This is a genomic window from Streptomyces sp. AC550_RSS872, assembly GCF_019049285.1.
Taxonomy (GTDB): domain Bacteria; phylum Actinomycetota; class Actinomycetes; order Streptomycetales; family Streptomycetaceae; genus Streptomyces.
Window position 1 is genome coordinate 1 of record NZ_JAGMUL010000046.1, and the last position, 56,170, is coordinate 56,170.

Consider the following 56,170-nt stretch of genomic DNA (forward strand, 5'->3'; position numbering starts at 1 on the left):
CTCCTCCGCCTTGCAGCTGCACGCACCAGGCCCCGCTCGGGTCGGCTGAAAGGAGCCGCGCCTCACAGCCGGGCTGATCCAAACGACAGGGCCTAGGTCTCCGGGGGCGGTCGTGAGTCCCTGCCGCCGGCGACTGGCGCCCGCGAGGTTTTACGTATAACCTCTCCCGTCAATCGCACCTCCCCGGAAGGCCCCGATGAGACGTATCGCCCTGGTCACCCTCGTCGTCGACGACTACGACGAGGCGATCCGTTTCTACACCGAAGCCCTCGGCTTCCGGCTCGTCGAGGACACCCCGCGTCCGGACGGCTCGCGCTGGGTCGTCGTCGCGGCCGACGATCAGGGCACCGCGCTGCTGCTGGCCCGGGCCAAGGGGGACGAGCAGCGGGCCCGGGTCGGCGACCAGACCGGCGGGCGCGTCGGCTTCTTCCTGCACACCGACGACTTCGCCCGCGATCACGCCCGGATGCTCGCCGCGGGCGTGACCTTCCTGGAGGAGCCCCGGCACGAGCCGTACGGTTCGGTCGCCGTCTTCCAGGACCTGTACGGCAATCGCTGGGACCTCCTCCAGCCCGCCGACTGACCTCCCTTCGCCCCCGGAAACCGCCCGGGACCGCCCCGCTCAAGGCTCAAGGAAAGACCCACCCATGACTGCTACGCGCGTAGATGCCGATGTGATCCGCCGCCTCCCCAAGGCCGTCCTGCACGACCACCTCGACGGCGGCCTGCGCCCCGCCACCGTGGTCGAGCTCGCGGCCGAGGTCGGCCACACCCTGCCCACCACCGACCCGGACGAGCTCGCCGCCTGGTACTTCGAGGCCGCGAACTCCGGTGACCTGGTCCGCTACATCGCCACCTTCGAGCACACTCTCGCCGTGATGCAGACCCGTGAGGGCCTGCTGCGCACCGCCGAGGAGTACGTCCTCGACCTGGCCGCCGACGGCGTCGTCTACGGCGAGGTGCGCTACGCCCCCGAGCTGAACACCAACGGCGGGCTGACGCTCGCCGAGGTCGTCGAGACGGTCCAGGAAGGGCTCGCGGCCGGTATGGCCAAGGCCGCGGCCGCCGGCACCCCGGTGCGGGTCGGCACGCTGCTGTGCGGGATGCGGATGTTCGACCGGGTGCGTGAGGCCGCCGACCTCGCCGTGGCCTTCCGGGACGCCGGGGTCGTCGGCTTCGACATAGCCGGCGCCGAGGCCGGCTTCCCCGCCGCCGACCACCTGGACGCCTTCGAGCACCTGCGCCGCGAGAGCGTGCCGTTCACCATCCACGCCGGTGAGGCCGACGGCCTGTCCAGCATCCACCAGGCCCTCCAGATCTGCGGCGCCCAGCGCATCGGCCACGGCGTGCGCATCACCGACGACATCGTGGACGGCAAGCTCGGCCGCCTCGCCGGCTGGGTGCGTGACCGCCGTATCGCGCTGGAGATGTGCCCGACGTCCAACCTCCAGACCGGCGCCGCCACCTCCATCGCCGAGCACCCGATCACCGCGCTGAAGGACCTCGGTTTCCGCGTCACCCTCAACACCGACAACCGGCTGGTGTCGGGGACGACGATGACGCGCGAGATGTCGCTGCTGGTCGAGGAGGCCGGCTGGACGGTCGAGGACCTGCGCACGGTCACGGTGAACGCCCTGAAGAGCGCGTTCATCCCGTTCGACGAGCGCAAGGCCCTCATCGAGGACGTGGTGCTCCCGGGCTACGTGCTCTGAATCAGCCCGCGCACATAGGCGGCCTGTCCGACGTGCTGAAGATCGTCGGACAGGACGCTTACCAGCCGTACGCCCAGGCTGACCGGCGGATCCCAGCGCTCGTCCACAATGCGCTCCAGATCCTTGGCGGCCACCTCGCGCAGGGCTCCCACGGTCTGGGCGTGCACGGCGTCGTAGTAGCCGGTCAGCAGGTCACCGGAGTCGACCCGCACCTTGGCGACCTTCGCCGCGGTGTGGCCGTAGCCGGTGTCGTGGCGCGGCAGGTCGAGGCCGAAGGTCTTCTGGAAGTCCTGGGTCAGCCAGACCTGGTCGAGGTCGAAGGCGTCGGCGATGTGGTCGTCCTGGACACGGGTGAGATGCCAGATCAGCCAGGCGACGGAGTTGGCGTCGGGGGAGGGGCGGGCGACGAGGTCGTCCGGGTCCAGGCCCTCGACGGCGGCGTGGACTTCTTCCTGGATGCGGTTGTACCCGTCGATGAGGATGTCCTTCGCATGCATGGCTCCACCATCGCGCAAAGCCGTCCGGCACGCGCCCTTGGAACCGGCCGTCAGGCCGCGCCGTCCGTCTCCAGCAGTGCCATCAGGGCCCGCGCCGCCGGGCTCGTGGCCTGCGGGGGCGGCAGCAGTGCGACCGTCTCGTAGACGGTCTCGCCGGTGCCCTTCACCGGCAGTGCGGTCAGTGAGCCGCGCTTGTGCCGGAAGTGGCGCGGAACGACGGCGATGCCGAGATCCTCGTCCACCAGGTCCAGGAGGCTGTGCACGTCGTTGACCTCCAGGGCGACCGTCCGTCGTACGCCCGCCGCCGCGAAGACGGCATCGGTGGTGCGGCGCGGCCCCCAGTCCGGGTGGAAGTCGACGAAGACCTCACCGCCCAGCTCCTCGGGGGTGACTGCGGCGCCGGCCTGAGCGAGCCGGTGGCTGGGGTGGCACAGGACGGTCATCGGCTCGCCGGTGAGCGGTACGACCCGCAGCTGGTCGGTGTCCTCCTGCGCCGCGCGGACGGCGAAGGCCAGATCGAGGCGTCCGGCCGCGACCTCCTCCGCGAGCGCGCCCGACCCCGCCTGACGCAGACAGATCTCCACGTCCGGATGCTGCCGCCGGAAGGCCGCGAGCAGCCCGGCCACATGCACCCCGGCGATGCACTGCTCGGACCCGAGCGCCAGCATCCCGCGCAGCACGCCCTGGACCGCGGCCACCGCCTCATGGGCGGCCCGCACCTGCGCCAGGATCCGTTCCGCCTCGCCCAGCAGCGCCCGCCCGGCCGGGGTGAGGGTGACCCTGCGGGTCGTCCGCACGAACAGCGGGGTCTGCAACTCCCGCTCCAAGGCCCGGATCGAGGCCGAAAGACCCGACTGGGAGACCATGAGGCGCTCGGCCGCCCGGGTGAAGTGGTGGTCCTCGGCGACCGCCACGAAGTGCTGGAGATGGCGCAGTTCCATGATTGAGCAGCGTATTCGCTGAATCCCATCTGATTTACCTGTTGGACCACTGCCCGCAGGTCGCGACAGCATGGACGGCGACTGGAAACCGGCTCTTCGGAGCCGTTCTTCGTGTGCCAACCCCTCTGGAGTCGCGTTGTACACCGCACACACCGACCGCTACGCGGACATGCCCTACCGGCGCACCGGACGCAGCGGCCTCAAGCTCCCCGCGCTGTCCCTCGGTCTGTGGCACAACTTCGGGCCGGCGGACCGCTCGGTCGAGCACCAGCGGGCCATCCTGCGCCGCGCCTTCGACCTCGGCGTCACCCACTTCGACCTGGCCAACAACTACGGCCCGCCGCCCGGGGCCGCCGAGTCGGCGTTCGGCGAGGCACTGAAGGCGGACTTCGCGCCGTACCGGGACGAGCTGATCATCTCGACCAAGGCCGGCTATCTGATGTGGCCCGGCCCGTACGGCGAGTGGGGTTCCCGCAAGTACCTGCTGTCCTCGCTCGACCAGAGCCTGAAGCGGATGGGTCTGGAGTACGTCGACATCTTCTACTCGCACCGCCCCGACCCGGACACTCCGCTGGAGGAGACGATGGGGGCTCTGCACTCGGCGGTGCAGCAGGGCAAGGCGCTGTACGTCGGCATCTCCAACTACTCGGCCGAGCAGACCCGTCAGGCCGCCCGCATCCTGGGCGAGCTGGGCACCCCGCTGCTCATCCACCAGCCCGCCTACTCGATGCTGAACCGCAGCCCCGAGGAGGAGGGCCTGCTCGACGCCCTGGACGAGCTTCAGGTCGGCTCGATCGTCTTCTCCCCGTTGGCGCAGGGCCAGCTGACCTCCCGCTATCTCGACGGCATCCCGAAGGACTCGCGGGCCGCGAGCGGCAGCCCGTTCCTGAACGCCGACGCGATCACCGAGGAGCTGCTGGGCAAGCTGCGTGCCCTGAACGAGATCGCGGGGTCCCGCGGGCAGACGCTGGCCCAGCTGGCCCTGGCCTGGGTCCTGCGCGGCGGCCGGGTGACCTCGGCGCTCGTCGGTGCGAGCAGCGCCCAGCAGATCGAGGACAGCGTCGCCGCCACCCGCAACCTCGACTTCGACGCGGAGGAACTGGCCCGGATCGAGGAGATCCTCAAGGGCTGAGCCGCTCCGTCAGGCGCACGGTCACCGAGTCGCCCTCCTGCTTCCCGATGGCCTCGCGCACCTCGGCCTTCACGGGAAGCTTGTGGGTGCCGTCGCCGAGGGCCATGAACGAACTCTGGAACGGATGTCCGTCGACCGTCCCCCGGACCTTGACCAGGCCACGGGTACCGAAGAAGTCGACGGACTCCGGCCAGACGACATAGGTCCAGCCGCCTTCGCTGGGGCTCTTGAGCAGGACGGCGGTGAATTCCGCGTCCACTCGCGTGTTCGTGGTCATGGTGTACTCCGTTCGCGGCGGTCCGTCACGGCCTTCACTGGTCACGGCCTTCACCGGCCGTGGCCTTCACCGCTCAGACCGCCGCGAGAGGCCGAACTCATCGCTCATGTCCCGGCGGGCACCACCCGGTAATGCCCCGGTCACACCCCGGGTTGACGTGTACCCGCCGTGTTTCGGCCAATACTGGCTGTGAATATGCCAGGAGACTGGCCGGAAAGTCGTGGTGACAGTGTTTCAGTAGTGAACATACTCAACTACGAGGGTGCCTCACATGGGGCGACGGCGCCCTTACGCACCGCTCATGGGCCGCAGGGAAAGCGAGGACCGCCGACAGGCGAACACGGCAACACGGGGGAGGCAACGTGCACGACGAGTTCCTGTGCCATGTCACCGCATACGGCGTCTGCGGCGGCCGGCGCATCGGTGTACCCCTGGGAACGTACCGGGCGCCCACCCTGGCCCTCGCGCTGTGGTGGCTGCGGGACCGGGCCTCCTGGATCGCCGAGCGATTAGACCCGCGACCGGACGCCGAGCACTTCCCGCCGAGTGCGCTCGTCCCGGTCGCCGACAATGTGCCCGACGTGCCGGCCGTGCTCCGGGCCTGGTGCGGTGATCTGGGCCAACAGGAGCTGGTGGGCGACGAGTTGGCGGCCGGGCGGCTGGTGCGGATCGCCGTGAGCGACGAGACCACCGAGTACGAACTGCTCGCCGAGTCGGTGGACGCCCTGCGGATGCAGCGGACCATCCCGGCGCTGGTCGTGCCCGTCGGCTAGCCCAGTGGGCGGCGCGGGGGCGGGACTGGCGCAAGCAGGCGCATATCCGAACAGATCGATAGAATCATGGCATGGCGGAGCGACCGGCCGCACCGACTGCGCCTGAACTCGTCCTGGAGACCGAGTCGGGATCCACCGTGATGACCCCGGGCCGTGACTACCACGTCGGACGTGACCCCCTCAGCGACATCGTCATCGACGACGCCCGCGTCTCCTGGCACCACGCGGTGCTGCGCCCCGACGCCGACCACTGGACCCTCGCCGACGAGAACAGCACCAACGGCACCTACACCGAGGGCCACCGCATCCGCGAGTGGGACGTCGGTCCCGGCACCGTCATCCGCTTCGGCAACCCGTCCGACGGCCCCCGCGCGGTACTCCTCGACCGCACTCCTCCGGTCGGCGCCGCGAACCGCCCCTCGGCGGTCTCCATGCCCAGCCTCACGGGTACCTTCCGCCGGCCCACCACCGTCCGGCCGCTGCCCGCCCGCGCCGTGCGCATCGGCCGCGCCGCCGACAACGACCTGGTCATCGACGACCTGATCGTCTCCCGTCACCACGCCGAGCTGCGCGCGCTGCCCGACGGCACGTACGAGATCGTCGACCTGGGCAGCCACAACGGCACCTACCTCAACGGCAGTTCCGTCACCCGTGCGCCCGTCGGTGTCGGTGACATCGTCGGCATCGGCCACTCCGCGTTCTGCCTGGTCGGGGAGGAACTCCAGGAGTACGTCGACACCGGCGAGGTCTCCCTGGAGGTGCAGGACCTCGCGGTCGCCGTCGACCACGGCCGCAAGCTCCTCCTCGACAACGTCTCCTTCCCGGTGGGGGAGAAGTGCCTGCTCGCCGTCGTCGGCCCGAGCGGTGCCGGCAAGTCCACGCTGCTCAACGCCCTCACCGGCCAGCGCCCCGCCGACCACGGCACCGTCCTCTACGACGGCCGCGACCTCTACCACGACTACGCCGAGCTTCGTCAGCGCATCGGCCTGGTCCCGCAGGACGACATCCTGCACGGCCAGCTCACCGTCCGCAGCGCCCTGTCCTACGCCGCCGAACTGCGCTTCCCGCAGGACACCGCCAAGGCCGAGCGCCGGGCCCGGGTCGACGAGGTCATCCACGAGCTGGGCCTGGAGCAGCGTGTCGACCAGCCCGTGCACAGCCTGTCGGGCGGCCAGCGCAAGCGCGTCAGCGTCGCCCTGGAACTGCTGACCAAGCCGTCGCTGCTGTTCCTCGACGAACCGACCTCAGGCCTCGACCCCGGCATGGACCGTTCGGTGATGAACATGCTGCGCGGCCTCGCCGACGACGGCCGTACCGTCATCGTCGTCACCCACAGCGTGCTCAGCCTCGACATCTGCGACCGGCTCCTCGTCCTCGCGCCGGGCGGACGGATCGCCTACTACGGCCCGCCCGAGGAGACCTTGCTCTTCTTCGGCTTCGAGCACTGGCCGGAGGCCTTCGAGGCCTTCGAACGCGACCAGGAACGGGACTGGGCGGGCGACTACCGTGCCTCGATCTACCACCGGCAGTACATCGCCGACGCCACCGCACAGCCCCGGCAGCCCCGCACCGGCCCGGTCCTCATCACCCGGCCGCCCCGGCCGCGCAACCGCCGCGCCCAGCTCGGCACCCTGATCCGGCGCTACGCCTCGGCGCTCGGCGCCGACCGCACCTTCCTCGCCATCATGATCGCCCTGCCGTTCGTGATGGGGGCGATGACCCGCGCGCTCGCGGGCGGCAGCCTGACCCAGGACAAGGCGACGAGCGCCCTGCTGATCCTGTGCGTCGGCGGCGTCCTCACCGGCGCCGCGAACGCCGTACGCGAACTGGTCAAGGAGCGCGTCATCTACCAGCGCGAGCGCGCCGTCGGCCTGCCCAGATCGGCGTATCTGATGTCCAAGGTGGTGGTCCTGGGGACGATCACCGTGCTCCAGGCCGTCGTGCTGACCCTGGTCGCGCTGCTCGGCGTCGACCTCAACGCGCCCGGCGGCGAAGGCGTGTTGATGCCGCCCCTCGTCGAGATCACCGTCGCCGTCGCCCTGCTGGCCTTCACGGCGATGATGCTCGGCCTGGTCGTCTCCGCGCTGGTGCGCAAGGAGGAGGTGACCATGCCGCTGCTGGTGCTGCTCGCCATCGTCCAGGTCGTCTTCTGCGGGGCGCTTCTGAAGCTCGACGGTGTTCCCGGCCTGGAGCAGCTGTCCTGGGTGGTGCCCTCCCGGTGGGCGTTCGGCGCGATGGCCGGCACCGTCGATCTGGCCCGGATCGCGCCCGGAGACCTGACCGGCGATCCGCTGTTCGAGCACTCACCCGGGGTGTGGCTGCTCAACGTGGGCATGCTCGTCGTGCTCTCGCTCCTCTTCGGCTACCTCGTCTCCCGGCTGCTGCGCCGGCGCGAACCCGTCGTGATGCGGAAGTAGGCGCGGACCATGGCATCCCCCGGCTTCCGGCCCACCCACGTCGTCCCCCAGCGCGGCATGCCCGCCTGGGAGGAGCCCGACCCCGCCCGGCCCACCGTGCCCCTCGACCCGTTCCTGCCGGTCCGGCTGGTCGAACGGCGGGGCGACTGGGGGCACGTCCTGTGCGCCAACGGATGGTCGGCCTGGGTCGACGGCCGCTTCCTGGTCGCCGTGCCCCAGGACCCGCCCACCGCCGCCGACGGGCCGGTCACCCGTACGGCCGATCCGCGCCCGCTGCTCACCCGCGTCGAGCGGGTGCTGGCCGACTACCGGTCCGCGGTGGAGGACCTGGCGTCCGGCGGCATGGACGGCGAGTCCTTCCGCGCCCGCACCTCGGGGCTGCGGATCGGGGCGGTCGTCGACGGGGAGTCCATGTGGCTGTACGACGCCGAGCAGGGGCGGTGGGAGTACGTGGACGGCACCCGGCTAACCACCTACGCCACGGACGACGGCCCCCGCGCCGCCGCCGACGACCCCGGCCATGCCCCGACCAGGGTCGTGACGCCCGATGGCCCGTGACACCAGCCTCTTCTCCGGCCGGCCTTCCGAGCTGATCGGCCGCCAGGTCGCGGGCTACCGCATCGAACGCGAGATCGGGAGAGGTGGCATGGCCGTGGTCTACCGCGCCAAGGACCTGCGCCTGGACCGCACGGTCGCGCTGAAGCTCCTCGCGCCCGAACTCGCCCGCAACGACACCTTCCGCCGCCGCTTCACCCACGAGTCCCGGGCCGCCGCCGCGATCGACCATCCGCACATCGTGCCCGTCTTCGAGGCCGGCGAGACGGACGGCGTCCTCTACATCGCCATGCGCTACGTCTCCGGCAGCGACCTGCGCCATCTGCTCGACAGCCAGGGCCCGCTGACGCCCGCGACGGCCCTGCGGATCGCCGCGCAGGTCGCCTCCGCTCTCGACGCGGCGCACGAGAACGGCCTGGTCCACCGGGACGTGAAACCCGGCAACATCCTCGTCGCCCGCGGCACCGACAGCGACCACCCCGAGCACGCCTACCTCACCGACTTCGGCCTGACGAAGAAGTCCCTGTCCCTGACCGGCTTCACCACCGTCGGCCAGTTCGTCGGCACCCTCGACTACGTGGCCCCCGAGCAGATCTCGGGCAAACCGGTCGACGCCCGCTGCGACGTCTACGGCTTCGCCTGCGTGGTCTACGAGTGCCTGACGGGCCACCCGCCCTTCCGCCGCGACGAGGACATGGCCCTGCTCTGGGCCCACCAGTACGACGACCCCCCACCGGTGACCGAGGCCCGCCCGGACCTCGCCCCACCCGTCGACGACGTCTTCGCCGACGCCCTGGCCAAGAGCCCCGAGGACCGCCACGACTCCTGCCTCGCCTTCGTCACCGACCTGCGCGCGGCGGTGACCGGCGGCCCGGCGGGCGGGCGCCCGGAGACCGCGGTGGACCACCGGGTCGTAGGAGCCCCGGCAGAACCCGCGAAGGAGTCGCCGAAGCCACCGCCACGCTGGGCGGAGCCGGTGTTCCGGCAGTGACTGTCGCGCACCCCCACTGTCGCGCAACCCCACTGTCGCCCAACCCCGCTGTCGCGCAATCCCCGCTCTTCGGCGGCCCTCGTGCCGGTCATCCTTCCCCGCGGGCCGCGACCTCGCCCCGATGCCGTGTCGGCCGGGCCAGCAGCGCGCCGAGGAACCCCGTGACCAGGCCCCAGAGCAGGGCCAGGCCGATGGCGGGCCATACGTGTGGCTTCAGGTACAGCTCGCCGGCCAGGTCGCCGCCCAGTTCGCCGATGCCGAGGATCGACAGGCCGTAGTGGGCGGAGGTGCGGGCGAGGAGGCAGATCGTCAGGACCGTGAGGGCCAGTGCTACGGCCATGTGCACGGCGTGCTGCCACAGGCGGATCCGGGCCGGTGAGCGCCGTGCCATGACGAAGGCGGCGGCCAGCAGCAGGACCGCGTCGACGGCGACCAGCCACCACACCCGGCCGTCGTGCTCTGCGAGCGTGCCCAGGTTCAGCTCGGAGACGTCGCCGCCGCGCAGCACCTCGTCGAGCACATGCGGCATGGGCAGCCCGAACGGCCCGTCCACCCGGCCGTCCCAGGTCGCGCCGAGCCCGATCGTGAGGGCGAGCCACACCAGGTTCGGCAGTCCCAGCAGGATCGCCGCGAAGGTCTCGGCCGGGTGCCCGCGGGTCGCCGCGACGATCACGCCGATGACCGCACCGAGGACGACATACGCGAGCAGCAGCGCCACCATGGCGTACGCGGCCGGGCGCACCGACTCCTGGAAGCGCAGCAGCCGGCCCGGCAGCGGAGCCCCGCGCGAGACCAGCAGGGCCAGTACCAGCACGCCCACCAGCCACAGCAGACCGAACAGGACAGTCGCCGCGACGTCCGTGGTGAAGCCGACCTCGGGGGAGATGCCGAACAGGTCGCCGATGTCGGCGAGCACATCCTGACCGAGGTCGTCGAGGGAGAGGGTGAAGGTCTGGCGCGCGGAGAAGCACAGCCCCAGTAGCGCGACCAGCCACAGTACGGCGATCCTGGCGGCCCACCCGGCCAGTTCACCGGCGCCTGCGACCGCCCGGTGCCGCAGCGGCCGCAGAAAACCGGCGGCCAGGACGAGCGCGCCGGTGAGCGTCACGGACAGCGGGATCACCGTCAGCCCGGCGTCGGGCTCGGCCAGCACCCCGGCGTCCCCCGACAGTTCGATCGTGCCACCGACCGCCGTGACGACGGTCGCCGCGACGACCCGCGGGAAGGCGTTGTCGGGCAGGTCGGCCGCCCCCGCCGCCCACAGCCCCAGCGCGGCGACCACCCCCATGGAGAGCAGCCCGGCCAGCACCGTGACGAAGGCCCGCACCCAGCCATGGGCGGCCACGGCCGGACGGGAAGGGGTCAGCACGCTCACCCTGACCACGCTAAGCAGCGCCCCAGCCGCTCGCCCGCCGAGAGGTCCGTCCGCGTCGGCTTGCGAACGGCCCGCCACCGGAGCACAGAATGGGAGAGCTACCCAAAGATGACAGAAGTAGCAGAAGCAGTGATAACGGCAAGACGAAAGTGGCAGAAGGCGTAGGCGTCGCAGGAGTTCCACGCCGGGCGTCCCGCACGAATCCTGCGTCGGGAAGAAGGCCTCGTGAGCGTCGAACCTCCGTCGTCCGGCCGTCCCTCAGGACCGCCCTCGGGCCCCCTGTCGGGCCCCTCCCAGCCGCCCTCGGGCCCGCCCGCGCCGCCCCCGTCCGGCAGCGGCGCCGGAGCCCCGAGCCCCGAGCCCCACCAGCCCTGGTGGAAGTCCGTACCCCGCATCGCCATCCTCTCCACCGTGGTCGTGGCCGCCGTGGTCCTCGCCCTCGTCCTCTCCCGCGGCGACGGCGGCACCGGCGACAGCGCACAGGGAGAGGTCTTCCTCCAGTCCGCCGGCAGCACCGGCCCCGATCCGTTCACCGAGTCCACGGCGACGGACAGCTCCGCCCCGCCCGTCACCCCGTCCCCGGCCACCGAGTCGGCCCCCGCGAACGCGGTGATCGGCGTCGACGGCGGCGCACCCGGCCTGTACGGCGGCACCCGCAACGTCGCCAGCTGCGACGTGGAGAAGCAGATCAGGTACCTCCAGCAGGCTCCGGAGAAGAACAGGGCGTTCGCGTCGGTCGCCGGTGTCGAGGCCTCCGACGTCCCCTCCTATCTGCGTTCGCTCACCCCCGTCCAGCTCCGCATGGACACCCGCGTCACCAACCACGGCTACCGCGACGGCGCCGCCGACAGCTACCAGGCCGTCCTCCAGACGGGCACGGCGGTCCTGGTGGACGACCACGGGGTGCCCCGGGTGCGCTGCGCCTGCGGCAACCCGCTGACCGAGCCGGTCGCCCGACAGGGCACGCTCCGGCAGACCGGCGACTCCTGGCCCGCGTACCGTCCCTCGAACGTCGTGGTGGTCACACCCGCGCCGAAGGTCGTCAAGAAGTTCGTCATCTACGACCACGACCACGACGAGTGGATCGCCCGCGACCGCGGCGACGATGCCCACAAGGACAAGAAGACCAAGCGGCCCGTGAAGCCCTCCCCGTCGGTGAGCGTGTCGAAGCCGACCTCACCGAGCTCCCCCACGTCGACCACCCCGTCCTCGCCGTCGACGAAGGACGAGACGACCAAGGACGAGACGACCAAGGACGAGACGACGAAGGACGAGACGACGAAGGACGAGACGACGAAGGACGAGACGACGAAGGACGAGACGACCAAGGACGAGACCACGACCGACGGATCCACGTCCGAAGAGCAGACGACGGAGCCCGAGTCGCCCGGGACCACCACCTCGTCCCAGGAGCCGCCGGACGAGGAGATGACCACGGAGTCACAGTCGACGTCCGGCGGCACGCCGGCGTCGTCCCCGCCGCTGCTGTGACGTACGGCGCCACCTGCACGGTGACTGCGCGGCTCCGCTCTGGGTACGAGGACTGGTGCAGCAGTGTCCGGCCAGTCCGGCTTCCGAGAGAGAAACGCATGATCGAGCACGTGGACGGGGCAGTGATTCCGACTGGTTTCGACGTGCCCGTGGAACCACTACGGCGGGCGGCGCACTACAGCGGCGAACCGGGATGCATCGCCGAGGCACGGTCCTTCGCCGCGCTCTTCCTCGGCCGGCTCAGGACCGAGTGGTGCGCCACGATCGCACAGCCCGCCGAGGACAAGGTGCTTCTCGTGGTCAGCGAGCTGGTCACCAACGCCGACCGGCACAGCAACGGCCCGTACATCCTGGACCTGGAGGGCACCGACGACGCGGTGACGGTCTGCGTGTACGACAGCAGCTCCGCCCTGCCCCGCCGCTACCCCAAGGATCCGGAACGCGTCGGCCGGCACGGCCTGGAGATAGTCCACGCGCTCGCCGCGGAGGTCGCCGTGGAACGGGTGCCGGTCGGCAAGCTGGTGCGCGCGGTGCTGGCGCTGACCGACACGTGACGGGCCGGGCGGGGACCGCGATTTCCCCCAGGGCGGAACGCTGATCCCTTCCCCTCGCGTCCCTCGCTCATAGGCTGGGAAAGTGAGCAATCAAGCGCCGAACGAAGCCCGCGTCATTCCGTTGCGCCCACCGGCTGCCAGCCCACCGGCCGCCCGCCCACCGGCCGCCCGTGCGCCGATCACCCCCGTGGCCACGCCCACGCCTCCCGCCGCCCCGTCGCCGGGCCCCGCGGCCAGGGAACCGCTGTGGCGCGACCTCGTCGGCGACGCCCTGCGCCGTGAGCGGCTGGCCCAGGAGCGCACCCTCAAGGACGTGGCCGACGCCGCCCGCATCTCCATGCCGTACCTCTCGGAGGTCGAGCGCGGCCGCAAGGAGGCCTCCTCGGAGGTCCTCGCGGCCGCCGCCCACGCCCTCGGGCTCGGCCTCGGCGACCTGCTGTCGCTGGCGCAGGGCGAGTTGGTCCGGCTCACCAGCCGCCAGGTGCCGGGCGGCAGCCGCGGCGGCCACGCCAGGACCGGTTCGTCGTACGACGGGATGTGCCTGGCGGCGTGAGGTCGGGCCGGCGCCTCAGACCCGCACGAGGCGCCGGCTCACCACCTCGTCGGCCAGCCCGTACGCCACCGCTTCCTCCGCGGTGAACACCTTGTCGCGGTCCATGTCCGCGCGCAGTGTCGGGATGTCGTGGTGCGTGTGCCGGGCCAGCACCTCCTCGACCTGGGAGCGGATCCGGACCATCTCCTTGGCCTGGAGGGCGAGATCGGACACCACGCCCCGGCTGCCGCCGCTGGCGGGCTGGCCGAGCAGCACACGCGCGTGCTCCAGCACGAACCGCCGCCCCGGATCCCCTCCGGCCAGCAGTACGGCCGCCGTGGACGCCGCCTGGCCCACGCAGAACGTGGAGATCGGCGCCTGCACGTACGTCATGGTGTCGTAGATCGCCATGAGGGAAGTGAACGATCCACCGGGAGAGTTGATGTAGATCGCGACCTCGCTCTCCGGCGACGCCGACTCCAGATGGAGGAGTTGCGCGATGACGACGTTGGCGACGCCGTCGTCGATCTCCGTGCCGAGGAAGATGATCCGCTCCGACAGCAGCCGGCTGAACACGTCGTAGGACCGCTCGCCCTGCGGCGTGCGCTCGACGACGTTCGGAATCGTGTAGGTCCCCATGTCACAGCCCCATCCGTCGTCGGGAGGAAGCCGGGCGGACATCCGCGAGGGACTCCACCACCCGGTCCACCATGCCGTACTCCCTGGCCTCCTCGGCCGTGAACCAGCGGTCGCGGTCCCCGTCCCGGGAGATGGTCTCCGGACTCTGGCCGGTGTGCTCCGCGGTGATCCGCTCGATGGTCCGCTTCGTGAACTCCAGGTTCTCCGCCTGGATCTCGATGTCCGCGGTGGTCCCGCCGATGCCCGCCGACGGCTGGTGCATCATGATCCGCGCGTTCGGCAGCGCGTACCGCTTGCCCTCGGCGCCGACGCTCAGCAGGAACTGGCCCATGCTCGCCGCGAAGCCCATGGCGAGCGTCGAGACGTCGTTCGGGATCAGCCGCATCGTGTCGTAGATGGCGAGCCCCGCGTGCACCGAGCCGCCGGGGCTGTTGATGTACAGCGCGATGTCGGTGCGCGGGTCCTCCGCGGACAGGATCAGCAGCTGGGCGCAGACCCGGTTCGCGGAGACCTCGTCGACCTGGGTGCCCAGCAGGACGATGCGCTGCGCCAGCAGCTGGGACGCGAGCTGGTCGTCGAAGCGGGTGGGCGGGGTGTCGCCCTCCTCCGCCCGCGGAACGAGCGTGGTGAGTGGTGTCATCGGTTCTCCTCGTCGTGGCGCGGATGCCGTCGACTCCACTGTTGACCGCGGACGACGTCAGCAGACGCTTTCTCTGCCGGTGGCAGATTCGCCACGGGCAGAGCGATGAGTTCCGGGACGAGGACCGGTCGACAGAGATGACAGTGCTCTGCTCGCCCAGGAGGTACTCATGGCATCCGACGGTTTCACCACGTGTCTCTGGTTCGACGGCCAGGCGGAGGAGGCCGCCCATTTCTACGTCTCGATCTTCAAGAACTCCAGCATCGGAAAGGTCGCCCGCTACCCCGAGGGAGCCATGCAGCCCGCCGGCAGCGTGATGACCGTCGAGTTCACGGCCAACGGCCACAGGTTCCTCGGACTCAACGGCGGCCCCCAGTTCAAGTTCACCGAGGCGACCTCCTTCATGATCTTCTGCGAGAACCAGGAGGAGATCGACTACTACTGGGCCAAGCTCACCGAGAACGGCGGCGAGCCCGGCCCGTGCGGCTGGCTCAAGGACAGGTTCGGTGTGTCCTGGCAGGTCGTCCCGGACCGGCTCGACGCCATGGTCACCGACCCGGACCCGCAGAAGGCGGCCCGCGTGACCAAGGCGTTCATGGCGATGCACAAGTTCGACATCGCCGCCCTGGAGAAGGCCTACGCGGGCGAGTGAGCCATGCTCTACGGGTTCTCGCGGATCGCCCGGGTGATCTCCAGGGCGATCCGCAGGATTCCCGGGGAGCGGACCGGGCAGGGCTTCGGCGTCGAGGTCGTGGGCGCCAGACAGAAGTGCAGGTAGTCGTCGTCGCGATGCAGGGCCGTACGGTCGCGGCCCGGCTGGGTGCAGTACCCGTCGTGGCTGCGCTCGTACGCCGTGCACGGCAGGTACTGCACCCAGGAGTAGCGCGCCCCGGCCGCACTCACCGCCTTGCCCGCGTCGGCCACCAGGTCGCCCGAGGCGGCGGCCCGCTTCTCGTAGAGGGCGTTGACGCGCCGGACCCGGTCGGGTGTGACCGGGTCCGGGCCCTGCGACACCCAGACGATCCGGGCGTCACCGGCCGCGGCGATCTGGTCGGCCAGCCGCTCCATGTCGGCCGCGTACCGCTGGAAGTACTTCCCGGGCGAGGCGTCGTAGGTGATCCCGTCCATGCACGGCGTATAGCCCCACGCGTTGCCCCAGAACTGGAGCACCACGAAGTCCGGCCGCAGCCGGCGCACCAGGGTGGCCGCCTTGTCCGCGACCGGCACGAGGGACCGCTCGCCCGTGCCCTCCAGGTAGTCGCACAGGGTGGTTCCCGAGTACGGGGCGCTGGTGTACGTCGCCCGCAGGCCGCGGCGCAGCTCCTGCCCGAGCACCTCCTGCGCCTCCATGGCCAGCGAGTCGCCCAGGTACAGCACGGTGGGCGCCTTCGCAGGGGCGTTCGTGCCCGAGTTCGCGCTCGGCGGGGCGGACGCCCGCTGCTGTGTCGTGACCGACGCGCGCGGCACATCCGGGGGCGGCGCGGGCTCCGGCCCGGACGCCGGGTCCCCGCACGCGCCGAGCAGCACGGCGGCCAGCAGCACGCCCACTCCCACGTTCCACGGCTTGCGCATACGGCAACTCCCGCCCCGGGCAGGGAAAACGGTTCCCCAGGCAAGCACAGCCGGGACCAACGCGGAAGACCCGCGTCGGCCACGGAACACCATGGCCGACGCGAGCCCGACGGAAGTGGAGGCGGCTCGCTCAGACCCGGTCCGCCGCGATCAGCAGATACTGGAAGCTGCCGTTGCGGTACGCGTTCAGGAACGTGTCCTCGATGCCCGTCACCAGATGGTCGGCCTCGCGGCGCAACTCCCAGTAGGGGATGGTCGCTTCGGTGAGATCCTCCACATGGACCGGGACGAGCCGGTTGCGGGCCATCGCGCGGAAGTACGCCGAGCGCGGATGGATGTCGCAGATGTAGTGCGCGTTGATGAGGGAAACCTCGCGGGAGGCCCGCCCGTACCTGTCGTTGTAGCAGCCGGTGATCACCACATAGCGGCCGCCGCGGCGCAGCAGCCGGGCGTGCTCGGCGAACAGCAGGTCCAGCTCGACGTACATGCTCGACTCGTTGTTCCAGGACGCCGCGTACGCCCCGGACGTCAGCCCCGTGTCCAGCATGTTGCGGTGGTGGTAGCGCACCCGGCCGTCGATTCCCCGCTTGCGGGCCTGCGCGTTGGCGAACTCGGCCTGCTTCTCCGAGATGGTCACGCCGTCGGCGTGGCAGCCGTACCGCAGATGCGCCGTGACACTGCCGCCGCCGCGCCCGCAGCCGGCGTCGAAGACGCGGTCGGCGGGGGAGAGGGGGCCCAGGCGGTCGGCGAGGAGTTCGGCCTGGGCGTGCTCCAGCCGGTGCAGTTCGGTGGTGATGCGTTCCCGCCGCAGTTCGGGGTCGGATTCGTCGAGCACGGTGCGGTCGGCGGCACCGATGCCGTAGTGATGGTGGTAGAGGTCGTCGAGCTTTCCGAGTTCGAGGTTGACCGGGTTCTCCTCGGCGTTCCAGTAGTCCGCGACACGGGTCTGGTACGTCGACTGGGTCGGCACCTGCGCTGCCTTGGCGCCGGCTTCGGGGGCGATGGTCAACGGTGACTCCTCGTGCTGGTGCTTATGACGCTCTGTCATTCGATCGCGCTTTACCAGTAGTTGGGCAGGTGATAGCGGTGGCTGTTGGTGGCGTGCCACTCGTGGTTGCCGGCCACCCAGTCGGACAGGCTGCGGACATAGCGCTCGACGAGCGGTGAGGTGGCCGACAGCAGCGCCGACTCCTTCTCGAACGCCTCCATGATCCGGTTGTGGATCTCGACGGCCTTCAGATAGGCCGCCTTGAGACCGCAGCGCCCGTTGCGGGCGATGACCTGGGGCAGGTTCAGATGGTCGGGGTCGCTCGCGAGTTCCTTGGTGAAGGAATAGAGGTCGTTGACGATCGTGGTGGCGTTGCAGGCGAGCGCCGTGACCCGCTGGATCTCGGGGCGGGCGTACACCGGCTCGGGCAGCTCGTAGCCGTCCACGGCGTCCACGATCGACAGACAGGGCCGGAAGTTGTTGAACTGCCGCATCACCAGGTACTCCCAGACCTGCGGGAGATACCGGGTCTCCATCCAGGCGGCCTCCGCGAGATAGCCCAGATGCAGCCGGGCGATGTCGTGGACGAAACGGTCGGTCTGGCTCGGTGTGGCGAAGGCGGCGTAGTCCTGGAGGGCGAAGTGGTACGAACGCAACGGGCCGTCGGCCCGCACGCCCTGGCGCCACTCCTCCTCCAGCTCGGGGATCCCGTGGTACGGGTCGAGCGCCGACTGGGCGAGGATCAGCGGACCCCCCAGGCCGCGGCGGGACCCGCCGCGGCCCTCGTCCTCCTCGCAGTAGCAGGAGTCGACGACGTTCTCGGCGAGCAGCAACTCACCGGCGACCGTCAGACGCTCCAGATCCAGCGCCTGAGGGTGCTGAAGCACCACGGCCCGCCCGAACTGGAACCCTGAGAAGTCGCCCTGCCACGCCTCGGGGAACAGATCGAGGCGCCGGGCCCAGTCCTCCAGCCTGCGGTCGACCTCCGCGGCCTTCTCGGGGTCGGCGGGCGCGACCTGCCGGTACCGGAGTCCGGGGACGGCCCCGCCGCGCCGGGTGCGCAGCGTGCGCGCGAGGTTCGGCGGGCCGGGTAGCGGTGTGGCGGAGGCGGCGTCGGTCGGCGCCGTGCTCATCGGGTACTCCTCAGCAGGTCGGGCGAAGTCCGATGCGGTTCGGCAGCGCCTTCAAGGGGCGCGGGGCAGTGACATCTGCGGCTCCGCCGCGCGGGCGCGACCAGCCACGATGCTGCCGCAGACGAGCGAGGGCACATCGGGGCCCCGCGGCGGAGCCGCATGTCGACACAGCCGGCGGAGCGCTGGGCGGTCACTCGGCCGTCCGGCCGATCTGGGCGTTCTCCAGGATCCCGACCGCGTCGGGGACGAGGATCGCCATCGAGTAGTAGGCGGTGACGAGGTAGCGGATGATCGAGTTGGTGTCGATGCCCATGAACCGCACGTTCAGGCCCGGCTGGAACTCCTCCGGGAGCCCCGTCTGGTACAGGCCGATGGCGCCCTGGTCGCCCTCGCCGGTGCGCAGCGCGATGATGCTGGTGGTGTGCTGCGCACTGATCGGGATCTTGTTGCACGGGAAGATCGGGACACCGCGCCAGGCGGGGATCTCGTGCCCGTCGACGTTCGCGGTGCCGGGCACCAGGCCGCGCCGGTTGCACTGCCGGAAGAAGGCCGCGATGGCTTTCGGGTGGGCGATGAACAGCTTGGTCTTGCGGCGCATGGAGAGCAGTTCGTCCATGTCGTCCGGGGTCGGCGGACCCGTGAAGGTGGGGACGCGCTGCCCGTAGTCGGCGTTGTGCAGCAGCCCGAACTCCCGGTTGTTCACCAGCTCCCACTCCTGGCGTTCGCGGATCTCCTCGACGATCAGACGCAGCTGCTGCTCGGTCTGGTTCATCGGGTCGTTGAAGAGGTCCGCGACCCTGGTGTGGACCCGCAGCACGGTCTGGGTGAGCGACAACTCGTACTCGCGAGGCGCGAGTTCGTAGTCGACGTAGCCCCCGTTGATCGTCGGCTCGCCGACATGGCCCGCCTGCACCGGGACGTCGGCCTCGCCCTTGCGGTTCATGGGCAGGTTCTGGCGTTCGGCGTACGCCGCCAGGTGCGCTGCCAGGGACGGCACGCGGTCGGTGAACTCCGTCACCACGGTCCAGGGCAGTGCCAACAGCACGCCCGAGGTCTCGGCCCGCACCGAGCTCAGCCACAGCGGGTCGGCCTGGCCGATGGCCTCGTCGCCGATCTGGTCGCCGTCGGTGACGACCCCGACGATCTCCTCCTCGCCGTACTTGCCCTCGGTGAAGCGGGTGAACCGGCCGTGCACGACGAGGTAGGCCTCATGGATCGGCTGCCCCGCCTCGACGAGCACCTGGCCGGCGCGGACCTCACGCACCCGGAACCGGGTCGCGACCTCCTTGAGCACATCGAGGTCGGAGTAGCCGCGCAGCACGGGGAGTTCGGTGAGCGTCTGAGGGATGACCTTGATGTCGTCGGCGCCGTTCTGCTCGAACTGCACCCGGCCGCGGCCCACGCGGAGCTGGAGGCGCCGGTTGACGCGGTAGGTGCCGCCCTTGACGTCGACCCACGGGAGCATCTTCAGCAGCCATCGCGAGGAGATGGCCTGCATCTGCGGTTCGGACTTGGTGGTCGTGGTGAGCTGGCGTGCGGCCTGGGTGCTGAGACTGGTGAGTTGTCCGTCGGTGGCGGGCTCGTCGGCTGCGGGTCCGGTGACGCTGTCGGGTACGGACACGTATTGCTCCCTGGAGGGTGATCAGGCGTGAGCGAAGTGGTCGATGACGACGGGTGGGCGGTGACGACGGCAACCTGTGGGCGCGTGACGAGGGCTGCCTCGTGGCACGGGTGAGCCGTACGCGCCGCAGGGACAAGCCAAACAGCGCAGGTGGTGGGCCTGGTACGGCGTGAAGGGGGCGGTTTGGCCTCCTGGGTGGCGCAAACCCTCCCTGGAAGCAGAGGGCACACGCGCCCGTGCTCCCACGCCGGTCGCGTTCGTCTCGACGTGCGGGCGCGAGGAGCGCGAGAGCCTCAGGACAGGTCGTCGACCAGCACGGCGGCTCCGTCGAACCGCCCTGCCTTGAGATCCCGCAGCGCCTCGTCCGCCCGCGTCATCGGATAGGTGTGCGTCGTGGCGTGTACGGCGTGTTCGGCGGCGAGCGCCAGGAACTCCCGGCCGTCCTCACGCGTGTTGGAGGTGACGCTGCGCAGCTGCTTCTCGTAGAAGAGCTCGCTCTCGTAGCGCAGCGCGGGGACGTCGGTGAGGTGGATGCCCGCGAGCGCCAGCGTTCCGCCCCGGTCGAGGGCCCGCAGAGCCAACGGGACCAGCTCGCCGGCCGGTGCGAACAGGATCGCGCTGTCCAGTGCCTCCGGCGGCATCTCGTACGGGTCCCGGGCAGAGGCGGCACCCAGTTCGAGCGCGAGCCGCCGCGCGGCCGCCCCGCGGGTGAGGACGTGCACGGTGGCGCCCTCGGCCATCGCCACCTGTGCACACAGATGAGCACTGCCACCGAAGCCGTACAGTCCGAGCCGCCCGCCCGGCGGCAGCGCCGACCGTCGCAGCGCGCGATGCCCGATGATCCCGGCGCACAGCAGCGGCGCGCACGCCACGTCGTCCAGTCCCTCGGGCAGCCGGTAGGCGAACGCGGCCGGCACGGTGGTGTACTCGGCGTATCCACCGTCGGCGTCCCAGCCGGTGTACGACGAGGCCGGGCACAGGTTCTCCGCGCCCCGCGCGCAGTAGCCGCACGACCCGTCGGTCCGCCGCAGCCAGGCCACCCCCACCCGCTCCCCGCCGCCGAAGCCGTGCACCGCCGCCCCGCACCGCGCGACCACGCCGACGACCTCGTGCCCCGGCGTCACGGCAGGCCGGTGCACCGGAAGGTCACCCTCGGTGACGTGCAGATCAGTACGGCACACCCCGCACGTCCGCACCCGCACCAGCAGCTCGTCGTCCCCCGGCACCGGAACCGGCTTCTCCACCAGCCGCAGCGACGCCGCCTCGACCGGCCCCGGCTCGATCACCGACCACGCGCGCATCGTCCCGTCCGCCATACCGTGTCCCGTCCGCAGCCCGGCAGCCGTCCACCCCCAGTCTGGAACGGAACCGGGCATTCGGCGCGCGGCCCGACTCCCCGGTGGCTAGCGTAAGAATCCGGACAACTCACCGATCCGGGAGAGGGCCGCAGCCATGGCCGTGAAACCTGAAGGAACCCCCGTCTGGGCCGACGCGATGTTCACCGACCTCGAGGGGGCCAAGAGCTTCTACGGCGAGGTCCTCGGCTGGACGTTCGGCGAGGAGTCGTCGGAGTACGGCAACTACACGCAGGCCTACGCGAACGGCAAGGCGGCGGCCGCGGTCGTCCCGCCCATGCCGGGTCAGGAGGGCCAGTCGCAGTGGTGCCTCTACTTCGCCTCCCCCGACGCCGCCGCCACCGCCGCCAGGATCCGTGAGAACGGCGGCGAGATCCTGATGGAGCCGATGGCGGTCGGCGACTTCGGCAGCATGTGCCTGGCCCGCGACCCCGGCGGCGTCGTCTTCGGGGTGTGGCAGGCAGGCACCCACGAGGGCTTCGACGCTGAGATGCGGGAACCCGGCGCCTTCTGCTGGGCGGAGATCTTCACCCGCGCCCCGGAGAAGTCCGACACCTTCTTCCCCGCCGTCTTCGGCTACGGGCAGCGGCAGATGCAGGACGACGCGATCGACTTCCGGCTCTACACCCTGGGCGGCGAGACCATGGCCCTGGGCCGGATGAAGATGACCGACGACTTCCCGCCCGAGGTCCCGCCCTACATCAACGTCTACTTCAACGTGCCCGACTGCGACGACGCCGTCGCCAAGGCGACCAAGCTCGGCGCCGTCCTGCGCTTCGGCCCGATGAGCAGCCCGTTCGGCCGGTTCGCGGCGCTGAGCGACCCCCAGGGCGCGAACTTCTCGGTGATCGACACCAGCACCACCGAGGGCGACATGCCGGAGCTCACCGAAGTCTCCTGACCGGCTCCCCGACCGGGCGTCCCGCCCGCTCATGGCATGATCGGCACATGCTTGAACGTGTTGTGGCCGCGTGCGACGGGGCTTCGAAGGGAAACCCCGGGCCCGCGGCCTGGGCCTGGGTCATCGCCGACGAGACGGAGACCCCGGCCCGCTGGGAGGCGGGGCCGCTCGGCAGGGCCACCAACAACGTCGCGGAACTCACCGCGCTGGAACGCCTGCTCGCGGCGACCGACCCCGGCGTACCGCTGGAGATCCGCATGGACTCGCAGTACGCCATGAAGGCCGTCACCACCTGGCTGCCGGGCTGGAAGCGCAACGGCTGGAAGACGTCGGCCGGCAAGCCGGTCGCCAACCAGGAACTGGTCGTGCGCATCGACGAACTGCTCGACGGCCGCACGGTCGAGTTCCGCTACGTCCCCGCCCACCAGGTCGACGGCGACCCGCTCAACGACTTCGCCGACCGCGCCGCCAGCCAGGCCGCCGTCGTACAGGAGCCGGCGGGCAGCGGCCTGGGCTCCCCGGAGCCGCCGCCCTCCCCGGACACCCCGTCGGCCAAGGCCCCGCGCCGCAAGGCGGCGGCGCCCCGGAAGAACGGCAGCTCCTCGCGCACCATCAAGGCCAAGTTCCCCGGCCGCTGCATCTGCGGTCGCGGCTACGCGGCGGGCGAGCCCATCGCCAAGAACCCCCAGGGCTGGGGCCACCCGGAGTGCCGTACCGCGCAGGCGTGACGACGAGCCCGGTGGGGCTCAGGCCGCGTGGAACGTGTAGTGCGCGGTGTGGTCCAGCAGGTCTGCCGGACGCACGTCGTTCCAGGGCCTCATCGTGTCGCCCAGATCGACCACGTTCGGCGTCCCGGCGGCCGGCACATAGCCGGAGCCGGGGTGCCGTCGCTGCCAGTCCGCCCATAGCTTGTCGATGTAGGCGTGATGCAGCCAGAACACCGGGTCGTTCGGCGACACGCCGGTCGCCATCTGTCCGCCGACCCATACATGGACCCGGTTGTGCAGATTGACGCCGCGCCAGCCTTCCAGGTGGTTGCGGAAACCGTCCGACCCGCTGTTCCAGGGCGCCATGTCGTACACCGGCATGGCGAGCACGGACTCCACCTCGGCCCGGGTCGGCAACTCCCGTACGGCGGCACCGAGCGAGCGACGCAGAAACGTACGGCCGTCGACCCGTACGTTGATCGGCCAGTTGCCGGCCGACGCCGCGAACGGTCCGTCCATCACCTGTCCGTCGCGGCTGCGCCCGGTGCCGCCGAGGAAGTCGGGCGCCCACAGCGAGGACCGTATGGAGCGGTCGGTGCTCCAGTCCCAGTACGGCAGCGCCACCGAGGCGTCCACCTCCTGCACGGCACGCTCGAATTCCAGCAGGAATCTGCGGTGCCAGGGCAGGAAGGACGGTGAACGGTGGCCGACGCGCTCTCCGTTGTCGGTGTCACCGACGATGAAGGCGTTGTGCGTGGTGACGAACGCGTCGTAGCGGCCGTTGCGCTTCAGCTCCAGAAGGGCGGCGACGAATCGACGCTTCTCGTCGGCGGTGAGCAGGGCCTGGTTCTTGCGGACGGTCATGGTCGCTGGTGCTCCAAGGTGCGGGTGCGGAAGGTTCAGTTGGCGGGGAAGGGCAGCAGCTCGGCGCCCTGGAGCTCGTCCACGGCGGCACGGGCCGCGGCGCGCGGGGTGGGGACCGGGTCGTAGTGGCTGACGACGCTGATCCAGCTGCCGTCGGCGTTGCGCATCACATGCAGCTCCACCCCGTCGACGAACACGGCGTATCCGGCAACGTGATGGTGATGGCCGCCGCCCGAGGACGGCCCGCCCTGTATCCGGCGGCCCTTGTAGACCTCGTCGAAGGACGGCAGGGCGTGGTGGTCCGATCCGGCGGCGGACGCGGTGAGGGCGGTGACCGCCGGGACACCGGCCGAGGTGGCGAGGACGGCCGCGGCGGTGAGCGCGCGGCGACGGCTGAGTTCCGGCATGCGGGCCTCCTGGGTTCGTTCGGATGACTGCTCCGCATGCCTACCGGGCCGGATGAGAGCGGGAGAAATCGGTCCGGAGGGGTTGGCTGCGATCCGGACAAGTGCCCACATGTCGTGCAGAGTTGAACGAAGATGATCTTGCCGTGAAGGGTCCTCGCGGATGCCGGAAGGGGGAATTCCTTCTCTCGGGGGTCGTGTTTCGGGTAGTCCTTCGCGGGCGGATGGGCCATGAGTGGGCTGTCTCACCGTTCGAATCTGGCGCGATCCCGAATGTCGGGATCAAGGGCCCCCGCCTTGCTACTCTGCGGGATGATATGACCGTTTTAGACCATTTCTAGGGGTGCGCGTGAAGGTCGCCTGCATCGGTGGCGGGCCCGCCGGCCTGTATCTCTCGATTCTGCTGAAGCTGCGGGATCCGTCCCACGACATCACCGTCTACGAACGCAGCCCGGAGGGCTCCACCTACGGCTGGGGCGTCACCTACTGGCGCGGACTGCTCGACAAACTGTGCGAACACGACCCCGTGTCCGCCCGCACCATCGAGGAGAGCTCGGTGCGCTGGAGCGAGGGCGTCGCCCACGTCCGGGGCCGCACGACCCGCAGACCCGGCGACGCGGGGTACGGCATCGGCCGCCACCGGCTGCTGGAGATCCTCGCCGAACGCGCCCGCTCACTGGACGTACGCCTGAGGTTCGAGAAGGAGATCACGCCGGGGAACCTGCCCGCCGCCGACCTGGTCGTGGCGAGCGACGGCGTCCACAGCGCCCTGCGCGCCCGGTACGCCGACCACTTCGGTACGGAGAGCAGAGCAGGCCGCAACCGCTACATCTGGCTCGGCACCAGCAAGGCCTTCGAGGCCTTCACCTTCTCCTTCGTCGAGTCGGGCCACGGCTGGATCTGGTGCTACGGCTACGGCTGCGGCCCCGACGCCGGCACCTTCGTCGTCGAATGCGCCCCCGAGACCTGGACCGGCCTCGGCTTCGACACCGCGTCCGAGGCCGAAGCCCTGGCCGTGCTGGAGAAGGTCTTCGCCGGTGTCCTCGACGGCCACCCCCTCATGGGCCGCTCCGGTGCCGACGGCAAGGCGCAGTGGCAGACCTTCCGCACCCTGACCAACCGCACCTGGTACCGCGACAACCTGGTCCTGCTGGGCGACGCCGCCCACACCACCCACTACTCCATCGGCGCCGGGACCACCCTCGCCGTGGAGGACGCCGCCGCCCTCGCCGGCGCTCTGCACGAGCACGCCACCCTCCCGCAGGCCCTCGCCCACTACCAACAGCGGCGCCAGCAGGACCTGCTGGCCATCCAGAGCGCGGCCCACTACAGCGCCCGCTGGTACGAGAACCTGCCCCGCTACATCCATCTGCCCCCGCAGCAGATGTTCGCCCTGCTCGGCCAGCGCCACTCGCCCCTGCTGCCCTATGTGCCGCCGCAGCTGTACTACCGGCTGGACCGGGCGGCCGGACAGTCGGAGGCATGGCGGCGTCTGAAGCAATGGCTCGGAGTGAAGGTCGCGCGCACCGTGCACGCCAGGACCCTGGCCTCCCGCGAGTGACCGTGCCTCACCGCAGCAGCCGGTCGAGGAAGACGTTGCCGAACACCCCGTGCGGGTCGAACCGGTCCAGGGCCGCGGAAGCCCGACCCCACCCGTCCTCCCCGAAGGTGCTGGGCACGACCGCGCCCAGCACCTCGCCGTCGCTCCAGGCGGCGTCCCGCGTGTAGGCCCAGCCCTTCGACCACTCGACCCGCGTCATGGCGTACTCGCCGTCGAAGGTGCGCAGCAGGAACCGCTCCATCTGGCTGAGGAACACCTCCGCGTGCGGCGTGCCCGGCAGTGTCAGGATGTTCAGCCACACGGCGGTGTCCCACTCGGGACGGTCACCGCGCGGCGCGAGCGCCGACAGCAGCGGGGCCCGTGCCCCGTCCACGCCGACGTCCGCCGGATCGTCGAGCCCCGTCACCCGGATCTCCACCGACCCGTTGACCGGGAACTGCCCCCGGTCGGCGTACGCCGAGAGGCGCTCCCGGTAGAAGGCCGTGAACTCCGCGACCACACGCTGCACTTGATCCCTGCTGGTCAGCACCGCGTAGCCGTTCGTGGCGATCCTCAGCGTCGTCGGCCGCAGATACAGCAGCGTGTTCTTCGACGGCCCCCAGATGTCCGCCGACAGCGTCGTCACCAGCCCGAGCGCGGCCGCGTCGTACTGCGTGTTGCCCAGCACCGGCGCCAGATACCAGGCCCCGTCCGACACCATCCGCCCGACCAGGTCCGCGACCGGGGTCGGGACACTGTCGGAGAACGGGTAGTTGTACGGCGTCCGAACGTGCCGCGAGGTCAGCGGCCGGGTGGGGGAGACGCTCCACACCTTCAGCCACGGGTGCTCGGTGAAGGCGAACCAGATCGCCTCCACGCGCCCGGCCCGGTCGAGAAAGCTGGCGAGGGTGCGTCCTTCGGCGCCGGGCGCGGCGAAGAGCTCGCCGGCCGGGATGTCCGTACGGCTGACGCACCGCAGGTTGTTGTTCGCGCCCACCCGCAGCACGACCTCGGTGACCAGGGCGCGCCCCAGATGAGTGAGCAGCGCGGCGCAGTCCGCCTCGGCACGGTCGAACGATCGCAGCACGTACGCGCCGGCCGACTCGTCCCAGACGACGGCCGTCAGCGACAGCACGAGATTGCTCAGCGAGCCGTACGTGTGCCCGGGCAGCCGCTGCTCGCCCTGTGCCGGTACGGCGGTGCCGTGCGCGTCGATGGCCAGGGCGCCGCCGAGCGTGAGGTTGCCGGGCGCGGGCGCGGCGGTGACGCCGAGGCCGTGCTCCTCCAGACAGGTGAGCAGGGCCTCCAGGGTGACGCCGGTGCCGGCGCGCACGGAGGTCGGGGACTCCAGGGACAGGCCGGTCAGATGGGCGCCGGTGTCGACGAGGAGGACCGGCGCGTCCGACGACGTGCCCGGCGTGATCGTCAGCGGGGACCAGCCGTGCGAGGAACCCCGGGCGCGGACTCTCCGTCCGTGCCGCCACGCCCAGTTGACGACGGCCAGTACCTGCTCCGGGCTCTGCGGAGCGCAGGCCCACAGCCCGTCGGCGGTGATCTCGCCGACCCAGTTGCGATACGCCGAGCGGTACGGCGCCACGTCCGTCGGGAAGTCCGGCAACTCCTGGGCGGCGACGGCCGGATCCGCCGGGAGAAGAGTCGGTGCGGCCGCCAGGGCGGCGGCGCGGAGGAAGCCCCTGCGGCTGAAGTCGTCGTTCACAGGCTCAAGCTAGGGATCGGCTTGACAGTCCCCGCGGGCCTGTCGATCCGGTTCACCCGTGTGAGTGATGGATTCACAGGTAACGGCACGGAGGGGGCCGTTCCGCGCACGTGGACGACCAATGACACACTGACGCCATGGACGAGCGTGTAATCGGTAGGTCGGGTCAGCGGGCATCCGTCGTCGGTCTGGGGACGTGGCAGCTGGGCGCCGACTGGGGAGACGTCGACGACAAGGAAGCACTGGCGGTGCTGGAGGCCGCGGTCGAGTCGGGGGTGACCTTCTTCGACACGGCCGACGTCTACGGCGACGGGCGCAGCGAGCAGACCATCGCCGCCTTCCTGCGCGGCAGGCCCGAACTGGACATCTTCGTGGCGACCAAGATGGGCCGCCGCGTCGACCAGATCCCCGAGAACTACGTTCTCGACAACTTCCGCGCCTGGAACGACCGTTCGCGGCGCAACCTCGGTGTGGACCGCCTGGACCTGGTCCAGCTGCACTGCCCGCCGACACCGGTCTACTCCACGGACGAGGTGTTCGACGCCCTGGACACCCTGGTCGCCGAGGAGCGCATCGCCCACTACGGCGTCAGCGTGGAGACCTGCGAGGAGGCGCTGACCGCGATCGCCCGGCCGGGTGTCGCGAGCGTGCAGATCATCCTCAACCCGTTCCGCATGAAGCCGCTGCGCGAGGTGCTGCCCGCCGCCGAGAAGGCGGGCGTCGGCATCATCGCGCGCGTTCCGCTGGCCTCCGGCCTGCTGTCGGGCAAGTACACCAAGGACACCGTCTTCCCCGCGAACGACCACCGCACCTACAACCGGCACGGCGAGTCCTTCGACCAGGGCGAGACCTTCTCCGGCGTCGACTACGAGTCGGGCGTCGAGGCGGCCGTCGAGTTCGCCGCCCTGGCCCCCGAGGGCTTCACGCCGGCCCAGTTGGCGCTGCGCTGGATCATCCAGCAGCCCGGCGTGACCACCGTGATCCCGGGCGCCCGCTCCCCGGAGCAGGCCCGCGCCAACGCGGCCGCCGCGGCGCTGCCGGAGCTGTCCGAGGACACGCTCACCGCCGTCCGAGACCTCTACGACCGGCGGATCAAGGACCAGGTGGAGGGCCGCTGGTAGCCGCATACGGCGCGGGAGTGGTCCCCGGCGCCCCGCAGTTTGAGCGGGACACGCCGGGGTTACCCGTAGCCGCATGACCGAGCAGGCACGGCGGACAGGCCGCGACGAGAGCGAGGACGAGCGGGCCGACCGCATGTGGGGTGAGCTCCTCCAAGAGGTCCGCGTGGCCCAGATGGGCGTGCAGATCCTGTTCGGCTTCCTGCTCACGGTCGTCTTCACACCCAAGTACGACACCCTGGGCGACACTAACAAGACGATCTACATCGTGACCGTCGTGCTGGGTGCCACCGCCACCGGAGCCATGATCGGTCCGGTGTCGCTGCACCGTCTGGTGTCCGGGCGGCGCATCAAACCGCAGGCCGTGACATGGGCCTCGCGGCTGACCTTCGTCGGCCTGATCCTGCTCCTCGCCACGTCGGCGTCCTCGCTCCTGCTGATCCTCAGGGTCGCCACCCACGACGGCTACGTCCCCTGGCTCGTCGCCGGGGTGGTCGTCTGGTACCTGCTGTGCTGGTTCGTGCTCCCGCTGTGGACGCGCCGCCGCTACACGGAGTGAGCGGCGGCGCCACCCGGAGCGAGTGATCACTTCTCCCGCGCAGGGCCTCCCTGCGCGCCGCGCAGCGCCGTGATGCACGTGGAAATGGCCTGCTGAAGCTCCTCCAGCCGCTGCACCATGTCGTCCTCCACGAACTCCTGCACATCGTCGAAGGTCAGCTCCTCGAAGACCTTCGTCGCCTTTTGCAGGCTGCTGTAGAACTTCGTCCGCCGCTCCTGCACCCGCAGCTCGGGGTCGGCCTCCACGGTCTCGGCGACGAGGGTCTTCATGGTGTCGTAGGCCTCGGTGGCCCACTCACCGGTGTCCTCGTCGTCCTCCAGCTCCTCGATGAGGGACAGATGCCGCTCGGCCTCCTGGCGCACGTCGACCGGAGCGTCGACGGTCTGCCCGGCGGGGGTCTTGATCTGGCCGGACTCGGCGATCTGACGGACGTAACCGATCCGGTCGGCCGCGCGGCTCTCCGTGGCGACGGCCTTCTTCAGGTCGTCGGTGCGCACGACGTCCCGCGCCAACTCGGCCTGGAGGTCCGGGTCCTCGCGGACCCGGTCCAGGAGCGCCTGGCGGGCCGCACGGGCCGTCGAGGGGTCGGCGAGGATCGCGGCACGCAGCGCCGTGGGGTTCTCGGCGACCTCCAGGGCCTTCGTCGGGCGGATGCCCTCGGCCTCGGCGGCCTCGGTGATGGCGGTGCCCCGCTCGGACGTGGCGCTGTTGCGGGAGACGTAGTAGCCGAGCCACACGTCGGCGTCGGGCAGCTCCACGTCCTGGCCCGGCGCGAGCGCCTCGAAGTGCGGGACGAGACCGTCGTCGGCGGCCCGGTCCCAGGCCTTGTAGTAGCGCATCACGCGGTCGGGCGAGCAGCCGGCGAGCTCGGCGAACTCCTTCGCCGACACCTTCGGCGTCTCGCCCGCGCCCTGGCCGCCGGGCCGCACGCTGCGCGCCACCATCAGGCCGAAGGCCCACCCTCCGGTCCGCGCGTAGACCCCGAACTCGCGCGCGTCGCGGGCGACGAGGTCGGACAGCGGGGCCTGGGGCGAGGGGGACGTCTCGGGCGGGACGAACGCCAGTGTCACGGAAGACTCTCCTGTCGGGGCTGCGCGGACGGCAGAAGTGCAGACCGGCAGCTTATGGCACCCGCGCGGTCAGCCGAGCGCGTCCCGCAGCGCGGGCAGCAGCGTCTTCTGCGCCCAGTCGATGTACGGCAGCTGAGTGTCGCCGCCGATCTGCACCAGGGCGATCTCGGTGAAGCCCGCCTCGGCGTACGGGCGCACGGCCTCGACGAAGGCATCCGGGTCGTCGCCGCACGGGATCGAGTCGGCGACGTCGTCCGGGGTGACGAACTGGGTCGCCGCCTCGAAGGAGTCCGGGTGCGGCAGCTCCGAGTTGACCTTCCAGCCTCCGGCGAACCAGCGGAACTGGGAGTGGGCGCGCTTGACCGCGGTGTCCCGGTCGGGGTCGAAGCACACCGGCAACTGCCCCACGCGCGGCTTTCCCTCGCCGCCGTGCCGGTCGAACGCCGCCAGCAGCTCGCCCTCGGGCTCCGTGGCGATCACCAGGTCGCCGAGCCTGCCCGCGAGCTCGCACGACTGGTCCCCGGAGACGGCGATGCCGATGGGCGGGGGCTGGTCCGGCAGGTCCCACAGCTGGGCCGACTCCACGTCGAAGTGCGTGCCACGACGGTTCACATGACCACCCTCGAACAGCCCGCGGATGATCTCCACCGCCTCCTGAAGCATCTCGTGCCGCACATCCACGGCCGGCCAACCACCGCCCACCACATGCTCGTTGAGGTTCTCACCCGAGCCGAGCCCCAGCCGGAACCGGCCCTCCGACAGCAGCTGCATCGTGGCCGCCTTCTGCGCGACCACGGCCGGGTGGTAGCGGAACGTCGGACACGTCACATAGGTCATCAGCGGAATCCGCGACGTGGCCTGGGCCGCCGCGCCCAGCACACTCCACGCGTACGGCGAGTGACCCTGCGAACGCAGCCACGGAAAGTAGTGGTCCGAGGTCACGGAGAAGTCGAAGCCGGCCTCCTCGGCGCGGACCAGGTGGTCCACCAGCTCACGGGTGCCGGCCTGCTCGGTCATCATCGTGTATCCGATCTGCACCATGGGGGCCGAGTCCCCGGACACGGGTGGGGAAAACGGTACGCAGGGGGCGGGAAGCCGGCGGGTGTTCGCAAAAGCCCGTGGATGCTGTGCGGGGCTCTGAGAACCCGCCCTGGATCCGGAGTGGGAAAACCCGGTCACCGCCCGCGGATCGGGAGAGGATGCCCGTATGCCTGCCCGTCCGCTGCCCGCCAGCGCCCCTGCTGCCCAGGGCGTCGACGCCTCCGGTGTCCTCGCCTTCCTCGACGCCCTCGACGCCGCCCCCGACATCGAGCCGCACAGTCTGATGATCCTGCGGCACGACCGCCTCGTAGCGTCCGGCTGGTGGGAGCCGTACACCCCCGAGCGGCCCCATCTCCTCTACTCGATCAGCAAGAGCTTCACCGCGACCGCCGCCGGGATCGCCGCCGGTGAGGGGCTGATTCGGCTCGACGACCCGGTGATCTCGTACTTCCCGGAGTTCGAGGCCGACGTCACCGATCCGCGCAGCCGCGCGATGCTGGTGCGGCACGTGGCGTCCATGGCCAGCGGCCACGAGAGCGACGCCCTCTTCGAGGCCCGTGACCGCGACCACGAGGACCTCGTCCGCGGGTTCCTGCTGATACCGCCGCCCCGCGACCCGGGGACCGTCTTCGCCTACAACCAGCCCGCCACGCTCACCCTCGCCGCGATCGTCCAGCGCGCCAGCGGCCAGTCGCTGATCGAGTACCTCCGGCCCCGTCTGCTGGACCCGCTCGGCATCGCAGACGTCGCGTGGCTGCGCGACGGCAAGGGCCGCGAACTCGGCTTCAGCGGGCTGCACGCCACCACCGACGCGCTCGTCCGGCTCGGGCAGTTGTACCTGCGCGGCGGCGTGTGGGAGGGCGAGCGGCTGCTGCCCGAGTGGTGGGTGGCCGAGGCCACGCGCACCCAGATCCCGAACGCAGGCGTCATGGCCGGGGAGGACTGGCAGCGGGGGTACGGCTTCAAGTTCTGGATGTCCCGGTACGGCTATCGCGGTGACGGCGCGTTCGGTCAGTTCTGTGTGGTGCTGCCCGAGCAGGACGCCGTGATCGCGACGACCGCGGACACCTGGAACATGCAGGCCCTGCTGAACCTGGTCTGGGAGCACCTGCTGCCCGCCTTCCGGCCCGGACCCCTGACCGGCGCCGAGGAGGCGGACGCGGCGCTGGCGAAGCGGCTGGCGGGTCTCGCGCTGCCGCCCGCCGCCGGCCAGCCCGCACCGCCCGAGGGCGCAGAGGCCTGGTCGACAGCCGCGTTCACCCCGGACGGCGGCGTCTGCGGGCACCTTCCCAAGCTGACCGCGATCGACCTCACGCGGGACGCGGACGGCTGGTCCCTGACACTCACCGAGGACGGGCACCCGCTACGGCTGCCGCTCGGGGACACCGGCTGGACCGTCACCGAGGGGCCGGTGCCCACCGCGGTGAGCGGCGGCTGGAGCGACGCCGACACCCTCGTAGTGGACGTCGCCTTCCTGGAGACCCCGCACCACCTGGACGTCACGTGCTCGCTCAAGGACCGTACGTTCACGGCGCGTTGGCGTACGGATCCGCTGCACAGCCTGCCGCTGCGGGCGATGTGCGCACCGCGCGCGTCGGTGTGATCAGTCCCCGGAGACCTTGAAGGTCCGCAGGACGACGTCGAGGGCCTCGCGGTTGCCGGGGTCGTCCCAGTCGGCCTCCGGGGTCGTCCAGCGAAGGGAGTAGCCGCGGTGGTCCTCGATGAGGAAACCGCGGCCGAAGGTACGGACATGGGTGCCGTCCTTCTCGGAGAGCCACTGCATGTCGGCGGCTCTGTACCCCTGGTACGTGGTCGCCTCGATGCCGCCGATCCGCTCGAACCCGGCCTGCTCCTCGAGGCCGGGCTGGACGTCGTCGCGCCAGACGGCGACGGGGTCCGGACCGAGGGCCTCGCTGTAGGTGACCGCCAGTTTGCGCGGATCGTCTTCGGCGCTGAAGATCACCCGGTACGCCACGTCCCCGGCCCGCTCGGTGCGCACTGACGTCCAGCCCTCGGGCAGGGCGACGGAGAAGCCGTCCGGCGACTTGAACGTCGAGTATCCGGGAGGCAGCTCGGCCGTGCCCGAGGGCGTGCCCGAGGACGAGGCGGTGGGCGTCGCCGGCTCCGTCGGCTCCTGTGTGGGGGAGGCGCTCGGCGTGGTGGGAGCCGGGGACGGGGCGGTCGGCGCCTCCGCGGAGGTGGACGGGCCGGGCGCCGTGCCCGCCGCCGAGGAACCCGAGTCGTCGGGCCGTTGGCCGGTCACCACGAGGACGGCTGCCGCGACCGTGACGACGGCCAGGGCGGTGCCGACGACCATGGCACGTCTGCTCCAGCCGGGCGCCACGACGCGCCGGCCCCGCAGCCGAGGCGCCGCCTGGAGCGGGGCCTCGGGGTCCTCGTTGAGGACACGGACGAACGCGTCACGGACCACCGGCCTGCTCAGCCGTTCCCGGGAGTCCTTGCGCAGCAGCCCCTGCACGGCCTGCGTGAGCGGCCCCGCCCGCACCGGGGCGCGCAGCGGAAGCCGGTCCACGCCCTTCAACGTGGCCTCGGGCCGGTCACGTTCACGGTACGGCGGGCGCCCCTCGACCATCGTGTAGAGGATCGCGCCGAGCGCCCACAGGTCGGACGCCGGGCCGATGCGCTCGTCGCGGGCCTGCTCCGGTGAGGCGTACGACGGCGCGGCGACCCTCGGCGCGAGGGTCGCGCCGGCGAGGCCGAAGCCGGTGACCACGATCGAGCCCTCGTCGCGCACGAACACCTGGCCCGGGCTCAGCTCGCCGTGCGTGATGCCCGCGACATGCGCGGCCTCCAGCACGTCGAGCAGTTCGAGGCCGATGCGGGCGGCGCGCACATGGTTGAACGCGCCCTGCTGGGTGAGAAGTTCGCCGAGCGGGATGCCGTCGACCCACTCGGTGACGATCCACAGGCTCCCGGCCTCCTCGATCGCGTCCACGACCGTGGTGACCGCGCCCGGACGCAGCAGCCCTATTCGCTCGGACGTGCGCAGAATGCGTGAGGTGGCCCGGCGCCCGTCGTCCGGGCTCGGGTCGTCGGGAAGCCCGATCTGGGTGAGGAGGCAGGGCCGCCCGGTCTCCGTCTCCTCGCCGTAGTAGCTGACGCGATTCGTCTCGCGATGGACGACATCGACGAGTCGATACCTTCCGGCGACCAACTCGGCTGCGGAGACGCGCGACTTGACCATGGCCATCCCTCGTTGAACCCCTGGCTCCCATTTCTCACAGGAAGTACGGGAGGCGAGACGGGAAGCGTTCAACGAAATCCTCAACCAAAGGGCGTTTCTTTTCCTTTAGTTCTTACGCGTGAGTAAGCTGACAAAAAGTTGAGTGAATTAAGCCAGAACACTTCAGCGAAGACCGAAATCCGTCGCCCAGCGCTGCACGTCCCCGGTCGTCGCGTTGCCCCCGCACACGACCAGCCCGAGCCGGGCGCCGTCCCCGACCCGTGCCAGAACGTACCGGGCCGCCGGCAGCAGACAGCCGGCGGCCGGCTCGGTCCACACCTTGGCGTGCTCGGCGAGGTCGAGCACGCCGCGCACCGCCTCCCGGTCCGGCACCACGAGCACCTCGTCGACCAGAGCGGACACATGGTCGTACGTCAGCCGGGACACGGCCGGCGCGCTCAGCGTGGAGACGATCGACGACAGGGCCACCGGCACGGGCTCGCCCGCCGCCAGCGCCTCGGACATGGCCTGCGCGCCCTCGGTCTCCACACCCCAGATCCGCACGCCCGGACGGCGTGCGCGCAGTGCGACGGCGACGCCCGCGATGAGCCCGCCGCCCCCGACGCTGACGATCACGTCCGTGAGTTCGCCGGCGTCGTCGGCGAGCTCCAGCCCGACGGTGCCCTGCCCCGCGATCACCAAGGGGTCGTCGAAGGGATGGACGAGCGTCAGCCCCTCGTCCCGCAACCGGGTGACGAGCGAGAACGCCCCGTCCATGTCGTCCGTCAGCCGCACCGAAGCTCCGGCGCCCCGGGCGATATCGACGGCGCGGGCCGGGGCCGAACGCGGCATCACCACGGTGGCCTTCACATCGAGGGCGGCGGCCGTCATCGCCAGGGCGATGCCGTGGTTGCCGCCGCTGACCGCCACCACCCCCGCCGCGCGCTGGGCGTCGCTCAGCGACAGCAGCTTCGCCGTCGCGCCGCGGGCCTTGAACGAGCCGGTGCGCTGGAGGAGTTCGAGCTTCGCCGTCACCGGCACACCGAGCAGGGCCGACAGGCCGGGACTGGGTACGGTCGGGGTGTGTACGACATGGCCGGCGATGAGGTCGGCCGCGGCTTCGACGTCAGAGATCCCGAGCAAGGCAGTCACCTTTCCGGCGTGGGGCGCAGTCCACACCGACTGGCACCTTGACGCGGCAGGTGGCCGAGGTCAACTCGGTTTCGCTGAGGGCGCCAAGATGCCACGACGGTCCCGTCGGCAGGCTGTGAACCGTGCTTTCACAGATCGCGCCGGACCAGGAAGTCAAGCAGCGACCGAAGTTCCCCGGCGGGCCCCGCCTCGAGCGGTACACCGGCCAGAGCCGCCTCCACGGCGGACACATGACGCCGTGCCTCCGCGAGCGCGGCCGAGCGCCCGCCAGCCTCCTCGATCAGCGCGGCCACCTCGCCGGGATCCGCGGCAGGCGACTCCAGCAGCCCGGCGAGCCGACCGGCGGCGGGCGAGTCGAACGCCGCCAGCACGGGGTACGTCTTCTTGCGCTCGCGCAGATCTCCGTACACCGGTTTGCCGGTGACCGCGGGATCGCCCCAGACCCCCAGCAGATCGTCCACCACCTGGAAGGCGACGCCCAGATGCCGTCCGGCACGGTCGAGGGCGGTGACCGTGGCGGGCGGCGCACCGCCGAGCAGGGCGCCCAGCGCGGCGGCGCAGCCCAGTAGTGCGCCCGTCTTGTGCTCGGCCATCGCCCGGTACTCGTCCGGCCGCACCCGCTCCGGGCCCGTCCAGGGGCGCGTCGCGAACAGCAGGTCGTCCGCCTGTCCGCGCACCAGATCGTGCAGGGCCACCGACAGCAGCCGCACCGCCGGCGGGCTCGCCGGTGCCGTCGCGAGCGTCTCGACGGCCAGGGCGAACAGCGCGTCACCCGCGAGGACGGCCGGTCCCGTGCCGTACGCCTGCCATACGGTGGGGCGGCCGCGCCGGGACGTGTCGCCGTCCATGATGTCGTCGTGCAGCAGGGAGAAGACGTGCACCAGCTCCACCGCGACCGCCCCGGGCACCGCGACCCGCCCGGGCGCACCGGCCGCCTCGGCGCCGAGCACGGCCAGGGCCTGACGTATGCCCTTCCCGCCGGAGGCGACGGTCGGTGCGCCGCCCACCTCGCACCAGCCGAAGGAGTACGCGGCCATCTCACCGACCCACGGATGGGTCCGCCCCACGGCCTCCCGCAGCGCGGGCAGCACCAGTGCGCGGCAGCGGTCGAGGACGTGGCGGGCGCCGACCGGCGCCTGTACTGCGGAGGGGAACGTCGTCACCGTACGGACACCGCCCCGGCCCGCTCGGCAGCACGCTCCGCAGCGCCCCCCGCCGTACCCTCCGCAGCCCTCTGCGCGGCGCCGAACTCCGCCTGCGCCCGTGCCACCATCTCCTGGGCGTGCCGCAGCCCGATCCGCTCCAACACCCCGGCCAGCTCCGTCAGTTCGGCGGCGGTCTCGGCGCGGTCGCGGCCCAGTCGGGCCAGTGACTTGACCAGCCCCAGCCGGGACAGCGCCTCCCCGCGCGGCTCGCTCATGGCGCGGAACTCCGCGAGCGCCTGCTCGTACAGGCCCCGGGCCTCGGCGTAACGCCCCGCGCGATACAGGACGTTGCCGCGCATCTTGTGGTTGTAGGCCAGCGCGCTGGACAGTTTCATCGCACGGCATGTGGTCTCCGCCTCGGACAGCAGCTCGAGCGCCCGCTCCGTGTCGCCGTCGCGCACGGAGACGATGTCGGCGAGCCCGCGCAGCGCCCAGGCGTGCCCCCGCCGGTCCTCGGCGCGCGCGGCGATCTCGGCCGCCTCCTCGAACAGGGCGTACGCCGTGTCGTACGAGCCGGTGTTGCGATGGATCTGGGCGATGCCCTCCAACGCCCACACCGTGTGCCGCGCCTCGCCGCGCCGCCGTGCCTCGGCCAGCAGCTGTTCGTGCAGCCGGTGGACGGCCTCGTAGTCACCCTGGATGCGGCCGGTCTCGGCCAGACCGGCGAGCGAGTAGCCGCGTACGACGATGTCGCCGCCGCGCTCGCCGAGGTCCGCCGCGAGCTGAAGCAGCCGCCTGGCGAGCGGGAACGCGCCGCGCTGCCGGGCCAGCGTGCCGCCGCTCCACAGCGCCCAGGCCATCGCCGCGGTGTCGCCGGCCTCCCGGGCGGCGCGATAGCTCGCCTTCCACGCCCGCTCCGCGTCCCCGACCTGTCCGAGGCGGCGGTGCGCCTCGGCGACCGCCAGCCCCGAACGCGCCGCCTCGCCGTGCTGCCCGGCCCGCTCGGCCGCTCTCAACTGCTCGGTGCCGGCGGCCAGAACGTCCGTCAGTGAGGAGTTCACGGACAGCTTGGTCAGGGAGCCCTGGTACTCCGGGGCGAATGCCTTGCCGTACATCGATGCCTCTCGATCGGTATACATGCCATCTCTACCCTGGGTGTATAGATGATGCGTATACATCATGGGTATGCACAGCGTGTATAGAGCGTTGAAAACCGGCCCTGGCCGGAAAGGGCGGCCAGGGCTTCACCTGTTGTCGATCAAGACGTCGGCAGGGCGGACGGGGTTGCTCGTGAGGCGCACATCACCTCACGGGGACGGCATCAGTGCTGCTGGGCCTTCTGCGGGGTCGCCTCGCTGGGCCGTACGACGACATAGCCCTGGCCCTCCAGCATCAGCTGCACGGCCTCCCCGGAACCGCCGCGCAGCATCGAGCCGAGGGACTGAGAACGGTGCAGCGAGGTGTTCAGCCCGGCGGTCCAGCCGACCACCGCGTCCGTGTCGACGTACACCGGATACTGCGGCGAGACCGGGATGACGAGCGGGTTGCCCTCACACACCAGGCCCAGCTTGCCCTGCCCCGAGAAGACGCTGTTGAACAGGCCGCCGCCGGTGATGCCGGCGCCCTTCACCGTCGCTATCCGGTACGACAACGAGGCGTCGAAACACAGGACGTTGCGGCCGTTGACCGTGAACTCGTCGCCGGGGTCGACGTCGACGACGAAGCAGTTCTGCGCCTCGTGCGCGAACCACGCCTCGCCCTGTCCGCGCACCGCCATCAGCGGCAGCCCCTCACCGGTCACGGCCCGCTTGAGCATGCCGCCCACGCCCTGGCCCTTGCGCTCGAACTGGAGGTTGCCGCGGTAGGCGACCATCGCGCCCTGACGGGCGTGCATCTCGCCGTTCACCGCGTACCTGATGCATTTGGCGTTCTCGATCGTCATGCCCGGCGCGGTGGCGGGCTGGACCATGTGCTCGCTGGAAAAGAGGTCACCCTTCATGGAGGCATCCTGTCCCGGACTGTTCCCCTCCGCCTAGATCGCGGCGTGTCGCCGTCCATGCCCGGTCAGCCGCCGAAGAGTTGGGTCCAGTAGGTCCCGGCCGGTCCGTCGCCCGCGAAGCCGATCCCTATGTGGGTGAAGTCGCGCTTGAGGATGTTGGCGCGGTGGCCCGGGCTGTTCATCCAGCCCTCCACGACCTCGCCGGGGGAGCGCTGGCCGCACGCGATGTTCTCGCCGATCGCGCGCATCCGGGAGCCCGCGGCGGCCGCCCGGTCCCAGGGTTGGCTGCCCTCGGGCGAGGTGTGGGAGTAGAAGGCGCGGGCTGCCATGTCGGCGCTGTAGGCCTGCGCGGCGGTGGTCAGCGCGGGATCGACGGACAGGGGGTGCAGTCCGGCCCTGGCCCGCTCCCGGTTGGTGAGGTCGACGACCTCGGCCGCGGTGCGCGGCAGGTCGCCCGGGGTGAGCGGCCTGGCCCACAGCGCCGTCCAGTACGTGTCGCCCGAGCGGCCGCCGGTGGCGTACGCCAGGGCGGCGTGGGTGAAGGCCGGGTCGTGCAGGGTGCGGCGGGGCTGTTCGGTGCGCAGGCAGTAGGCGATGAACTCGGCGGGGGTACGGGGGCCGGAGACCAGGTGTTCGCCGACGGTGAGATACACGTACCCCGCGCCGGTGATGCGCTGGTACACGGAGACACCGTCGCGGCCCTCAACGCCGAGCCGTCCCGCCGCGGCCATGGCGGAGGCATGGGCCTGAGCGGCGGAGGCGAGGCGGGCGTCGAGCGTGACGGGTGGTGAACCGGCGGTGGCACGGGCGGAGTTGGCCAGACCGAGGAAGCCGTCACGGTCGGGGAGCGGGGTGTGCGGGGTGTGCGGGGTGTGCGGGGTGTGCGGGGTGGTGACGGCGGACAGGGTGTGCATCGTGGGCCGTGCGGTGGGCATGGGCGGGGCGCCGGGCACGGCGGCGAGGCTGGGTGCGGAGGAACCGGCGGGCGGGGGAGGGGACGGGGTCGGCCGGGACGGAGACGGCGTCGCGTCCTCGACGACGTCCACCCCGAAGTCGCGCGCGAGCCCGGCCAGCCCGTCCGCGTACCCCTGCCCGAGGGCCCGCAGCTTCCAGCCGCCGCCGCGCCGGTAGATCTCCGCGAGCAGCAGCACCGTCTCCTGCCGTGGGCGCGGTGGGGCGAACCGGGCGATCGAGCGGCCGCGGGAGTCGGTGACCTGGAGCGCGGGGGCAGGCAGCCGTCCCAGGGGCGTCTCGGGGTCGGCGGGGCTGACGACCACCGTGACCCGGGTGGCTCCCGAGCGCAGGCGCGGAGGGTCGACGGTCAGCGTGTCGCCGTGCAGCCGGGCGCCCGGCGCGGACGGCTGGTTGTAGAACACGAAGTCGGCGTCGCCCCGGACCTTGCCGTCGTCGTCGGTGATGAGCGCGGACACGTCGAAGGGGCCGGGCACCCGGACGGTCACGCTGCCGCCCGGGAGGGGCAGATTGCCCCCGGGAACCAACTCGCTCATCGGGCCGTCCTGGTGGGTGGTTCGGGATCCGGTGGGGATGCCCGCAAAACGTGCACCGGATCTCGAGGGTTCCCGGCCGACGCGCGCCCTCAGTCCTCGTCAAACTCCAGCGGGTTGTCCGGTGCGATGTCCTCGTGGCGTTCGACGGGCGTGGTGACCCGCCCGGCCTTCTTCGCCCGCTTGCCGCAGAACGCCGACTCCAGCGTGGTCAGCATCGTGTTGTGCACCGCGCCGTTGTTGGAGGCGTTGGCGAGCGCGGCCAGGCTGCGCTTGCCGTCCTTCGACGCGAACGCGTACGTGTAATAGCCCTGGACGGCGCCCGTGTGGCCGTACACGGAGATGCCGCACGACAGGTCCCGGCGCCGCAACCCGAGCCCGTACGCCTGCGTGCTGCCCGCCGGCACCCACCGCTGCATCTGGGCCAACTGCGCCCTGGAGGTCAGCCGGCCGCCGAGCAGCGCCGACAGGAACGTGTTGAGGTCCCGCGTGCTGGAGATGACGGCGCCCGCGCTCTGTGCCCAGGACACCGTCTGCTCGGTGGCGTCGACGAGCGCCGCGTCCGCCGCGTCCGGCGTGAGATAGCCGCGGGTGTGCCGGCCGGGGATCTTCCGGCCGGGGTGCACATAGAACGTGTCGCTCAGCTTCAGCGGCTTGATGATCCGGTTCTGGTACTCGGTCCGCACCGAGCGCCCGGTCAGCTTCTCGATGAGCATTCCGGCGACGACGAAGTTGGTGTTGGAGTAGGAGTACGCGCCACCGGGCTTGGTGGTCCGTGGCTTGCTCAGGGACCGGTTCACCAGTTGCCGGTAGGTGAAGACCTTGCCGCGGACCGCCTCGAAGCCGGGAACCGTCCGCGCGAACAAATCGTTGGTGTAGTCGTACAGGCCGCTGCGGTGGCTGAGGACATGCCGCACCGTGATGCGGTCGTCGGGCAGCAGCCCCGGAAGGTAGCGGTTGACCGGGGCGTCGAGCTTCAGCTTCTTCTCGTCGGCCAGTTGCAGCAGGACGACGGCCGAGAAGACCTTGGTGACACTGCCGATGCGGAACCGGTCGGCGTTGCTGATGGCGCGCCGGGTCTTGCGATCGGCGACACCGACGGCCGCCCAGTGGACCGAGTCGCGGTCGTCGAGGCGGGCGATGGCGCCGGGCGCGCCCTGCCGCTGCGCGGTGCGCAGGACGTTCCACACGCCGGTGACGTCCGGGGCGGGCAGGGCGCCCGCCTTGGCGTCGACCGAGGCGGCGCCGGGTTTACCGGCCCCGGACACGGCGTGTGCGGGCACCGCCAGGAGCGACACCAGGGCCGTCGCCATCGCCGTACCTCTGACCACCGTTGCTGAGACCATCCGGCTTCCTCCCGTTTCTGTCGATGTATCGCCCATACGAGAACGATCACCTTCGTGCGGGGCAACCTTCTCGCATCCCGTCACATCGGCACGGGCGACGCACACTTGGACAGACATTGATCACCGGGTAGGAGTCCGCGATCGTCGGCCGGGTCCGTCGTGAACGATCCGTCCCTCGATCCGCACCGGCTCGCCCGTACCAAGGTCCGCGCCGCCGCCCACTGGCCGACACTCTGCTGCGCACGCCCCCGGGACGGCGCGCCCGACCCCGCACTCGAAGCGGCCACGTCCGCTTCGGGCGCTGTCTGATGAGTTCCGGAATCGCGGGGCCGCCTGCCCTCGCCCTGCAAGGACTGTGGCTCGACGGCAACGCCCCGGACCGGATGGGCGACCACCACACCGACATCAGCATCCAGATGAACTCCTGAACGGCCGACCGGACCTGCCTGTCCCCGACTGTTCAACGACCCGCGCAGCCGCTACCGCGACACCACCGGCAGGAACGCCGGCTGGGCCGTCGCCATCTCCACCAACCCCCACGGCGCAGGCGGCTGGTGGCGGCATCCGGCGGGCAAGCCCTGGCTGTGCGCCACCCTGTGGGCACCTCGATGCTCGACGCCGAGGCATCACCTACGCTCAGGAACTGGTGTGGGCGCTCTTCGGGAGCTTCTGCACCGCGGCGGCCGAGCTGCGGACCGGCACGGGCTACGCGGCCACGATCGCCTCACTGCGCAGAAAGCTGTACCTGCCGCAGGTCAGCGTGACCACCGGCCGGCTGGAGGAGCGGATGTCCCCCGACAATCTCCCGGCGCTCCCCGACGCCTGGGCCGCCTCGGGCTTCGTCAAGGGTGTCGCCGCGCGCGGCGGCTTCGAGGTCGACCTGCGCCGGCGCGACGGGAAACCGGCCGGGGTACGGATCCACAGCGTCGGTGGCTGCACCACGACGGTCGCGTACGGTGATGTGTCGCGCACGGTCACCCTGCGGCCCGGCGCCTCCGTCACGCTGAGGGACCTCGCCCGGTGAGGGCCGCACTTCCGCTCGCCGCCGTCCTGCTGGCCCTCGTCGCCTGTCGGTCCGAGGCCGCCGAGGTGCCCGCCGAGGCAACCGCTGACGCCGACGGCGTCGTCACCTGGGCGGCGAGCGCCGACCGCATGGGCGACGGCGTCGCCGGCCGCAGCTACCGGCTCGTCGTGCACACCAGCGTGGGCGGCACCGGCGTCCGGGTCCGGCTCTCCAACGCCTTCGGGGACCGGCCGCTGACCCTCGACAGCGTCTACGCCGGCATCCAGAGGCAGGGAGCCGAACTGCGGCCCGGCAGCAACCGGCGCCTGGCCTTCGACGGCGCGCCCACGGTCACGGTGCCGGCGGGCGGCACCGTGTGGAGCGACCCGCTGCCCGGCAGGCTGCCCGCCGCGACCAACCTCGTCGTCAGCCTGCACAGCCCCGACGCGGGCGGCCCGGCCAGCGGCCACTGGATGGCCCTCCAGTCGTCGTACGCGACCCAGGGCGACCACACCGCCGAGGAGAGCGGCGCCGCCTGGACCATCCCGACCGGCTCCTGGTTCTACCTCGACGCCGTCTCCGTACGCGCCCCCGCGGGCACCGGCGCGGTGGCCGTCCTCGGCGACTCCATCACCGACGGATGGCAGTCCACCGCCGACCTGAACCGCCGCTGGCCCGACCACCTCGCCCGCCGTCTGCAGCGCACGGACACGGCGGTCAAGGGCGTGGCCAACGAAGGGATCGCAGGGAACAAGGTCCTCACGGACGGCCCCGGCCAGAGCGCCCTGAACCGGCTGGAGCGCGACGTCCTCACCCAGCCGGGTGTACGGACCGTGTTCGTCTTCCAGGGCGTCAACGACATCAAGGCCCACACCGGCGTCACGGCCGACGACCTGATCGACGGCTACCGCGAGATCGCCGAGCGGGCACACGCGGCCGGCAAGTGCGTCGTGGGCGCGACCATCGGCCCCTTCAAGGGCTGGAGCGAATGGGGGCCGGCCGCCGAAGCCGTGCGCCAGGAGGTCAACGCGGCCATCCGCGCCGGCGGCGTGTTCGACGCCGTCACCGACTTCGACCGCGTCCTGCGCAGCCCCTACGACCCCGCACGTATGTCGCCCGCCCTCGACGGCGGCGACCACATCCACCCCAACGACAAGGGGATGCAGGCGATGGCCGACGCCGTCGACCTGACGTCCCTCGACTGCGACACCGCCCGCTGAGCCGCGCGCTGATCCGACCGGGGATGTGACTCAGGCTCTTACACTCAGCCGCGCAGCGTCTTCGCCCAGTCCGCCGGCACCCGCCCCGCAGGCCCGGGTGCCGGCTGCTCGGCCGGATGGCTCACCGGCGCGGCCAGCTCGGGTCCCGACTCGTACATCTCGTTCGACGCGTAGTCCCAGTACCAGCTCTCACCCGGCTCGAAGCTCTGCACGAACGGATGCCCGGTCTCCCGGAAATGCCCCGTCGCGTGCTTCGCGGGCGAACTGTCACAACATCCCACGTGCCCGCACTGCGCACACCGCCGCAGATGGAACCACCAACCGCCGACCTCGTCGCACTCGACGCACCCGCTGCCGCTCGGTGGAACGCTCGGGTCGATTCCCTTGCCGCCCTGGTCACTGGTCATGCGGACTCCTCCTCGGCCGAGCTGAGCGGAAGCAGCACCTGGAAACGCGTGTCGCCCGGCTCCGACTCCACCTGAATGGTCCCGTGGTGCTTGTTGACCACGATCCGCCAGGAGATGTCGAGGCCGAGCCCGGTCCCCTCGCCCACGGGCTTCGTCGTGAAGAAGGGATCGAAGATCCGCCCCCGGTGCTCCGCCGGGATCCCGACACCCGTGTCCCGGAACTCCACCAGCAGCCGGTCGTGGTCGAGGGCCGTCCGCACGGTCAACGTCCCTTCGCCGCCCGCGCTGTCCATGGCCGAGACCGCGTTGTCGATCAGGTTCGTCCACACCTGGTTGAGCTCCGCCGGGTACGCCGGGATCTTCGGCAGCGTGCGGTCGTACTCCTTGACGACCTTGATTCGCGGGCCGATCTTGGCCGACAGCATCATCAGGGTGCTGTCCAGGAGTTCGTGCACATCGGCGTTCCGGAAGGGCGCGCGGTCCAGCTGGGAGTACTGCTTGGCGGCGTCGACGAGATGCGAGATGCGGGTGGTCGAGTCGTTGATCTCGTCCATCAACAGCTCGGTCTCCACGGTGTAGTTGAGCCAGCCGATCGCGCTCGGCAGGATCTCCTCGGCCACCGCCGCCGCGACCTGGTCCAGCCAGTCCACGTCGAGACCGGCCTGCACGAAGGTGGGCGCGATCCGCCAGCCGTCCTGGATGTCGTGGTCGTCCAGCCAGTCCGTCACGGCGTCCTCGCGGTCCGACGCCTCCAGCGGGCTCAACGTCGGTGCCTTCGCGACGCGTTCCGCCGTGCGTTCCTGGATCTCTATGAGGTTGGCCATGACCTCCGGGGAGTACGAACCCTGCGCGATGATCGCCAGCTTGTGCCGCATCTTGCCGACGCGCTCCCGCAGGGTCGCGGTGGCCCGCACGGCCGCCGCCGCGGGGTTGTTGAGCTCGTGCGTGAGCCCCGCGGACAACGAGCCCAGCGCCAGCAGCCGTTCACGCTGGTTGACGGCCAGCTCGGTGCTCTTCTGGCCGAAGAAGAGACCTTCCAGCAGATGCAGGGCCATCGGGAACCACTCACGGATCACGTCCGCGAACGTCTCGGCGGGCAGCACGAAGAACCGCGTCGGCTCCGTGACCCGCATCGAGCTGTTGTAGACCTGCGGCACCCGGTCCCCGAGGTAGGCCTGCCAGGCCCCGGAGTACACCCCGCGCTGGGAGGTCCGGTTGACCTCCACATCGTCGCCGCCCACCCGCCGGGACAGCACCACGGTGCCCTCGACCATGACGTAGAAGCAGGTCGCGGGATCACCCTCGGTGTACACGGGGCCGGGCTCGAACCTCTCCACCCGCCCCTCGCTGCACAGCCTGCCGAGCTGCTCGGGCGTGAGCTTCTCGAACAGGAACAGCGCCCCGATCTCCTGTGGGTTGCACGGCATCGACTGCCCGCTCATGACTGCTCCAGATACCGGTGGACGAGCATCACGGCCATGGCTCCCTCTCCGACGGCGGACGCGACCCGCTTGGCGGACTCGGCGCGCGCGTCACCGGCCACGAACACGCCGGGGACGTTGGTCTCCAGGTGGTACGGCGGCCGGTCCAGCTCCCAGCCGGCCGGTGGCCGCCCGTCGGCGCTCAGATCGGGCCCGGCCAGGATGAACCCGCGCTCGTCCCGCAGCACCGTCGCGTCCAGCCAGTCGGTCAGCGGGGCCGCGCCGATGAACACGAACATCCACTGCGCGTCGACCAGTTCGGTCCGCCCGCTGTCCACGTCACGCAGCGTCAGCTGCTCCAGGTGGCCGGAGCCGTGCGCGGACTCCACGACCGTGCGGGTGCGCACCGAGATGTTCGGCGCCTCGTCGATCTGCTGGATCAGATAATGCGACATGGACGCCGACAGCGAATCGCCGCGCACCAGCAGCGTCACCGACTTCGCGCCCCGCGACAGATACATCGCCGCCTGCCCCGCCGAGTTGGCGCCGCCGACGACGTACACGTCCTGCCCCTGGCAGGCGGGCGCCTCCGTCAGCGCCGACCCGTAGTACACCCCGCACCCGGTCAGGTCCTCGCAGCCGGGCGCCGCCAGTTGCCGGTACGACACACCGGTCGCCAGGATCACGCTGTGCGCGGCGACCGCCGAGCCGTCCGAGAACCGTACGACGCGGGCGGCCCCGCTGACCTCCAGTGCCGTCACCTCGCGCGCGGTGAGGATCTCGGCGCCGAACTTCGCCGCCTGCCGCCGGGCCCGGTCGGTGAGCTGGGCTCCCGACACACCGTCCGGGAAGCCGAGGTAGTTCTCGATCCGGGAGCTCTGCCCGGCCTGCCCGCCGGTCGCCGACCGCTCCACCAGCACGGTCCGCAGCCCCTCCGACGCCCCGTACACCGCCGCGCCGAGCCCCGCGGGGCCGCCGCCGATCACGACCAGGTCGTAGAAGTCCGCCGTCGGCATCGTGGCCAGCCCGACCTGCGCGGCCAGCTCGGGTGCCTCGGGCGCCACCAGGGGCGTGCCGTCCGGCGTGATCACCAGTGGCAGCCGCTGCCCGTCCTGCTCGGCGGCGGCCAGCAGCCGCTGACCCTCGGGTTCGTCGGCCGAGTACCAGCGGTAGGGGACCTGGTTGCGGGCCAGGAACTCCCGCACCTCCGACGAACGCGCCGACCAGCGGTGCCCCACCACCTTGGTGCTGGGCACCGGCCGGTAGTCGCTGCGCCGCCACGCCTCCAGCAGATCGTCCAGGACCGGATACAGCTTCTCCTCGGGCGGGTCCCACGGCTTGAGCAGATAGTGATCGAGGTCGACGACGTTGATCGCGTCGATCGCCGCGCTGGTGTCCGCGTACGCGGTCAGCAGCACCCGGCGCGCACCCGGGTAGACGTCCAGGGCCTGTTCGAGGAACTCGATGCCGTTCATCTGCGGCATGCGGTAGTCGGCCAGGATCACGGCCACGAGATCGCCGCGCAGCTTCAGCTCGCGCAGCGCCTCCAGCGCGGACTCGCCGGACTCCGCCCGCACGATCCGGTGCGACGCGCCGTAGCGCCGCCGCAGATCGCGGGCGACCGCCCGGGACACGCCCGGGTCGTCGTCCACGGTCAGGATGACGGTCCGCGCTGCGTCGGCGGCCTGTGCCATACGTCTCCCACCCCGGGGTCGGAACCAGGGCACGGCGTCTCCACGTTGCCGCGCCGACTCCGGCCCATCGTATGTTCGATCCGCCCGGTTCGCTCGGGTATGCGGGAGGCGACGGTTCTCAGCCGCGCCGCGCGGCGAGCAGGCAGAACTCGTTGCCCTCGGGATCGGCCGGCGTGACCCACGGCTCGTCGCCGCTCCGCCCGCTGTCGGCGTGGCGGGCGCCGAGCGCGAGAAGGCGGCTGACCTCGGCATTCTGGTCGTCGGGGCGGAAGTCGAGGTGGAGGCGGTTCTTCACGGTCTTGCCCTCCGGGACCGGCCCGAAGATCAGGCCCGGCAGGCGGTCCCGCTCGGGCCGGACTCGAATTCCTCGGCCGAGTCGACCACTACCTGCTCCCACTCCGAAGCCATGGCCGCAGCGTAGTGAAGACTGGGCCCGAAGGACGTGACCCAGACACTAGGAGGCGACCGGAATGACGCGCCCGATCACGGCAGGGGTGGACGGCTCGGAGGAGAGCCTCGCCGCTCTCGGCTGGGCGGCCCGGGAGGCGGTCCGCCGGGGACTGGCCCTGCGGGTGGTGCACGCCTGGCGGTTCCAGTCGCACGAGGCGATCGACGCGGGAGACCCGGACACCCAGGTCCAGTGGGTGCGGGAGGGCCTGGCGGAGGCCGCGCGTTCCGTCACCGAGCGGCACCCGGGCCTGGCGGTGACGACCGACGTCATCGACGACGGCTCCGTGGACACGCTGGTCGCGGCCGGGGCGGACGCCGAGATGCTGGTGCTGGGGTCGCGGGGCCAGGCCGCGGTCGTCGGGTTCCTGCTGGGCTCCGTCGGACAGCAGGTGATCGCCGGGGCCGAGAGCCCCGTGGTGCTCGTGCGCGCCGGGGACCAGGCCTCCGCGGAGGCCGCCGGACGCGAGATCGTCGTGGGCCAGCACGGGGACGCGGACGACAGCGCCGCCGCGTTGCGGTTCGCGTTCGAGACGGCAGCGGCACGCGGCGCGACCGTACGCGCCGTACGGGCCTGGACGCTGCCGCCGCTGTTCGCCTACAGCCCGGGCTCCATGAAGCTCCTCGACGAGGCGGGCGGTCTGGAGCCGTACGAGAAGAAGTCCCTGGGCGAGGCGCTGCGGCCCTGGCGCGAGCGCTTTCCCGACGTGCGGGTGGTCGAGCACGTCGAGATGGGCAGCGCCGGACAGGTGCTGCTGTCGGTCGTCGGACGGGCCCAGCTGATGGTCGTCGGGCGCCGTGCCCGACGCACGGCCGTCGGCGCCCGGATCGGCTCGGTCGCGCACGGCGTCCTGCACCACGCGCCCTGCCCGGTGGCGGTCGTACCGCCCGTCTGAGCCCGTTCGACCGGGCCGGCCGGGACGCGGTGGCCGGCGTCAGTCGTCCGTCGGCCGGAGCGTCTGCCGGGTCTTGGGCAGGATGTTCTCGATGTAGTCCTCGACCACCGTGTCCAGACCGATGTCGTGCTGCGCCCGCTCGGACAGGTACCAGCGGTGTTCGAGCAGCTCGTGATAGATCTCGGCGGCGTCCATGGAACCGCGCAGTTCCAGCGGTACGGCCCGCACCGTGGGCCGGAAGACGTCCCGCACCCAGCGGTGGGCGAGGACCTCGGGGCGGGCGCCGAGGGGGTCGCCCGGGGCGTAGTCGTCCTGGGTGGCCATCCAGCTCTCCAGGTCGTTCAGCAGCCGGCGGGCCTGGTTCTCCTCGGTGTCCAGGCCCGTCAGACGCAGCAGTTGACGCTGGTGGTGGCCGGCGTCCACGACCTTCGGCACGAACGTGACCGTGTCGCCGTTCGTGGCGTGCTCGATCTGCATCTCGGCCACGTCGAAGCCGAGGTCGTTCAGACGGCGGATCCGGCGCTCGATGTAGTGGTACTTGCCCGCCGGATACACCGAGGTGCGGGTCAGTTCCTGCCACAGGCTCCGGTATCGGGCGCAGATCTCGGTGCCGAACTCGACCGGGTCCACCGAGGGGTGCAGCGCCCCGGACGCCTCCAGGTCCAGCAGTTCGCCGCTGATGTTGACCCGGGCGAGATCCAGGTCGTAGTCGCGCTGGCCGTTGCTGAGCTGCGGGTGCAGATCGCCTGTCTCGGCGTCCACCAGATATGCGGCGTAGGCGCCCGCGTCGCGCCGGAACAGCGTGTTGGACAGCGAGCAGTCGCCCCAGGCGAACCCGGCGAGATGGAGGCGGACCAGCAGCACGGCCAGCGCGTCCATCAGCCGGTGCATGGTCGCCGGACGCATCGTCGTCTCGAACATCGAGCGGTACGGCATCGAGCCGCCCAGATGCCGCGTCACCAGGACCGACTCCAGCGGGCCGCCGTCGCCGTCGGTGCGCCCGGTGACCACGGCCAGCGGATCCACCGCCGGGATGCCGATGCGGTCCAGGTCGCGCAGCAGCTCGTACTCGCGCAGCGCCGGGCGTTCGGCGAGCTCCTTGACCGCGATCACCTCGTTGCCGGCCCGGGCGTAGCGCACCACGTGCCGGGATATACCGCGCGGCAGCGGGACCAGGACGTCGTCCGGCCACTGCTCCAGCGGAAGTTGCCAGGGCAGCTCCAGCAGGAGCGCGGGGTGCTCCGGGTTCGTCGCGCTGATCTGCAATGCCATGGGCCGTTCGTCCTCGCCTCGCCGGTGATCGTCACCTCACCCTAAAGCGCCCGCTCCCTGGCCTGAAGAGCAGCTTCCCGCACGGAGCCCCGGTGCAGGGGCCCGTGGCCGGGCAGCAGTACGTCCCCCTTGAGGCCTTCGAGCACGTCCAGCGAGGCCACGGCCTGTGTGCGCTCGCGGTGGAACATGTCGGGCAGCAGCTGCGGTCCCTTGATCCGCGAGGTGGGGTGTCCGCTCACCAGGGCGTCGCCCGCGATCAGCACGCCGGCGTCGGGCAGGTGGAAGGCGCAGTGCCCGTCGGTGTGGCCGGGCGTGTGCACCGGGACGGGGCGGCCGGGCAGGTCCAGCGGGCCCGTCGAGGGGAACGGGCCGGGGGCGGTGACCGGGACGTGCGCGGTGCCGCCGGAGCGGATCGCGTGGACCGCCCAGGGCAGGACACCGGGCCGCCAGGCGTTCTTCAGGACCGTCCGGACGTTCACCTGGTGCAGGAACTCCCGGCGCGCGTGCGGCACTTCGGCCTCGTGCAGGTGTATCGGCGTGCCGTGCGTGGCGCTCAGGTACTCGGCGTTGCCCAGGTGATCCGTGTGCGCGTGCGTGATCAGTACGGCTGTGACCGCCTCCGGTGAACCGCCCACCTCGGCGAGCGAGGCGAGGAGCTTCGGCCGGTCCCCGGGGTAGCCGGTGTCGATCAGCGTGAGCGCGTCCCCCTCGGTCAGGATCACCCAGTTGGTGTTGCTGCCGTGCACGAGATAGGCGCCGTCCGCGACTTGCTGCACATCTGACCGCATGTTCGTCCCGCGTGGTGAGGTCCGTGCCCGACGGACACAGCAAAGCAGATCATCAGGAGGGCGTGACCGGCGGATCGGGACGCATCCCGAACAGGAACCGCGTCAGCCGTGTTCTGCGCACCACGCCCTCGTACAGGATCAGGATCACCGCCAGCGAACCGGTCACGATCACCGTGTACTCGACCACGATCGGCGCCGACCAGTCCACCACGCCGTACGCGACGGCGACCACGACCGGCTGGTGCAGGACGTAGAGGGGCAGGGCGGCGACGCCCAGATACTCCCTCACCGGCCTCGGGCGGGCCCGCGCACGCCGCTGCTCGCGCGGGCGGTCCAGGGTGCCGAGGATGGCCACCACCAGGCACCAGCCCGCCGCGCTGAACAGGGCGCGGGTGACCAGCGCGAGCGGTGTGCGGTCGGTGAACGGGTCGTCCGACGTCATGAACCCGGGAGCGCACGCTGCGAACAGCACCAGCCCCGCCACGCCGAGCGGCCGGGCGAGCCGGCGCATGACGGACCGGACCCGGTCGTCCCCGCCGAGGGCGAAACCGTAGAGAAAGAACACCAGGTAGGCCCAGTGGTTCCAGGCCGCGTAGTCCTCCTCCATACCCAGCGGCACATTGATCACAGCGAGCGGCAGCACGGGCAGCAGAAGCAGGGCGGGGTGCCGGGCGACGGCCGCTGCGGCACGGTCGCCGCCGGCCGCGACGCGTGCCGCGACCGGAGCCAGCAGCAGACAGAACGCCAGCAGCAGGAGCACGAACCACAGATGGCCGGACTCGAAGTGCTCCCCGTCCACGAGGAACGGGAAGTCGGCGAGGTCGAGGTGGACGGTGAAGTAGCGGGGCAGGAAGCGCCAGTACGACTCGTGCTGGTCCGGGTCGGCGGCGCGCAGCCGCAGCCACTGGGGGAGCGGGTTCAGCGCGACGACGGTGAAGACCAGGGGAACTCCCAGCCGCACCAGGCGTTCCCGGGCGAAACGGGCGGTGCCACGGCGGCCCACGGAGTACCGGGCACCGAGGCCGGCGACGAGGAACAGCACCGGCATCGCCCAGACCACCGCGAACCCGGCGAGGATCGTGATCGCCTCGGTGGTCTGCGGGTTCTGGACGTAGTAGTCGCCCTCCGTGGCGAAGACCAGGGCGGCGTGGAAGAAGACCAGACCGAGGACGACGAGGATCCGCAGCAGGTCCAGCTCCCCGCGCCGGGGAGCCGTGGCAGGTGCCTGCGTCTGAGCGCTCACGCGCCTCAGTGTGGGGGCCCGGCGGGGCTTCGCCCAGAGGAAGGGCCGCCTCCGGCACCGTCCACCGGAGGCACCCTCCCGCGCGCTCCCGAAGCGGCCGCCTCTCCGCCTCAGTGCACGCCGTGCGGGCGGAACTGCACGCTGATGCGTGGTCCCGTGGCGCGGGTGGTCTTCGGGATCGAGTGCTCCCAGGTCCGTTGGCAGGAGCCGCCCATCACGATGAGGTCGCCGTGGCCCAGCGGACGGCGCACCGTCTCGCCGCCGCCCCGCGCCGGCCGCAGCAGCAGATCCCGGGGCGCGCCCACGGAGAGGATGGCGACCATCGTGTCCTCGCGCCCGCCCCGCCCGATCCGGTCCCCGTGCCAGGCGACGCTGTCCCGGCCGTCGCGGTAGTAGCAGAGCCCGGCCGTGGTGAAAGGCTCGCCGAGTTCCTCGGCGTAGTGCGCGGACAGCGCGTCGCGGGCGTCGGCGAGGACGGGATGCGGAAGCGCGTCGTCGGCGCCGTAGAAGGAGAGGAGTCGTGGAACGTCGACCACGTGGTCGTACATCGTGCGCCGCTCGGCACGCCAGGGCACTTCGGCGGCGAGCTGTTCGAACAGGACGTCGGCGCCGCTCAGCCAGCCGGGCAGCACGTCGATCCAGGCGCCATGGGCCAGCCGCGTACGGCGGATCCCGGCGAGGGAGGCGAGCCGCAGCTCGTCGGTCTGGTCGAACAGTGAGCCCTGGAGGTGCGTGGCCATGGTTCCAGCGTACCCCTAAATCGAAAATACGTTCCCATCGTGTGTTCAACCCGGATCCTGCTCCTGCCTGGTTTCCGGTTCCTCTTTGGATACATTCGCGTATCGGATACATTCGCGTATCGAACGGAGGCGGGACATGTCGGTGAGGGAAACGACCGGGCGCGTCACCAAGCGCCGCGTCCGCACGCGCGCCAACCTGCTCGACGCCGCGTTCGCCGTGTTCGCCGCCAAGGGGTTCGGCCGGGTCTCCATCGAGGAGGTCTGCGAGGCCGCCGGCTACAGCAGGGGCGCCTTCTACTCCAACTTCGACAGCCTGGACGAGCTGTTCTTCGCCCTCTACCGGCAGCGCGCCGACCTGATCGCCGAGCAGGTGTCCGGGGCCCTCGCCCTCGACGGACCGGACCTGGACGTGCCCGCCGCCGTGGACCGGGTGACCGAGGTCCTGCTCCTGGACCGGGACTGGCTGCTGGTGAAGACGGACTTCCTGGTGCACGCCGCACGTGACCCGGCCGTCGCGCAGGCCCTGCTGGAACACCGTGCCCGGCTGCGCGGCGCCATCGCCGACCGGCTGGCCAGGGCGCGGGGACACACCGAACTGCCCGCCGTGCTCGGCGACATCGACGGCGCCGCCCACGCCGTGGTGGCCGCGTACGACGGAGTCACCACCCAACTGCTGCTGGACCGGGACGTCGAACACGCCCGGGCCTGGCTCGGGCAACTGCTCACCGCGCTGCTCACCGACGGCAGCGGCACCACCGCATCAGCGCACATGAGGACATGAGGAAGGGACGGTCGCCATGGATGCCGACGTCATCGTCGTCGGAGCGGGACTCGCGGGCCTGGTCGCCGCGAGCGAACTGACCAGCCGGGGCCGCAGGGTCGCGCTGGTCGACCAGGAGAACGCCGCCAACCTCGGCGGGCAGGCGTTCTGGTCCTTCGGCGGACTCTTCCTCGTCGACTCCCCGGAGCAGCGGCGCCTGGGCATCAAGGACTCCCTCGACCTGGCCTGGAACGACTGGCAGGGCAGCGCCCAGTTCGACCGGGTGGACGACGAGGACTCCTGGGCGGTGCGCTGGGCGCGCGCGTACGTCGAGTTCGCGGCCGGCGAGAAACGGGCCTGGCTGGACGGGCACGGCATCAAGTTCCTGCCCACGGTGGGCTGGGCGGAGCGCGGCGACCTGCGCGCCCACGGCCACGGCAACTCCGTGCCCCGCTTCCACATCGCCTGGGGCACCGGCACCGGCGTCGTGGAGCCGTTCGTGCGGTACGCCAAGCAGGCCGTGCGCGACGGGCTGCTCACCTTCTACCACCGGCACCAGGTCGACGAGCTGGTCATCGAGGAGGGCGCGGCGCGCGGTGTGCGCGGCACGGTCCTGGCCGACGACCACTCACCCCGGGGCGTCGCCTCCAACCGCGACCGCGTGGGCGAGTTCGAGCTGACCGCCCAGGCCGTCGTCGTCACCACCGGTGGCATCGGCGCCAACCATGACATCGTCCGCCGCTACTGGCCCGAGCGGCTCGGCACGCCGCCCACCGAGATGGTCACCGGGGTCCCCGCCTACGTCGACGGCCGGATGCTCGACATCAGCGCGGAGGCGGGCGTACGCCTGGTCAACCGCGACCGTATGTGGCACTACACCGAGGGCCTACAGAACTGGGACCCGATCTGGCCCGGCCACGGCATCCGCATCCTGCCCGGCCCGTCCTCGATGTGGTTCGACGCCCTCGGCCGCCGCCTGCCCGACCCCTGCCTGCCGGGCTACGACACCCTCGGCACCCTCAAGCACCTGCGTACGGACGCCGACATCGCCGGGTACGACCACTCCTGGTTCATTCTCAGCCAGAAGATCATCGAGAAGGAGTTCGCCCTGTCGGGCTCCGAACAGAACCCCGACATCACCGCCAAGGACCGCGCCGGGTTCCTGAAGGAGCGGGTGCTCGGCAAGGGCGCCCCGGGTCCGGTGGCGGCGTTCCTGCGCAACGGCGCGGACTTCGTGACCGCCCCGGACCTGGAGCAACTGGTCGAGAAGATGAACCAGTTGACGGACAAGCCGCTCCTCGACGCCGAGACCGTCCGCCGCCAGATCGAGGCCCGCGACCTCCAGATCGCCAACCCGTACAGCAAGGACTCCCAGGTCCAGGGGATCCGCAACGCCCGCCGCTACATCGGCGACCGCCTCGGCCGGGTCGCCACCCCGCACCGCATCCTCGACCCGGCCGCCGGCCCCCTCATCGGCGTCAAGCTGCACATCCTGACCCGCAAGACCCTGGGCGGCATCCAGACCGACCTCGACTCCCGTGCGCTCGGCGCCGACGGCACCCCCGTCGACGGCCTGTACGCGGCCGGCGAGGTCGCCGGATTCGGCGGCGGAGGCGTCCACGGCTACAACGCCCTGGAGGGCACCTTCCTCGGCGGCTGCCTCTTCTCGGGCCGCACGGCGGGCCGGGCCGCGGCACGGCAGACCGCCTGAGACCGGTGCGCGGCCCGTCGCCTCAGGCCTGGAGGAGGCGGGCCAGCACCGCGGCGTGACTCCCCGGGGGACTTCGAAGCGGTCAGCAGGGTCACAGCGCCCTTGCCCGCCAGCTCCCGTACGCGATCGACGAGTTCGGCCGCCTCGGGGGCGGCCAGCTCCGCCTCGTAGCGCTCGGTGAACTCCTCGTACGATCCCTCGCCCGCGTGGTACCAGCGCCGCAGCTCCGTGGACGGGGTGAGCCCCTTGGGCCACTCGTCCACGCGGGCCGCGTCCTTCGACAGACCGCGCGGCCAGAGCCGGTCGACGAGGACACGCACGCCGTCCTCCGGCTCGGGTGCTTCGTAGACGCGACGGATACGGACGCTCATGGCCGGGCCTTTCCGGTGGACCTGACGAGTTCCCCGCAAGTGTCGGCCAAGGCCGACGCATGATCACGTACAAGTCCCGTGTCGCCCTGCTCTTCCGCGGACGCAGTCTGCGGCATCCCGAGCAGTACGCCTTGTTCAGCATCAGGTGTATGGCTGAGGCCGCCGCCCCAGTCCCCGTACATGCTGCCGTCCGGCCCCGCCAGCACGGTGTTGCCGGAGGTGGGGTGGGCGAATCGCCATCGGACACAGCAGATCGGCATGTGCCGTGGCCGTTGTGACATGGAGCAGGTGACAGTCAGGGAAGCGAGGCTCTGAGCAGCCGCACCGTGAAGGCGGCGGACTGCGAAGGAGCGATCTCATGGGCCGATACGATCTCGCCCTCATCGGCTTCGGTGGCGTCAATCGCGCGCTTGCCGAGCTGATATCCCAGAGCGGGGAGCGCCTGGCCAAGGAGCTGGGCTTCGCCCTGCGGGTGGTGGCGATCACCGATCTGCGGGCCGGTTCCCTGGTGGACAGCGACGGTATCGATCTGGCGCCGCTGCTGGCCGCCGAGCCCGGGGAGCTGAGCTTCGCGGGCCTTGCCGGCGGCAGCGCTGATCCGCACAACGAGTGGGTGATCCGTGAGGTGCCGGCCGACATCGTCGTGGAAGCGACGTTCACCAACCCCACCGACGGCGAGCCCGCCCTCTCCCACGTGCGCTGGGCCCTGGAATCGGGCAAGCACGTGTGCACCACCAACAAGGGACCGGT

The 56,170-nt window shown here is 71.2% G+C and carries 53 protein-coding genes and 2 pseudogenes (1 of these 55 cut by a window edge); 23 read left to right on the plus strand and 32 right to left on the minus strand.

Annotated features, from left to right (window positions below; translation table 11 throughout):
- Positions 1-196: 196 nt before the first annotated feature.
- A complete protein-coding gene (locus tag KUM44_RS20685; RefSeq protein ID WP_217209702.1) occupies positions 197-583 on the plus strand; it encodes a VOC family protein in 387 nt (128 codons plus the stop codon).
- A 64-nt stretch (positions 584-647) separates the two neighbouring features.
- Positions 648-1,712 carry an adenosine deaminase gene (locus tag KUM44_RS20690; RefSeq protein ID WP_217209703.1) on the plus strand — a complete coding sequence of 355 codons (1,065 nt, stop codon included), beginning with the start codon at positions 648-650 and terminating at the stop codon, positions 1,710-1,712.
- On the opposite strand, the gene KUM44_RS20695 is transcribed toward KUM44_RS20690, so the two are convergent.
- Both KUM44_RS20695 and KUM44_RS20700 read right to left on the minus strand, forming a co-directional pair.
- Positions 1,700-2,209, minus strand: a complete 510-nt coding sequence (locus KUM44_RS20695) for a DUF664 domain-containing protein (protein WP_217209704.1) — start codon at positions 2,207-2,209, stop codon at positions 1,700-1,702. The genes KUM44_RS20690 and KUM44_RS20695 overlap by 13 nt on opposite strands.
- Positions 2,210-2,259: 50 nt before the next feature.
- Entirely contained in the window at positions 2,260-3,150 is an 891-nt protein-coding gene (locus KUM44_RS20700; protein ID WP_217209705.1) for a LysR substrate-binding domain-containing protein, read from the minus strand.
- 136 nt (positions 3,151-3,286) lie between these two features.
- Between KUM44_RS20700 and mgrA the strand changes: the two genes are divergently transcribed.
- A complete protein-coding gene (gene mgrA / locus KUM44_RS20705; protein WP_217209706.1) occupies positions 3,287-4,282 on the plus strand; it encodes an L-glyceraldehyde 3-phosphate reductase in 996 nt (331 codons plus the stop codon).
- Here the strand turns inward: mgrA and KUM44_RS20710 are convergent.
- Positions 4,272-4,559 carry a DUF1905 domain-containing protein gene (locus KUM44_RS20710; protein ID WP_217209707.1) on the minus strand — a complete coding sequence of 96 codons (288 nt, stop codon included), beginning with the start codon at positions 4,557-4,559 and terminating at the stop codon, positions 4,272-4,274. The two genes, mgrA and KUM44_RS20710, sit on opposite strands and share 11 nt — an antisense overlap.
- Before the next feature lie 362 nt (positions 4,560-4,921).
- Between KUM44_RS20710 and KUM44_RS20715 the strand changes: the two genes are divergently transcribed.
- The 4 genes from KUM44_RS20715 to KUM44_RS20730 all read left to right on the plus strand — a co-directional run bounded on the left by KUM44_RS20715 (position 4,922) and on the right by KUM44_RS20730 (position 9,295).
- Positions 4,922-5,332 (plus strand): hypothetical protein, encoded by a 411-nt coding sequence (locus tag KUM44_RS20715; RefSeq protein ID WP_217209708.1) that lies wholly within the window; start codon positions 4,922-4,924, stop codon positions 5,330-5,332.
- A 71-nt stretch (positions 5,333-5,403) separates the two neighbouring features.
- On the plus strand, positions 5,404-7,749 hold the full coding sequence (locus KUM44_RS20720) for an FHA domain-containing protein (RefSeq protein ID WP_217209710.1): 2,346 nt from the start codon (positions 5,404-5,406) through the stop codon (positions 7,747-7,749).
- Between the two features lie 9 nt (positions 7,750-7,758).
- Positions 7,759-8,307 (plus strand): hypothetical protein, encoded by a 549-nt coding sequence (locus tag KUM44_RS20725; RefSeq protein WP_217209712.1) that lies wholly within the window; start codon positions 7,759-7,761, stop codon positions 8,305-8,307.
- On the plus strand, positions 8,297-9,295 hold the full coding sequence (locus KUM44_RS20730; RefSeq protein ID WP_217209714.1) for a serine/threonine-protein kinase: 999 nt from the start codon (positions 8,297-8,299) through the stop codon (positions 9,293-9,295). Before KUM44_RS20725 ends, KUM44_RS20730 begins: the two co-directional genes overlap by 11 nt.
- Before the next feature lie 88 nt (positions 9,296-9,383).
- On the opposite strand, the gene KUM44_RS20735 is transcribed toward KUM44_RS20730, so the two are convergent.
- Positions 9,384-10,670 carry a streptophobe family protein gene (locus KUM44_RS20735; RefSeq protein ID WP_217209716.1) on the minus strand — a complete coding sequence of 429 codons (1,287 nt, stop codon included), beginning with the start codon at positions 10,668-10,670 and terminating at the stop codon, positions 9,384-9,386.
- A 225-nt stretch (positions 10,671-10,895) separates the two neighbouring features.
- Between KUM44_RS20735 and KUM44_RS20740 the strand changes: the two genes are divergently transcribed.
- From KUM44_RS20740 to KUM44_RS20750, 3 genes are all read left to right on the plus strand, one after another.
- The gene (locus tag KUM44_RS20740; RefSeq protein WP_217209718.1) at positions 10,896-12,161 is read left to right on the plus strand and encodes a DUF6777 domain-containing protein; all 1,266 of its coding nucleotides are present in this window, start codon (positions 10,896-10,898) and stop codon (positions 12,159-12,161) included.
- Positions 12,162-12,259: 98 nt separating this feature from the next.
- On the plus strand, positions 12,260-12,715 hold the full coding sequence (locus tag KUM44_RS20745) for an ATP-binding protein (protein WP_217209720.1): 456 nt from the start codon (positions 12,260-12,262) through the stop codon (positions 12,713-12,715).
- An 82-nt stretch (positions 12,716-12,797) separates the two neighbouring features.
- Positions 12,798-13,268, plus strand: a complete 471-nt coding sequence (locus KUM44_RS20750; protein WP_308402679.1) for a helix-turn-helix transcriptional regulator — start codon at positions 12,798-12,800, stop codon at positions 13,266-13,268.
- A gap of 15 nt (positions 13,269-13,283) precedes the next feature.
- Here the strand turns inward: KUM44_RS20750 and KUM44_RS20755 are convergent, their stop codons facing one another.
- Positions 13,284-13,886 carry a ClpP family protease gene (locus KUM44_RS20755; RefSeq protein WP_217209722.1) on the minus strand — a complete coding sequence of 201 codons (603 nt, stop codon included), beginning with the start codon at positions 13,884-13,886 and terminating at the stop codon, positions 13,284-13,286.
- 1 nt (position 13,887) lies between these two features.
- Complete coding sequence (locus KUM44_RS20760) at positions 13,888-14,526, minus strand: ATP-dependent Clp protease proteolytic subunit (RefSeq protein WP_217209724.1); 639 nt, start codon at positions 14,524-14,526, stop codon at positions 13,888-13,890.
- A 169-nt stretch (positions 14,527-14,695) separates the two neighbouring features.
- Between KUM44_RS20760 and KUM44_RS20765 the strand changes: the two genes are divergently transcribed.
- On the plus strand, positions 14,696-15,178 hold the full coding sequence (locus KUM44_RS20765) for a VOC family protein (protein ID WP_217209726.1): 483 nt from the start codon (positions 14,696-14,698) through the stop codon (positions 15,176-15,178).
- An 8-nt stretch (positions 15,179-15,186) separates the two neighbouring features.
- On the opposite strand, the gene KUM44_RS20770 is transcribed toward KUM44_RS20765, so the two are convergent.
- The 5 genes from KUM44_RS20770 to KUM44_RS20790 all read right to left on the minus strand — a co-directional run bounded on the left by KUM44_RS20770 (position 15,187) and on the right by KUM44_RS20790 (position 21,141).
- The gene (locus tag KUM44_RS20770) at positions 15,187-16,098 is read right to left on the minus strand and encodes an SGNH/GDSL hydrolase family protein (RefSeq protein ID WP_217209727.1); all 912 of its coding nucleotides are present in this window, start codon (positions 16,096-16,098) and stop codon (positions 15,187-15,189) included.
- Between the two features lie 130 nt (positions 16,099-16,228).
- The gene (locus tag KUM44_RS20775) at positions 16,229-17,107 is read right to left on the minus strand and encodes a geranyl diphosphate 2-C-methyltransferase (RefSeq protein WP_217209729.1); all 879 of its coding nucleotides are present in this window, start codon (positions 17,105-17,107) and stop codon (positions 16,229-16,231) included.
- Positions 17,108-17,157: 50 nt separating this feature from the next.
- Entirely contained in the window at positions 17,158-18,219 is a 1,062-nt protein-coding gene (locus KUM44_RS20780) for a family 2 encapsulin nanocompartment cargo protein terpene cyclase (RefSeq protein WP_217209731.1), read from the minus strand.
- A gap of 190 nt (positions 18,220-18,409) precedes the next feature.
- Positions 18,410-19,840 carry a family 2B encapsulin nanocompartment shell protein gene (locus KUM44_RS20785; RefSeq protein ID WP_217209733.1) on the minus strand — a complete coding sequence of 477 codons (1,431 nt, stop codon included), beginning with the start codon at positions 19,838-19,840 and terminating at the stop codon, positions 18,410-18,412.
- Positions 19,841-20,133: 293 nt separating this feature from the next.
- Complete coding sequence (locus KUM44_RS20790; RefSeq protein WP_217209800.1) at positions 20,134-21,141, minus strand: zinc-binding alcohol dehydrogenase family protein; 1,008 nt, start codon at positions 21,139-21,141, stop codon at positions 20,134-20,136.
- Between the two features lie 151 nt (positions 21,142-21,292).
- Here KUM44_RS20790 and KUM44_RS20795 point away from each other — a divergent pair, with 151 nt between their 5' ends.
- Positions 21,293-22,096 (plus strand): VOC family protein, encoded by an 804-nt coding sequence (locus KUM44_RS20795; RefSeq protein ID WP_217209735.1) that lies wholly within the window; start codon positions 21,293-21,295, stop codon positions 22,094-22,096.
- Positions 22,097-22,143: 47 nt separating this feature from the next.
- The gene (locus KUM44_RS20800) at positions 22,144-22,824 is read left to right on the plus strand and encodes a ribonuclease H (protein ID WP_217209737.1); all 681 of its coding nucleotides are present in this window, start codon (positions 22,144-22,146) and stop codon (positions 22,822-22,824) included.
- Between the two features lie 18 nt (positions 22,825-22,842).
- Here KUM44_RS20800 and KUM44_RS20805 read toward each other — a convergent pair whose 3' ends face one another.
- Together KUM44_RS20805 and KUM44_RS20810 are read right to left on the minus strand one after the other, a co-directional pair.
- On the minus strand, positions 22,843-23,667 hold the full coding sequence (locus KUM44_RS20805) for a tyrosinase family protein (RefSeq protein ID WP_217209739.1): 825 nt from the start codon (positions 23,665-23,667) through the stop codon (positions 22,843-22,845).
- Between the two features lie 35 nt (positions 23,668-23,702).
- The gene (locus KUM44_RS20810; RefSeq protein ID WP_217209741.1) at positions 23,703-24,074 is read right to left on the minus strand and encodes a tyrosinase cofactor; all 372 of its coding nucleotides are present in this window, start codon (positions 24,072-24,074) and stop codon (positions 23,703-23,705) included.
- A 340-nt stretch (positions 24,075-24,414) separates the two neighbouring features.
- On the opposite strand from KUM44_RS20810, the gene KUM44_RS20815 reads away from it, so the two are divergent.
- Complete coding sequence (locus KUM44_RS20815) at positions 24,415-25,632, plus strand: FAD-dependent monooxygenase (protein ID WP_308402680.1); 1,218 nt, start codon at positions 24,415-24,417, stop codon at positions 25,630-25,632.
- A gap of 7 nt (positions 25,633-25,639) precedes the next feature.
- Here KUM44_RS20815 and KUM44_RS20820 read toward each other — a convergent pair whose 3' ends face one another.
- On the minus strand, positions 25,640-27,328 hold the full coding sequence (locus KUM44_RS20820; protein WP_217209743.1) for a cholesterol oxidase substrate-binding domain-containing protein: 1,689 nt from the start codon (positions 27,326-27,328) through the stop codon (positions 25,640-25,642).
- A gap of 137 nt (positions 27,329-27,465) precedes the next feature.
- Here KUM44_RS20820 and KUM44_RS20825 point away from each other — a divergent pair, with 137 nt between their 5' ends.
- Both KUM44_RS20825 and KUM44_RS20830 read left to right on the plus strand, forming a co-directional pair.
- The gene (locus tag KUM44_RS20825; RefSeq protein ID WP_217209744.1) at positions 27,466-28,449 is read left to right on the plus strand and encodes an aldo/keto reductase; all 984 of its coding nucleotides are present in this window, start codon (positions 27,466-27,468) and stop codon (positions 28,447-28,449) included.
- Positions 28,450-28,522: 73 nt separating this feature from the next.
- Complete coding sequence (locus tag KUM44_RS20830; RefSeq protein WP_217209745.1) at positions 28,523-29,005, plus strand: DUF6328 family protein; 483 nt, start codon at positions 28,523-28,525, stop codon at positions 29,003-29,005.
- Positions 29,006-29,031: 26 nt separating this feature from the next.
- Here the strand turns inward: KUM44_RS20830 and KUM44_RS20835 are convergent, their stop codons facing one another.
- On the minus strand, positions 29,032-30,075 hold the full coding sequence (locus KUM44_RS20835) for a hypothetical protein (RefSeq protein ID WP_217209746.1): 1,044 nt from the start codon (positions 30,073-30,075) through the stop codon (positions 29,032-29,034).
- 69 nt (positions 30,076-30,144) lie between these two features.
- Complete coding sequence (locus tag KUM44_RS20840; RefSeq protein WP_217209747.1) at positions 30,145-31,116, minus strand: LLM class F420-dependent oxidoreductase; 972 nt, start codon at positions 31,114-31,116, stop codon at positions 30,145-30,147.
- Positions 31,117-31,282: 166 nt separating this feature from the next.
- Between KUM44_RS20840 and KUM44_RS20845 the strand changes: the two genes are divergently transcribed.
- Complete coding sequence (locus tag KUM44_RS20845) at positions 31,283-32,719, plus strand: serine hydrolase (protein ID WP_217209749.1); 1,437 nt, start codon at positions 31,283-31,285, stop codon at positions 32,717-32,719.
- Here KUM44_RS20845 and KUM44_RS20850 read toward each other — a convergent pair whose 3' ends face one another.
- The 7 genes from KUM44_RS20850 to KUM44_RS20880 all read right to left on the minus strand — a co-directional run bounded on the left by KUM44_RS20850 (position 32,720) and on the right by KUM44_RS20880 (position 41,447).
- Positions 32,720-34,327, minus strand: coding sequence for a serine/threonine-protein kinase (locus KUM44_RS20850; protein WP_217209751.1), 1,608 nt, complete (start codon positions 34,325-34,327; stop codon positions 32,720-32,722).
- 156 nt (positions 34,328-34,483) lie between these two features.
- Positions 34,484-35,443, minus strand: a complete 960-nt coding sequence (locus KUM44_RS20855; protein ID WP_217209753.1) for a threonine/serine dehydratase — start codon at positions 35,441-35,443, stop codon at positions 34,484-34,486.
- 137 nt (positions 35,444-35,580) lie between these two features.
- Positions 35,581-36,615: a polyprenyl synthetase family protein gene (locus KUM44_RS20860; protein ID WP_217209755.1), complete on the minus strand. Its 1,035-nt coding sequence runs from the start codon at positions 36,613-36,615 to the stop codon at positions 35,581-35,583.
- Complete coding sequence (locus KUM44_RS20865; RefSeq protein WP_217209803.1) at positions 36,612-37,712, minus strand: tetratricopeptide repeat protein; 1,101 nt, start codon at positions 37,710-37,712, stop codon at positions 36,612-36,614. The genes KUM44_RS20860 and KUM44_RS20865 overlap by 4 nt, the downstream gene beginning before the upstream one ends.
- 206 nt (positions 37,713-37,918) lie before the next feature.
- Positions 37,919-38,596, minus strand: coding sequence for an AIM24 family protein (locus KUM44_RS20870; protein ID WP_217209756.1), 678 nt, complete (start codon positions 38,594-38,596; stop codon positions 37,919-37,921).
- A gap of 65 nt (positions 38,597-38,661) precedes the next feature.
- The gene (locus KUM44_RS20875; protein ID WP_217209757.1) at positions 38,662-40,104 is read right to left on the minus strand and encodes a CAP domain-containing protein; all 1,443 of its coding nucleotides are present in this window, start codon (positions 40,102-40,104) and stop codon (positions 38,662-38,664) included.
- 89 nt (positions 40,105-40,193) lie between these two features.
- Positions 40,194-41,447, minus strand: coding sequence for a serine hydrolase (locus tag KUM44_RS20880; RefSeq protein WP_217209758.1), 1,254 nt, complete (start codon positions 41,445-41,447; stop codon positions 40,194-40,196).
- Between the two features lie 646 nt (positions 41,448-42,093).
- Here KUM44_RS20880 and KUM44_RS47230 point away from each other — a divergent pair.
- Together KUM44_RS47230 and KUM44_RS20890 are read left to right on the plus strand one after the other, a co-directional pair.
- Positions 42,094-42,471, plus strand: coding sequence for a glycoside hydrolase family 95-like protein (locus KUM44_RS47230; protein ID WP_217209759.1), 378 nt, complete (start codon positions 42,094-42,096; stop codon positions 42,469-42,471).
- Between the two features lie 26 nt (positions 42,472-42,497).
- Positions 42,498-43,670 carry an SGNH/GDSL hydrolase family protein gene (locus tag KUM44_RS20890; RefSeq protein WP_254389838.1) on the plus strand — a complete coding sequence of 391 codons (1,173 nt, stop codon included), beginning with the start codon at positions 42,498-42,500 and terminating at the stop codon, positions 43,668-43,670.
- 44 nt (positions 43,671-43,714) lie between these two features.
- Here the strand turns inward: KUM44_RS20890 and KUM44_RS20895 are convergent, their stop codons facing one another.
- From KUM44_RS20895 to KUM44_RS20910, 4 genes and pseudogenes are all read right to left on the minus strand, one after another.
- Positions 43,715-44,077 carry a UBP-type zinc finger domain-containing protein gene (locus KUM44_RS20895; protein ID WP_217209760.1) on the minus strand — a complete coding sequence of 121 codons (363 nt, stop codon included), beginning with the start codon at positions 44,075-44,077 and terminating at the stop codon, positions 43,715-43,717.
- Positions 44,074-45,519, minus strand: coding sequence for an ATP-binding protein (locus KUM44_RS20900; protein WP_217209761.1), 1,446 nt, complete (start codon positions 45,517-45,519; stop codon positions 44,074-44,076). Before KUM44_RS20900 ends, KUM44_RS20895 begins: the two co-directional genes overlap by 4 nt.
- Entirely contained in the window at positions 45,516-47,192 is a 1,677-nt protein-coding gene (locus tag KUM44_RS20905; RefSeq protein ID WP_217209763.1) for an FAD-dependent oxidoreductase, read from the minus strand. The genes KUM44_RS20900 and KUM44_RS20905 overlap by 4 nt, the downstream gene beginning before the upstream one ends.
- A 118-nt stretch (positions 47,193-47,310) precedes the next feature.
- Positions 47,311-47,600 (minus strand): annotated as a pseudogene (locus KUM44_RS20910) (VOC family protein).
- A 62-nt stretch (positions 47,601-47,662) separates the two neighbouring features.
- Between KUM44_RS20910 and KUM44_RS20915 the strand changes: the two are divergent.
- Positions 47,663-48,535 carry a universal stress protein gene (locus KUM44_RS20915; protein ID WP_217209765.1) on the plus strand — a complete coding sequence of 291 codons (873 nt, stop codon included), beginning with the start codon at positions 47,663-47,665 and terminating at the stop codon, positions 48,533-48,535.
- Between the two features lie 39 nt (positions 48,536-48,574).
- On the opposite strand, the gene KUM44_RS20920 is transcribed toward KUM44_RS20915, so the two are convergent.
- The 4 genes from KUM44_RS20920 to KUM44_RS20935 all read right to left on the minus strand — a co-directional run bounded on the left by KUM44_RS20920 (position 48,575) and on the right by KUM44_RS20935 (position 52,578).
- Positions 48,575-49,807, minus strand: coding sequence for a DUF4032 domain-containing protein (locus KUM44_RS20920; RefSeq protein ID WP_217209766.1), 1,233 nt, complete (start codon positions 49,805-49,807; stop codon positions 48,575-48,577).
- Between the two features lie 41 nt (positions 49,808-49,848).
- Entirely contained in the window at positions 49,849-50,595 is a 747-nt protein-coding gene (locus KUM44_RS20925; protein ID WP_217209769.1) for an MBL fold metallo-hydrolase, read from the minus strand.
- Between the two features lie 52 nt (positions 50,596-50,647).
- Complete coding sequence (locus tag KUM44_RS20930) at positions 50,648-51,838, minus strand: acyltransferase family protein (RefSeq protein WP_308402681.1); 1,191 nt, start codon at positions 51,836-51,838, stop codon at positions 50,648-50,650.
- 110 nt (positions 51,839-51,948) lie between these two features.
- Positions 51,949-52,578: an alpha-ketoglutarate-dependent dioxygenase AlkB gene (locus KUM44_RS20935; RefSeq protein WP_217209771.1), complete on the minus strand. Its 630-nt coding sequence runs from the start codon at positions 52,576-52,578 to the stop codon at positions 51,949-51,951.
- Between the two features lie 136 nt (positions 52,579-52,714).
- Here KUM44_RS20935 and KUM44_RS20940 point away from each other — a divergent pair, with 136 nt between their 5' ends.
- Both KUM44_RS20940 and KUM44_RS20945 read left to right on the plus strand, forming a co-directional pair.
- Positions 52,715-53,359, plus strand: coding sequence for a TetR/AcrR family transcriptional regulator (locus KUM44_RS20940; protein WP_217209772.1), 645 nt, complete (start codon positions 52,715-52,717; stop codon positions 53,357-53,359).
- Positions 53,360-53,375: 16 nt separating this feature from the next.
- Entirely contained in the window at positions 53,376-55,049 is a 1,674-nt protein-coding gene (locus tag KUM44_RS20945) for an FAD-binding dehydrogenase (RefSeq protein ID WP_217209773.1), read from the plus strand.
- 22 nt (positions 55,050-55,071) lie between these two features.
- On the opposite strand, the pseudogene KUM44_RS20950 reads toward KUM44_RS20945, so the two are convergent.
- Positions 55,072-55,420: pseudogene (locus KUM44_RS20950) on the minus strand (DUF488 domain-containing protein).
- Between the two features lie 358 nt (positions 55,421-55,778).
- Between KUM44_RS20950 and KUM44_RS45550 the strand changes: the two are divergent.
- Positions 55,779-56,170 carry the 5' end (the start) of a homoserine dehydrogenase gene (locus KUM44_RS45550; RefSeq protein WP_254389824.1) on the plus strand. The gene runs 2,119 nt beyond the window's last position, so only the first 392 of its 2,511 coding nucleotides appear in the window; it begins with the start codon at positions 55,779-55,781; the stop codon falls past the right edge of the window.

Coding starts and splice junctions, on each gene's coding strand:
- KUM44_RS20685 (WP_217209702.1), top strand. CDS start 197: ATGAGACGTATCGCCCTGGTCACCCTCGTCGTCGACGACTACGACGAG.
- KUM44_RS20690 (WP_217209703.1), top strand. CDS start 648: ATGACTGCTACGCGCGTAGATGCCGATGTGATCCGCCGCCTCCCCAAG.
- KUM44_RS20695 (WP_217209704.1), bottom strand. CDS start 2,209: ATGCATGCGAAGGACATCCTCATCGACGGGTACAACCGCATCCAGGAA.
- KUM44_RS20700 (WP_217209705.1), bottom strand. CDS start 3,150: ATGGAACTGCGCCATCTCCAGCACTTCGTGGCGGTCGCCGAGGACCAC.
- KUM44_RS20710 (WP_217209707.1), bottom strand. CDS start 4,559: ATGACCACGAACACGCGAGTGGACGCGGAATTCACCGCCGTCCTGCTC.
- KUM44_RS20720 (WP_217209710.1), top strand. CDS start 5,404: ATGGCGGAGCGACCGGCCGCACCGACTGCGCCTGAACTCGTCCTGGAG.
- KUM44_RS20725 (WP_217209712.1), top strand. CDS start 7,759: ATGGCATCCCCCGGCTTCCGGCCCACCCACGTCGTCCCCCAGCGCGGC.
- KUM44_RS20730 (WP_217209714.1), top strand. CDS start 8,297: ATGGCCCGTGACACCAGCCTCTTCTCCGGCCGGCCTTCCGAGCTGATC.
- KUM44_RS20745 (WP_217209720.1), top strand. CDS start 12,260: ATGATCGAGCACGTGGACGGGGCAGTGATTCCGACTGGTTTCGACGTG.
- KUM44_RS20755 (WP_217209722.1), bottom strand. CDS start 13,886: ATGGGGACCTACACGATTCCGAACGTCGTCGAGCGCACGCCGCAGGGC.
- KUM44_RS20760 (WP_217209724.1), bottom strand. CDS start 14,526: ATGACACCACTCACCACGCTCGTTCCGCGGGCGGAGGAGGGCGACACC.
- KUM44_RS20765 (WP_217209726.1), top strand. CDS start 14,696: ATGGCATCCGACGGTTTCACCACGTGTCTCTGGTTCGACGGCCAGGCG.
- KUM44_RS20770 (WP_217209727.1), bottom strand. CDS start 16,098: ATGCGCAAGCCGTGGAACGTGGGAGTGGGCGTGCTGCTGGCCGCCGTG.
- KUM44_RS20780 (WP_217209731.1), bottom strand. CDS start 18,219: ATGAGCACGGCGCCGACCGACGCCGCCTCCGCCACACCGCTACCCGGC.
- KUM44_RS20790 (WP_217209800.1), bottom strand. CDS start 21,141: ATGCGCGCGTGGTCGGTGATCGAGCCGGGGCCGGTCGAGGCGGCGTCG.
- KUM44_RS20795 (WP_217209735.1), top strand. CDS start 21,293: ATGGCCGTGAAACCTGAAGGAACCCCCGTCTGGGCCGACGCGATGTTC.
- KUM44_RS20800 (WP_217209737.1), top strand. CDS start 22,144: ATGCTTGAACGTGTTGTGGCCGCGTGCGACGGGGCTTCGAAGGGAAAC.
- KUM44_RS20805 (WP_217209739.1), bottom strand. CDS start 23,667: ATGACCGTCCGCAAGAACCAGGCCCTGCTCACCGCCGACGAGAAGCGT.
- KUM44_RS20810 (WP_217209741.1), bottom strand. CDS start 24,074: ATGCCGGAACTCAGCCGTCGCCGCGCGCTCACCGCCGCGGCCGTCCTC.
- KUM44_RS20825 (WP_217209744.1), top strand. CDS start 27,466: ATGGACGAGCGTGTAATCGGTAGGTCGGGTCAGCGGGCATCCGTCGTC.
- KUM44_RS20830 (WP_217209745.1), top strand. CDS start 28,523: ATGACCGAGCAGGCACGGCGGACAGGCCGCGACGAGAGCGAGGACGAG.
- KUM44_RS20840 (WP_217209747.1), bottom strand. CDS start 31,116: ATGGTGCAGATCGGATACACGATGATGACCGAGCAGGCCGGCACCCGT.
- KUM44_RS20845 (WP_217209749.1), top strand. CDS start 31,283: ATGCCTGCCCGTCCGCTGCCCGCCAGCGCCCCTGCTGCCCAGGGCGTC.
- KUM44_RS20850 (WP_217209751.1), bottom strand. CDS start 34,327: ATGGCCATGGTCAAGTCGCGCGTCTCCGCAGCCGAGTTGGTCGCCGGA.
- KUM44_RS20865 (WP_217209803.1), bottom strand. CDS start 37,712: ATGTACGGCAAGGCATTCGCCCCGGAGTACCAGGGCTCCCTGACCAAG.
- KUM44_RS20870 (WP_217209756.1), bottom strand. CDS start 38,596: ATGAAGGGTGACCTCTTTTCCAGCGAGCACATGGTCCAGCCCGCCACC.
- KUM44_RS20875 (WP_217209757.1), bottom strand. CDS start 40,104: ATGAGCGAGTTGGTTCCCGGGGGCAATCTGCCCCTCCCGGGCGGCAGC.
- KUM44_RS20880 (WP_217209758.1), bottom strand. CDS start 41,447: ATGGTCTCAGCAACGGTGGTCAGAGGTACGGCGATGGCGACGGCCCTG.
- KUM44_RS20895 (WP_217209760.1), bottom strand. CDS start 44,077: ATGACCAGTGACCAGGGCGGCAAGGGAATCGACCCGAGCGTTCCACCG.
- KUM44_RS20900 (WP_217209761.1), bottom strand. CDS start 45,519: ATGAGCGGGCAGTCGATGCCGTGCAACCCACAGGAGATCGGGGCGCTG.
- KUM44_RS20905 (WP_217209763.1), bottom strand. CDS start 47,192: ATGGCACAGGCCGCCGACGCAGCGCGGACCGTCATCCTGACCGTGGAC.
- KUM44_RS20915 (WP_217209765.1), top strand. CDS start 47,663: ATGACGCGCCCGATCACGGCAGGGGTGGACGGCTCGGAGGAGAGCCTC.
- KUM44_RS20920 (WP_217209766.1), bottom strand. CDS start 49,807: ATGGCATTGCAGATCAGCGCGACGAACCCGGAGCACCCCGCGCTCCTG.
- KUM44_RS20925 (WP_217209769.1), bottom strand. CDS start 50,595: ATGCGGTCAGATGTGCAGCAAGTCGCGGACGGCGCCTATCTCGTGCAC.
- KUM44_RS20935 (WP_217209771.1), bottom strand. CDS start 52,578: ATGGCCACGCACCTCCAGGGCTCACTGTTCGACCAGACCGACGAGCTG.
- KUM44_RS20940 (WP_217209772.1), top strand. CDS start 52,715: ATGTCGGTGAGGGAAACGACCGGGCGCGTCACCAAGCGCCGCGTCCGC.
- KUM44_RS20945 (WP_217209773.1), top strand. CDS start 53,376: ATGGATGCCGACGTCATCGTCGTCGGAGCGGGACTCGCGGGCCTGGTC.